This window comes from Gordonia sp. 135 (assembly GCF_009720185.1).
In the GTDB taxonomy this organism is placed as follows: Bacteria; Actinomycetota; Actinomycetes; order Mycobacteriales; family Mycobacteriaceae; genus Gordonia; species Gordonia alkanivorans.
This window is the reverse complement of sequence record NZ_CP046258.1, coordinates 1-57,671: the sequence shown is the minus strand read 5'-3', so window position 1 is coordinate 57,671 and position 57,671 is coordinate 1. Positions and strand designations below refer to the sequence as shown.

Annotated in this window: 50 protein-coding genes and 1 pseudogene (1 of these 51 running past the window's edge); 31 read left to right on the top strand and 20 right to left on the bottom strand. The window is 64.2% G+C overall.

Annotated features, from left to right (window positions below; genetic code table 11):
• On the top strand, positions 1–125 hold the 3' portion of the coding sequence (locus tag GKZ92_RS23040) for an ArsR/SmtB family transcription factor (protein ID WP_035755537.1). It extends 280 nt beyond the left edge of the window; 125 of the gene's 405 nt are visible here — the last part of the coding sequence; the start codon falls outside the window, past its left edge; the stop codon is at positions 123–125.
• Positions 126–175: 50 nt separating this feature from the next.
• Positions 176–619: a signal peptidase II gene (gene lspA, locus GKZ92_RS23035; protein ID WP_051406003.1), complete on the top strand. Its 444-nt coding sequence runs from the start codon at positions 176–178 to the stop codon at positions 617–619.
• Between the two features lie 26 nt (positions 620–645).
• Here the strand turns inward: lspA and GKZ92_RS23030 are convergent, their stop codons facing one another.
• Positions 646–1,878 carry an Nramp family divalent metal transporter gene (locus GKZ92_RS23030; RefSeq protein WP_167383394.1) on the bottom strand — a complete coding sequence of 411 codons (1,233 nt, stop codon included), beginning with the start codon at positions 1,876–1,878 and terminating at the stop codon, positions 646–648.
• A gap of 379 nt (positions 1,879–2,257) precedes the next feature.
• Here GKZ92_RS23030 and GKZ92_RS23025 point away from each other — a divergent pair, with 379 nt between their 5' ends.
• Positions 2,258–3,943, top strand: coding sequence for a cytochrome c biogenesis protein ResB (locus GKZ92_RS23025; protein WP_230462004.1), 1,686 nt, complete (start codon positions 2,258–2,260; stop codon positions 3,941–3,943).
• 90 nt (positions 3,944–4,033) lie between these two features.
• Positions 4,034–4,348, top strand: a complete 315-nt coding sequence (locus tag GKZ92_RS23020) for a DUF4229 domain-containing protein (RefSeq protein WP_051406004.1) — start codon at positions 4,034–4,036, stop codon at positions 4,346–4,348.
• 278 nt (positions 4,349–4,626) lie between these two features.
• Here the strand turns inward: GKZ92_RS23020 and GKZ92_RS23015 are convergent, their stop codons facing one another.
• Positions 4,627–5,142, bottom strand: coding sequence for a M23 family metallopeptidase (locus GKZ92_RS23015; RefSeq protein WP_373194821.1), 516 nt, complete (start codon positions 5,140–5,142; stop codon positions 4,627–4,629).
• Between the two features lie 1,056 nt (positions 5,143–6,198).
• Between GKZ92_RS23015 and GKZ92_RS23010 the strand changes: the two genes are divergently transcribed.
• On the top strand, positions 6,199–7,167 hold the full coding sequence (locus GKZ92_RS23010; RefSeq protein ID WP_035755546.1) for an endonuclease/exonuclease/phosphatase family protein: 969 nt from the start codon (positions 6,199–6,201) through the stop codon (positions 7,165–7,167).
• Between the two features lie 132 nt (positions 7,168–7,299).
• On the opposite strand, the gene GKZ92_RS23005 is transcribed toward GKZ92_RS23010, so the two are convergent.
• Positions 7,300–7,959: a hypothetical protein gene (locus GKZ92_RS23005; protein WP_196222069.1), complete on the bottom strand. Its 660-nt coding sequence runs from the start codon at positions 7,957–7,959 to the stop codon at positions 7,300–7,302.
• Positions 7,960–8,292: 333 nt separating this feature from the next.
• Positions 8,293–8,763, bottom strand: a complete 471-nt coding sequence (locus tag GKZ92_RS23000; RefSeq protein WP_155225795.1) for a hypothetical protein — start codon at positions 8,761–8,763, stop codon at positions 8,293–8,295.
• 369 nt (positions 8,764–9,132) lie between these two features.
• On the opposite strand from GKZ92_RS23000, the gene GKZ92_RS22995 reads away from it, so the two are divergent.
• Complete coding sequence (locus tag GKZ92_RS22995; RefSeq protein ID WP_155225794.1) at positions 9,133–11,145, top strand: site-specific DNA-methyltransferase; 2,013 nt, start codon at positions 9,133–9,135, stop codon at positions 11,143–11,145.
• A complete protein-coding gene (locus tag GKZ92_RS22990) occupies positions 11,138–13,630 on the top strand; it encodes a DEAD/DEAH box helicase family protein (RefSeq protein ID WP_155225793.1) in 2,493 nt (830 codons plus the stop codon). The genes GKZ92_RS22995 and GKZ92_RS22990 overlap by 8 nt, the downstream gene beginning before the upstream one ends.
• 178 nt (positions 13,631–13,808) lie before the next feature.
• On the opposite strand, the gene GKZ92_RS22985 is transcribed toward GKZ92_RS22990, so the two are convergent.
• The gene (locus GKZ92_RS22985; RefSeq protein WP_155225792.1) at positions 13,809–14,393 is read right to left on the bottom strand and encodes a hypothetical protein; all 585 of its coding nucleotides are present in this window, start codon (positions 14,391–14,393) and stop codon (positions 13,809–13,811) included.
• 452 nt (positions 14,394–14,845) lie between these two features.
• On the opposite strand from GKZ92_RS22985, the gene GKZ92_RS22980 reads away from it, so the two are divergent.
• Positions 14,846–15,406: a hypothetical protein gene (locus tag GKZ92_RS22980; protein WP_196222068.1), complete on the top strand. Its 561-nt coding sequence runs from the start codon at positions 14,846–14,848 to the stop codon at positions 15,404–15,406.
• A 132-nt stretch (positions 15,407–15,538) separates the two neighbouring features.
• The gene (locus tag GKZ92_RS22975) at positions 15,539–16,168 is read left to right on the top strand and encodes an HAD family hydrolase (protein WP_230462001.1); all 630 of its coding nucleotides are present in this window, start codon (positions 15,539–15,541) and stop codon (positions 16,166–16,168) included.
• A 104-nt stretch (positions 16,169–16,272) separates the two neighbouring features.
• Here GKZ92_RS22975 and GKZ92_RS22970 read toward each other — a convergent pair whose 3' ends face one another.
• Positions 16,273–16,896 carry a hypothetical protein gene (locus GKZ92_RS22970; protein ID WP_230461999.1) on the bottom strand — a complete coding sequence of 208 codons (624 nt, stop codon included), beginning with the start codon at positions 16,894–16,896 and terminating at the stop codon, positions 16,273–16,275.
• 368 nt (positions 16,897–17,264) lie between these two features.
• On the opposite strand from GKZ92_RS22970, the gene GKZ92_RS22965 reads away from it, so the two are divergent.
• From GKZ92_RS22965 to GKZ92_RS22955, 3 genes are read left to right on the top strand one after another with little or no spacing between them, the layout of a single operon-like run.
• On the top strand, positions 17,265–17,657 hold the full coding sequence (locus GKZ92_RS22965; protein ID WP_155225790.1) for a hypothetical protein: 393 nt from the start codon (positions 17,265–17,267) through the stop codon (positions 17,655–17,657).
• The gene (locus GKZ92_RS22960) at positions 17,654–18,406 is read left to right on the top strand and encodes an RES domain-containing protein (RefSeq protein ID WP_155225789.1); all 753 of its coding nucleotides are present in this window, start codon (positions 17,654–17,656) and stop codon (positions 18,404–18,406) included. Before GKZ92_RS22965 ends, GKZ92_RS22960 begins: the two co-directional genes overlap by 4 nt.
• 26 nt (positions 18,407–18,432) lie before the next feature.
• Positions 18,433–19,134 (top strand): helicase associated domain-containing protein, encoded by a 702-nt coding sequence (locus GKZ92_RS22955; protein WP_155225788.1) that lies wholly within the window; start codon positions 18,433–18,435, stop codon positions 19,132–19,134.
• A 114-nt stretch (positions 19,135–19,248) separates the two neighbouring features.
• Here GKZ92_RS22955 and GKZ92_RS22950 read toward each other — a convergent pair whose 3' ends face one another.
• Positions 19,249–19,722 carry a lipoprotein LpqH gene (locus GKZ92_RS22950; protein ID WP_196222067.1) on the bottom strand — a complete coding sequence of 158 codons (474 nt, stop codon included), beginning with the start codon at positions 19,720–19,722 and terminating at the stop codon, positions 19,249–19,251.
• Positions 19,723–19,888: 166 nt separating this feature from the next.
• Entirely contained in the window at positions 19,889–20,491 is a 603-nt protein-coding gene (locus GKZ92_RS22945) for a hypothetical protein (RefSeq protein WP_230461997.1), read from the bottom strand.
• A gap of 18 nt (positions 20,492–20,509) precedes the next feature.
• Between GKZ92_RS22945 and GKZ92_RS22940 the strand changes: the two genes are divergently transcribed.
• Positions 20,510–21,151, top strand: coding sequence for a type IV toxin-antitoxin system AbiEi family antitoxin domain-containing protein (locus GKZ92_RS22940; RefSeq protein ID WP_155225786.1), 642 nt, complete (start codon positions 20,510–20,512; stop codon positions 21,149–21,151).
• Between the two features lie 68 nt (positions 21,152–21,219).
• Here the strand turns inward: GKZ92_RS22940 and GKZ92_RS22935 are convergent, their stop codons facing one another.
• Positions 21,220–21,903 (bottom strand): helicase associated domain-containing protein, encoded by a 684-nt coding sequence (locus tag GKZ92_RS22935; protein ID WP_155225785.1) that lies wholly within the window; start codon positions 21,901–21,903, stop codon positions 21,220–21,222.
• A gap of 235 nt (positions 21,904–22,138) precedes the next feature.
• On the opposite strand from GKZ92_RS22935, the gene GKZ92_RS22925 reads away from it, so the two are divergent.
• The 9 genes from GKZ92_RS22925 to GKZ92_RS22885 all read left to right on the top strand — a co-directional run bounded on the left by GKZ92_RS22925 (position 22,139) and on the right by GKZ92_RS22885 (position 35,083).
• Positions 22,139–23,277 (top strand): IS3 family transposase gene (locus GKZ92_RS22925; protein WP_085948638.1). Its coding sequence is split into 2 segments (ribosomal slippage): positions 22,139–22,409 and positions 22,409–23,277, totalling 1,140 coding nucleotides; the frame shifts between segments, so codons are not numbered across the junction.
• Between the two features lie 255 nt (positions 23,278–23,532).
• Positions 23,533–24,735: a tyrosine-type recombinase/integrase gene (locus GKZ92_RS22920; RefSeq protein WP_155225783.1), complete on the top strand. Its 1,203-nt coding sequence runs from the start codon at positions 23,533–23,535 to the stop codon at positions 24,733–24,735.
• Positions 24,736–24,871: 136 nt separating this feature from the next.
• Positions 24,872–26,230: a hypothetical protein gene (locus tag GKZ92_RS22915; protein WP_155225782.1), complete on the top strand. Its 1,359-nt coding sequence runs from the start codon at positions 24,872–24,874 to the stop codon at positions 26,228–26,230.
• Between the two features lie 47 nt (positions 26,231–26,277).
• Positions 26,278–27,443, top strand: a protein-coding gene (locus tag GKZ92_RS22910; RefSeq protein ID WP_085948641.1) for an IS3 family transposase whose coding sequence is annotated in 2 segments (ribosomal slippage) — positions 26,278–26,562 and positions 26,565–27,443 — 1,164 coding nt in all. Because the reading frame shifts where the segments join, the coding sequence is not laid out codon by codon here.
• 19 nt (positions 27,444–27,462) lie between these two features.
• The gene (locus tag GKZ92_RS22905; protein WP_155225781.1) at positions 27,463–28,425 is read left to right on the top strand and encodes a site-specific integrase; all 963 of its coding nucleotides are present in this window, start codon (positions 27,463–27,465) and stop codon (positions 28,423–28,425) included.
• Between the two features lie 178 nt (positions 28,426–28,603).
• The gene (locus GKZ92_RS22900; RefSeq protein ID WP_155225780.1) at positions 28,604–30,550 is read left to right on the top strand and encodes a type I restriction-modification system subunit M; all 1,947 of its coding nucleotides are present in this window, start codon (positions 28,604–28,606) and stop codon (positions 30,548–30,550) included.
• The gene (locus tag GKZ92_RS22895; RefSeq protein WP_230461995.1) at positions 30,547–31,764 is read left to right on the top strand and encodes a hypothetical protein; all 1,218 of its coding nucleotides are present in this window, start codon (positions 30,547–30,549) and stop codon (positions 31,762–31,764) included. Before GKZ92_RS22900 ends, GKZ92_RS22895 begins: the two co-directional genes overlap by 4 nt.
• On the top strand, positions 31,761–34,880 hold the full coding sequence (locus GKZ92_RS22890) for a type I restriction endonuclease subunit R (protein WP_155225779.1): 3,120 nt from the start codon (positions 31,761–31,763) through the stop codon (positions 34,878–34,880). The genes GKZ92_RS22895 and GKZ92_RS22890 overlap by 4 nt, the downstream gene beginning before the upstream one ends.
• A gap of 2 nt (positions 34,881–34,882) precedes the next feature.
• The gene (locus tag GKZ92_RS22885; protein WP_155225778.1) at positions 34,883–35,083 is read left to right on the top strand and encodes a helix-turn-helix transcriptional regulator; all 201 of its coding nucleotides are present in this window, start codon (positions 34,883–34,885) and stop codon (positions 35,081–35,083) included.
• Positions 35,084–35,643: 560 nt separating this feature from the next.
• On the opposite strand, the gene GKZ92_RS22875 is transcribed toward GKZ92_RS22885, so the two are convergent.
• The 3 genes from GKZ92_RS22875 to GKZ92_RS22865 form a co-directional block, all read right to left on the bottom strand.
• Positions 35,644–36,219: an RNA polymerase sigma factor gene (locus tag GKZ92_RS22875; protein WP_155225777.1), complete on the bottom strand. Its 576-nt coding sequence runs from the start codon at positions 36,217–36,219 to the stop codon at positions 35,644–35,646.
• The gene (locus GKZ92_RS22870; RefSeq protein ID WP_196222066.1) at positions 36,219–36,599 is read right to left on the bottom strand and encodes a hypothetical protein; all 381 of its coding nucleotides are present in this window, start codon (positions 36,597–36,599) and stop codon (positions 36,219–36,221) included. Before GKZ92_RS22870 ends, GKZ92_RS22875 begins: the two co-directional genes overlap by 1 nt.
• A 478-nt stretch (positions 36,600–37,077) precedes the next feature.
• Positions 37,078–37,581, bottom strand: a complete 504-nt coding sequence (locus GKZ92_RS22865) for a hypothetical protein (protein WP_155225776.1) — start codon at positions 37,579–37,581, stop codon at positions 37,078–37,080.
• A gap of 156 nt (positions 37,582–37,737) precedes the next feature.
• Here GKZ92_RS22865 and GKZ92_RS22860 point away from each other — a divergent pair, with 156 nt between their 5' ends.
• From GKZ92_RS22860 to GKZ92_RS22840, 5 genes are all read left to right on the top strand, one after another.
• Positions 37,738–38,517 carry a hypothetical protein gene (locus GKZ92_RS22860; RefSeq protein ID WP_155225775.1) on the top strand — a complete coding sequence of 260 codons (780 nt, stop codon included), beginning with the start codon at positions 37,738–37,740 and terminating at the stop codon, positions 38,515–38,517.
• Between the two features lie 538 nt (positions 38,518–39,055).
• Positions 39,056–39,760 (top strand): hypothetical protein, encoded by a 705-nt coding sequence (locus GKZ92_RS22855; protein ID WP_155225774.1) that lies wholly within the window; start codon positions 39,056–39,058, stop codon positions 39,758–39,760.
• A gap of 290 nt (positions 39,761–40,050) precedes the next feature.
• On the top strand, positions 40,051–40,710 hold the full coding sequence (locus tag GKZ92_RS22850; RefSeq protein ID WP_155225773.1) for an MspA family porin: 660 nt from the start codon (positions 40,051–40,053) through the stop codon (positions 40,708–40,710).
• A 134-nt stretch (positions 40,711–40,844) separates the two neighbouring features.
• Positions 40,845–41,285, top strand: a complete 441-nt coding sequence (locus GKZ92_RS22845; protein ID WP_155225772.1) for a hypothetical protein — start codon at positions 40,845–40,847, stop codon at positions 41,283–41,285.
• A gap of 853 nt (positions 41,286–42,138) precedes the next feature.
• Positions 42,139–42,777 (top strand): hypothetical protein, encoded by a 639-nt coding sequence (locus GKZ92_RS22840; RefSeq protein ID WP_155225771.1) that lies wholly within the window; start codon positions 42,139–42,141, stop codon positions 42,775–42,777.
• Between the two features lie 95 nt (positions 42,778–42,872).
• Here GKZ92_RS22840 and GKZ92_RS22835 read toward each other — a convergent pair whose 3' ends face one another.
• The 4 genes from GKZ92_RS22835 to GKZ92_RS22820 form a co-directional block, all read right to left on the bottom strand.
• Positions 42,873–44,717: an Hsp70 family protein gene (locus GKZ92_RS22835; protein ID WP_155225770.1), complete on the bottom strand. Its 1,845-nt coding sequence runs from the start codon at positions 44,715–44,717 to the stop codon at positions 42,873–42,875.
• Positions 44,718–44,749: 32 nt separating this feature from the next.
• On the bottom strand, positions 44,750–46,165 hold the full coding sequence (locus tag GKZ92_RS22830) for a GTPase (protein ID WP_230461993.1): 1,416 nt from the start codon (positions 46,163–46,165) through the stop codon (positions 44,750–44,752).
• A gap of 8 nt (positions 46,166–46,173) precedes the next feature.
• Positions 46,174–47,982: a dynamin family protein gene (locus GKZ92_RS22825; protein WP_329602432.1), complete on the bottom strand. Its 1,809-nt coding sequence runs from the start codon at positions 47,980–47,982 to the stop codon at positions 46,174–46,176.
• Between the two features lie 98 nt (positions 47,983–48,080).
• Entirely contained in the window at positions 48,081–48,473 is a 393-nt protein-coding gene (locus tag GKZ92_RS22820; protein ID WP_155225767.1) for a DUF4189 domain-containing protein, read from the bottom strand.
• A 202-nt stretch (positions 48,474–48,675) separates the two neighbouring features.
• On the opposite strand from GKZ92_RS22820, the pseudogene GKZ92_RS22815 reads away from it, so the two are divergent.
• The 4 genes and pseudogenes from GKZ92_RS22815 to GKZ92_RS22800 all read left to right on the top strand — a co-directional run bounded on the left by GKZ92_RS22815 (position 48,676) and on the right by GKZ92_RS22800 (position 54,136).
• Positions 48,676–50,076, top strand: a pseudogene (locus GKZ92_RS22815) (IS30 family transposase).
• Between the two features lie 169 nt (positions 50,077–50,245).
• Positions 50,246–51,553, top strand: a complete 1,308-nt coding sequence (locus tag GKZ92_RS22810) for a DUF7373 family lipoprotein (protein ID WP_155225766.1) — start codon at positions 50,246–50,248, stop codon at positions 51,551–51,553.
• Positions 51,554–51,588: 35 nt separating this feature from the next.
• Positions 51,589–52,800 (top strand): DUF7373 family lipoprotein, encoded by a 1,212-nt coding sequence (locus GKZ92_RS22805; RefSeq protein ID WP_155225765.1) that lies wholly within the window; start codon positions 51,589–51,591, stop codon positions 52,798–52,800.
• A gap of 43 nt (positions 52,801–52,843) precedes the next feature.
• Entirely contained in the window at positions 52,844–54,136 is a 1,293-nt protein-coding gene (locus tag GKZ92_RS22800) for a MucR family transcriptional regulator (protein ID WP_196222065.1), read from the top strand.
• Here GKZ92_RS22800 and GKZ92_RS22795 read toward each other — a convergent pair.
• From GKZ92_RS22795 to GKZ92_RS22780, 4 genes are all read right to left on the bottom strand, one after another.
• The gene (locus tag GKZ92_RS22795; RefSeq protein ID WP_155225763.1) at positions 54,130–54,522 is read right to left on the bottom strand and encodes a hypothetical protein; all 393 of its coding nucleotides are present in this window, start codon (positions 54,520–54,522) and stop codon (positions 54,130–54,132) included. The two genes, GKZ92_RS22800 and GKZ92_RS22795, sit on opposite strands and share 7 nt — an antisense overlap.
• Before the next feature lie 114 nt (positions 54,523–54,636).
• On the bottom strand, positions 54,637–54,867 hold the full coding sequence (locus GKZ92_RS22790) for a hypothetical protein (RefSeq protein ID WP_155225762.1): 231 nt from the start codon (positions 54,865–54,867) through the stop codon (positions 54,637–54,639).
• Positions 54,868–55,158: 291 nt separating this feature from the next.
• Entirely contained in the window at positions 55,159–56,013 is an 855-nt protein-coding gene (locus tag GKZ92_RS22785) for a DUF2637 domain-containing protein (RefSeq protein WP_268902900.1), read from the bottom strand.
• A 799-nt stretch (positions 56,014–56,812) separates the two neighbouring features.
• Positions 56,813–57,526, bottom strand: coding sequence for a ParA family protein (locus GKZ92_RS22780; protein ID WP_155225760.1), 714 nt, complete (start codon positions 57,524–57,526; stop codon positions 56,813–56,815).
• Positions 57,527–57,671 lie beyond the last annotated feature (145 nt).

Sequence of the window (57,671 nt, the reverse complement as noted above, 5' to 3'; positions counted from 1 at the left end):
ACCTGCTGGCCTCGGCGGAGACCCTGCTGGCGGCCACCGGTAGCGCGGTAGCGCTGTGCCCGAACTATGCCGGCGACGCCGCCGCAGCGTCAGCGAGTTCTACCCCGGCTGGAGCCTTGACGTGACCGACGCGCCGCCGGCAGTGACGAAAACACTCCACCCCCGAGGCGTTCTCATGGCCCTGGTTGTCGTGGTGACGTTCGTCGGGCTGGCAGTCAACTCCTTCGTTGTCAGCCGACTCACCGAGGGCAGTGCGGCCGATCTGGGAGTGCTCCAGTTGCGGTTAGCGTTCAACCCCGGTGTTGCATTCAGCCTCGGTGATCAGCTGCCCAGCTGGGCCATACTCGCCGTGGCCGGGTTCATCACCCTCGCACTGGCCGGCTACGCAGTGCACGTCGCACCCGACGCGGGGGTCGCCGGTCGGATCGGATTTGCCGCGGTCCTCGGCGGCGCACTCACCAACCTGATCGACCGCGCCGCCGACGGTGTCGTCACCGACTACTTCCATACCGGCTGGTTCCCCACGTTCAACCTCGCGGACACATTCATCACCATCGGCGTCGTCCTGATCGTGCTAGATGTGTTGCGGCAAGAATGGTCAGCTTCGCGCGACGCCTAGGGGATCGAACCGTCGCGCGAACTCGCTTAACCGGTGACCGTCAGGTAAATCAAGGCGACGTTGAGCACGATGATGACCGCTGCAGTAAGCCAGGCCAGCGAAGTGGTGAGTCGATTGTTCACATCCTCGCCCATCAGCATCCTGTCGCTGGTGAAACGCACTAACGGAACCAGTGCGAAGGGAATGCCGAAGGACAGAACGACCTGCGAGACGATCAGAGCTCGGCTGGGATCAATTCCGATGGCCAACACTGTGATGGCAGGTATCAGGGTGATCAGGCGTCGGAGTATGAGCGGGATCCTGCGCTGCAACAGCCCGTCCATGATCATCGCGCCGGCGTACGCCCCGACCGAGGTTGATGCCAGCCCCGAGGCAAGAAGCCCCAGCGCGAACAGCAACGCCACCACTTGCCCCAAGGTGTCGGCGACCGCCGCATGCGCTCCGTCTATCGAATCGACCCCTTCACGGCCACGCAAAGTGGTTGCTGCCACCAGCAGCATGGACAGGTTGACCGCGCCCGCCAGCAGCATCGCCAGACCGACATCGATCTTCGTCACACGCAACAGCCGCGACCGGACCGGCCCCTCCGGTTGATGGCCGTGTCGATCCCGCACCAAACCTGAATGCAGATACACCGCGTGAGGCATCACCGTCGCACCCAACATGGCGGCCGCGATCAGCACGCTTTCCGTGCCATCGAACCGCGGCAAGAGGCCCCCCACGACAGCCCCGGGGGGAGGTGGTGCCACGACGGTGCTTGTCAGAAAACCGATGGCAATAACAGCCAGCAAGCCAATGATCACCCGCTCGAACGGTTGCTGCCCTCTGCGGTCTTGGACAAGAAGTAAGACCATCGACACCGAACCTGTGATGACGCCACCGATGAGCAACGGCAGGTCGAAGAGCAGATTCAGCGCGATAGCTCCGCCCACCACTTCGGCGAGATCGGTTGCCATAGCGACAATCTCAGCCTGCACCCAGTAGGAGAGCCTGGCGGTCCGCGACGCGCGCAGACGCACCGTCTCCGGCAATGACCTGCCCGTGACCACCCCCAGCTTGGCAGAAAGGAACTGCACCAACCCCGCCATCACGTTCGCAACCACGATCACCCACACGAGGAGGTAGCCGAACTGGGCGCCGGCGCTGATATTGGACGCGACATTGCCGGGATCAACGTAGGCGATGGCCGCGACGAAGGCCGGACCAAGCAGTAGCGACCCCGACCGAGCTCGCGCGAGCCGCGGACGAGCCGAAGCCATGACCTCTCGCATTACCGCCCCTCAATAGCAAATTTCGGTCTACCGAATAAAACTATTCGATACACCGTAGTTGATGGGGCGGCACATGACGAGACCCGAGGAACTTGGGTGGTGTCGACGGCTCGTAAGTGCGAGCGCGCCGCAGCGGGGCGCATCACCGCTTGTCATCTGCGTACCGAAATACTACGCTACGTAGTATTTCGGTGTGGGCAGGAAGAGCAGGTGAGACCCGGATGGCGATGCGGGCGAGGAAATCCCGGCGGCCGATGGTGCTGGGAGTCGACTGGCAGACAGCTGCGGATCACGTCGCCGACCGCGCACTTCGTTCTCTCGCGAGTGATGACGACTTCCAGGGTGCGGCGTTACCCATACGACGACGATGATGCACACCGGCAGCATCGAAGCGCCGACGCCGCGACGACCACGCCGCCGGCTTAGCCCCCTACTCAGATTGTGGCGTTCGCTGACGTCGATGAAAACAGCACTCATGCTGCTGTTCCTGTTGGCCGCGGCGGCAATCCCGGGCGCTCTGCTGCCGCAGCGCCCACTCAACGAACAGAAAACAACCCAGTACATTGCCGACCGCGGCGCCCTCGGCACGTGGATGGACAGACTGCAGCTCTTCGACGTCTTCGCCAGCTCGTGGTTCACCGCGATCTATGTCCTGCTGTTCGTGTCGCTTGTGGGATGCCTCACTCCCCGCATCCTCGAGCATCTGCGCGCGGTGCGAGCCCGTCCAGTTCCCGCGCCGCGCAACCTCACCCGCCTGCCGCGGCATTTCGAGGACACCGTAGAAGGAACACCCGAAGAGGTTGCTGCCCTCATCAACGCCAACCTCCGGGGCTGGCGCCGAGCCACCACCACACGACCAGCGACTACGCACCGACCCACCGCAGCCGTAGAGATCTCGGCAGAAAAGGGTTACCTCCGCGAGTGGGGCAACCTCGTGTTCCACTTCGCTCTAATCGCCTTGCTGATATCGATCGCGGCCGACAAACTCTACGGCTACGAAGGCACCCGTAGTCTCGTCGCCGATGGCACACAAGGGTTGTGCAACACCTCGACCGCGGTTTATGACTCATTCCGCGCAGGCAGCCTCGTCGATGGCACCGATCTCTCACCATTCTGTGTCCGCGTCGAGGGCTTCGATGCCCGGTTCCTGCCGAGCGGTCAGCCCGACATGTACGAAGCCGACGTCACCTACACCGGGGACGTGCGACAGTCCGATCCCGATACGTGGAGCACTGCACGCGTCCGAGTGAACGAACCGCTGCGAGTAGCTGGCGACCGCGTCTATGTCCTCGGCAACGGCTTCGCACCGACGTTCACTGTGACGTTCCCCAACGGTGAGCAACGCACTCAGACAGTGCTGTTCATTCCCGACAACTTGCAGACGATGCTGTCCTCCGGCGCGGCCCGTTTCGATACCCCAGCCGGCCTCTACCCCGACGCAGACGAACGTCGCAATCGACAGATCGCGATCGAGGGCCTATTCGCGCCCACCGCAGCATTCCAAGGAACCCTGCTCACCTCATCGTTTCCCGTGCCGAATGATCCGTATGTGGCGATCAGGATCTACCAAGGCGACACCGGACTGGATACCGGTCGCCCGCAGAATGCGTACTCCTTGAACCGGGCGCTCATCGAGCAGGGTCGGCTCCAGCAGCGGGCACAGGTCAATCTCAGCCCGGGACAGACTCACACCATCGCCGATGGCACCGTGGTGCGCTTTGACGGGTATGAACGCTTCGTGTCCATGCAGGTATCACACGGGCCGGCACAGAACTGGGTTCTGTTGTCGGCGACCGTGATGCTGGCTGGGTTACTTGTATCTCTACTTGTCCGGCGTCGCCGAATCTGGGTGCGGCTAGTGCCCGTCGGAGTCGACGGCCAACGACGCACCGCAGTAACAATCGCAGGTCTGGCCCGCACCGATCAGGCCGGGTGGGGCGAAGACTTCGACCAGCAGGCGCGGCGATGGCTGACCCAGCCAGGGCCGACAAAACGCCGACCACGGCGCACATCAGCCATGAGATCTCACATCCGTACAGATCTCATCTCATGAACCGCCCCCGCTGCAGGACGCGGCACCGAACCAACTGTCACGTCACAATCCATCCCGATCGCATTCACGCCACACGGAGGCCCATAGACCATGCGCAGAAACACTTCTCACGGCGCCACCACCACGCCGGCCTCTTCGGCCAGATCTCTCATCGCCATCGCGCTGCTGTACAACATCGCGCGCCTAGCGCTCGCTGCGGTGCTATGTGGACTGATCCTATTGGTCGCCTACCTGATTGACGTGGACGTCCCGTTCTTCGTAGCCGTCGTGCTCGCCGTGATTCTCAGTAGTCCAGTCTCGATGATCGTCCTCAAACCCCTACGAAGTCGTATCAATCACCGGGCCGAGGCAATGGACTCCCGCCGAGCGGCCAAAAAGGGACTCGCCAGACCGGACGCGACATGAGTTGGTACCAGACCAGAAAACATAATCAGCCAAGCCCGACTGTCCTGCCGAACATGCAGTGCAGTCTGCCGGATCGGTGAAACCAACGCAGATCACCCTCGATGAACCACAACCACCCGCACGCCGTTCCTCTCAATCGATCGGGGGTAGGCGCCCAACTGTGTGGCCGCCGAACCGACTACTGCGCCCGAGGAATTGGGCGTACCCAGTCCCGCCTCTAGCTCGCGACACCTGTGCGGGACCACTCGTCGTCACACCTCCCGCGCCGATACGGCGGGTCATCCAACGACGTAGACCCCCCGGGTTCTCAGCCACTGTGCAGGATCGAGTTTGGGTCCGTCTTGCTGCCAGACCTCGTAGTGCAGGTGCGGGCCGGTGGAGTAGCCGCGGTTTCCTACCGTTGCGATCTGCTCGCCGGCCAAGACTCGCTGCCCGACGCTCACCAGTGTCTCGTTGATGTGCCCGTACACGCCGATCGTGCCGTCGTCTTGCAGCACTCGTATCCACAGCCCGAAGCCATCAGCCGGACCGGATTCGATGATCTGCCCGTCGCTGGTCGAGACCACCGGTGTGCCAATCGAGTTGGCGATATCGAGGCCATAATGCGTGGTACTCCATCGCGCTCCGTAACTTGAGGTCACGGTGCCGTAGGTCGGTGCCGCCGACCGCGGCCGTTGTGGCACCGGGGGTTCAGACGGCCGCGCGCGATCTGGCTGTGCCAGTTCTCGCATAACCGAGGTCAGCTCATCGCGTGACGATGCCCGTGCCGACGTGCGGCTTCGCTGTTCGGCCACCGATCCGACGGTTACAGATCGTGGGGCTGCTGCGGACTGGACGTCGACGGGCACGCCAGCCTGAGTCAGGGGAGTGACCGTCAGGTCGTGTCGATCGGCGAGCGCAGTGGCCGCAGTCCCGCCGGCAGCGCATAGAACCACCGCGGCCAGGAGTGATCCACCCAACCCGGCCGCAGCCGCCGACCGAGTTGAGGTGCCCGAGACCTCCTCGCCGTCAAGCACCTCGAGAAAGCCTGACTGAGCTTGCTCGCTGGACTGAGGTTCAACGACACACAACGCCCGCTCCCACGGTGCGGTAGGCGCTGCCGAAGGATGCCTGCCGAGGTCGAGCGGGCGCTGTGAGCGAGGCGGCCCGAAAACTCGATGGCCAGGCCCGGCTTGGCGGGGCAAGGCAGTACGCGAGCGCGCAGTGTATGGACGGCCACTGCGTGGTGGGTATGACGGCGACGCCTCGGGCGCCGTCGTCGATCGCGCACGCGGCGAGTAGGAGGGCACTGGGGCGCCCGAGAAGATGGGCCGCCGCGTGAACCCGGCCGACACCTCGGGTGGGACAGGCATTCGGTGTCGCCCGGCCGCATGCACGATGCGTGAATGCTCGAGCCCCGGGAGTCCGGGGGTGAGGCTCGCCGATGCGTCGCGCCGGAACGCAGGGATGCCAGCGGAGGGTGGGCTGGGATCAGCTTTGCGATGCCGTGCCAAGGGGAGTCCTTCAGTCCAAAGCGTCAGTCCGGATGGAAACAGTTCGATATCGAACGAGCCACAGCCAGGTTACTACTATCCAGGTTAGTTTCTCCGCGTTGGCCCCAGGATCACCCCGTACGCGCTGCGCAGCTCCGGTGGTGCGCCCGGTTGACCAGCAATATCGTCGTGGCCGACGACGGGTTGGCGTCATGCGTGCACGAGTTCTCGCCTGGGCTGCTGCGTCGGCAACGAAGCCGTCCGGCTCTCGTAACGGTCACCATAGATCGAACCGACTGGTGGCTTGGCTGACAGCCCCTGTCGCCGACAGCCTCCACTCGACGATCACCCGCCAGAGAGCGTGACGGTGATCGTGGCATGATCGGCCGCATGCGTGGACTGCTACGAGCACTCGGGTGGGGTGCGGTCCTCGCCGCTGCTGCCGGTGTTGCTGCCCACTATTCTGGCCTGGTCAGCAATTTCGCTTCCCGGGTAGCGGCGTTCACGCCGGTGCTGATCATCGTCGGTGTCCTCGGTCTGATGCTGCTGCTCGCCGCGCGCGCCTGGCTTTCCGCGGCGGGAGCTGTGCTCGTCATCGCCGTAGGCGTGACGGCGCAGGCCCCACTGTATCGGGGGGTCGACGAACAGGTCTCGGACTCGGACCTTACCGTGATGCAGGCCAATATCTATCTCGGGCAAGCTGATCCGGACGCGCTAGTGTCGCGGGTGCGCGACTCAGGCGTTGACGTCCTCACGATAGTCGAGCTGACGCCTGAGGCGGTGGGAGCCCTCGAGCGCGCCGGGTTGCGCCAAGCCTTGCCGTTCGCGTTTCTCCGTCCCCGAGACGGTGGAGGTGGAGCTGGCATCTATGCGCGGGCCCCGCTGACCGACGGGCAACTCCTGCGGGGATTCGAACTGTCGAACCTTCGCGCGCGACTGCTGCTTCCGAACCGCTCGCCCATCTCGATCTATGCACTGCACCCGTTGCCGCCGTATCCCGAACCGTCGTGGCGCTGGGATGCCGAGCTCCGCGAGTTGCGCTCGATCCTCTTCGCCGACACAGATCCACTGATCATCGGCGCCGATGCGAACTCGACCTACGACCACCGCTCCTTCCGGCAGCTACTGTCTGGACCCTCGAATTCGCCCCAACTGACCGACGCCGCCGAGCATCTCGGATCGGGCGTCGTCGCGACCTATCCTGCCGGCCGGCCCTACCCGTCGCTGCTTGCGCTCGACCGGGTGCTGACACGCAATGGCCCGACACCGACATCGTTCCGGCGGATCGATCTGCCGGGCTCCGACCATCACGGGGTGCTCGCGCGCATCCGGCTCAGCGAAGGATGACGTCCCCGAGTAATCTCGAACCATCGGAACACCTCGGTTCGTGACCGACAGCCTTATGTCATCAACTCGATCGAGCCTGGCAAGCTATCTCCCCCAACGATTTCCATATGCCACCACTGGCTACTTAATGATTCAGCCGGGCGGCGCCGGTGAGGGTGGAGGTGGGTTGCGGTCGCCGGGTTGGGGTATCGGGAAGGTCATCGACGGGCTCGGTGGGTCCGGTGGTGCGAGCCGGTTTTGGGGGTTGGCTCGCAACGCGGCCTCAGCCGCGGCTAGGGGCGCTGAGGCTCTGTCGCGGGCTTGTTGTTCGGTCACCGGTTTGCGGCCGTCGACAGGGATGAGGGTGTACCACTTCTCGGACTCGAGGTAGCGGGTGGCGAACAGGTACCACTGGCCGACCTTGAGGGGTGTGTCGCCGTCGACGGAAATGTAGACACCGTCCTTGACTCCGCCTTGCTGGTTGACTACTACGCTCTCGGGGACTTCGCCCTTGATCGCTGTTTTGGTGAGCACGCTGTACTGAGTTTCGGGGAGCGGCCCGAGTGCCTTGGTGCCAGCAGCTGATTCGACACGGCCGGTGAAGACGTGTGTGGAGATCGCCACCAGATTACGTAAGTCAGAGGTGTCAGTGAATGAGTCCGCATGGGCGGTTGAGGTGGCCGTGGCCGATTCGAGGGGTGGGATGCCCTCATCGACGGTTTGTTCGCCGCACGCGGTCAGGGTGGCAGCGGCGAAGATGCCGGCGATGCCGAGCGTGAGGGCCGCCGGTCGTGTTGCTCGGTGGTGGGTCATCAGAGTCCCCACTTGTTGCGGTACAGGCCGCGGGTGAGGCCGGTGGGTGTGTAGGACGTTCCGCGGGCCCCGTCATTATCTGCCATCAGGTCGTTGGAGCAGGTGTGGAACAGCCCCAGTTCGTGCCCGACCTCAGTCCAAGTTATGTCACTTTCTAGCAAAAGTGCCTGTCCCCCAGCTGGTTTTAAAGTGCCGATAATGTACGTTATGACGTTTCGGTAGCTCACGGCCCGTGGATGTCCATCTTCTGCTGGGCCTTCTAGCGTTGCTTTCAAGATGCTAATGCGTTCCGAACCTGGGCATCACCGATGGTGTTAGCGGGCAGGTTTCCGGTCAGTCGTCCGTTCTGGGTGGAGGGTTGCCAGCCCATGAAGGTGGCGCGGTGGCGAGGGCATCGATGAGTTCGTCGAGCAGGGTGCTGGTGTCCTTCCAGGTGGGTGTCACGTCGTCGTTGTCGACTTTGTCGAACTGGCGGATGAGTCCACATCGATTGCCGGTGCGCAGGTCGACAACGAGCATGGTGGCGGCATCGCGTTCGGCGATGAGAAGGTACTCGGGAATAAACGTATAGGCGCTGGCTCCGGCGGTGCCGGGATAACCACCGGGCTGTAGTTGCCAGGCCTCCAGCGAGCGCGTTCGCACCTCTAAGGCCTCGTCGATGCGCAGGACGTCGAAACCGGGTGTGAGATCCGGCCGACGCTGACCCGGGTGGGCCGAGACTAGCGCGAACCACTCGACGACCGGGCCGGACGCGCAGCTCGCGATCGGGTGCTGCCATTCGGATCTGTTCGCTATCGAGTGCATCGAGATCGGTGCCGATCAGCGGATTGTCGGTTACCGATAGATCCGTCAGCGCCGAGTGCAGTCTGCGGGCCGCCTCATCAATCGAATGCGACGCCTCACGCCCGGAGCCTGAACGATCAGACGGCACGGCAGGGACTCGTGGAGGCGAGCGGCGGCCTCCGTCGGTGCATCGTGTCGAGGTACGGGAGTGGCGTGATCCGGTGGGGGAGTCGGCAACGTTTGTGCACCCAAGGTACCGCCGACAGCATCGCTGGTGCCGGGACCTTCCGGCGCTTCTTGCGCTAAGGGTGCCAGCCTGGTCGATGGTTCGTAAGGCGCGAGGGGGTCGCTAGTGTCTTTAAACGGTAGGACGCGACGAGAGGGCGGGGTGTGGCTAAACACAGCGGGCGGCTGGAGCTGACCTGGACTGACAAGGACAAGGCACTACTGTCCACGGGTGATGGTCGCTACGACTACACCTTCGTTGACCCGTCCGACTACCGCGTCTCCGAGGTGCGGTTGCTGCACGAAGTGTCTCACCATGACGCTGCAGTTCCCGAAGGATTCGAGCCGCCGTTCGAGCCAACAACGGACAACCTGCTCATCACGGGCGACGCCATGCACGCGCTCGATGCGCTGCGGACTATCCCCGAATATGCCGACAAGTACCTCGGCAAGGTCAAGCTCTGCTATATCGACCCGCCGTTCAACACTGGTCAGGCGTTCGAGCAGTATGAGGACAACATCGAGCACTCGATCTGGCTGACGATGCTTCGCGACAGGTTGTCTCAGATCAAGCCGCTGCTGTCCGACGACGGCTCTGTGTGGGTGCATTTGGACGACGTTGAAGTACATCGCTGCCGTGTAGTTCTCGATGAGGTAATGGGAGCGGAGAACTTCGTTGCCCAGGTTGCGTGGGAGAAGACGGACAGCCCTCGGATGGACGCTAAACTTTTCTCAAAGAGTTATGACTCCTTGCTCTGCTACCGATCCTCACCAAGGTGGCAGCCAAACAGACACCAGGTGATGGGCAAGGACACCGATTTTCCTATGGTCGACGCCGAAGGCGAACGGTACTCACGTCGGGAACTTCGTAAGTGGGGCAGAAACTCCCTACGCGAGGACCGACCAACCATGTGGTATCCGATCTCTCGGCCCGATGGTTCCGAGGAGTACCCGATCCGTCCTGATGGGAAGGAGGGGTACTGGAGGTGGTCGGAGACGAAACTCAAGGAGAACATGCACCGCATCGAGTGGGTGGAGCGTGACGGTCGGTTGCAGCCGTATGTCAAGACCTATCAGTCTTCGGGAAAGAAGCCGGTACCCCCCGTCACCATCTGGACAGTAGAAGATGTCGGCGGTAATCCCGTGGGTAAGGCTGAAGTCAAGGACATGTTCCCCGATAGCAAACCATTCCCAACACCGAAGCCAGAACGACTGCTACAGCGCATCATTAATATCACTACCAATCCCGGCGACATCATCCTTGATTGTTTTGCAGGCTCGGGTACGACAGCGGCGGTCGCACAGAAAATGGGTCGCCACTGGGTGACCTCAGAATTGTCGGAATCCAACGTCGAGACCTACACGAAGCCCCGCCTGCTCAAGGTCATCAACGGTGAAGACAGCGGTGGAATCAGCACCACCACAGAACGAGTCGCAACGGATGAGGACAGCCTCCCTGACGGTGTAACGCCCACTCAAGCACAGTCTTTCACCACGCTGGCGAAGAAGTTCGGTGATGAACTGGACATGCCCGTGGATGTGGCGAAGGAGACCGCGAAAGCGGTTCGCGCACAGTTGAAGAACGGCACGTCGCCTCTCGACGGCGAGGAGGTGAAGACTTTGGTTCGTCTACTGAACAAGGTCAGCAAGTCCGAGGACGAGGGACTGGTTGTGGACCTCATGCCCGAAGCGGTCAAAGCGCTGCGGGCGGCAGCCAAAACCCGCGACGAGACAACCGTCAACTGGGCAGGCGGCGGGGGGTTTACCCATATGCGAGTGGGCGAGTCGATGTTCGAGGAGCTGGAAGGGCGTGTCTACCTGGCGGACTGGGCTGTCAACGGCGCGCTCACCAAAGCGATGTGCGCGCAGCTGGGTGTCCGGCACCGACCTGACGGGCTGTTCGCTGGGAACAAGGGCAAGGTCCGGTACGTGATCCTCGACGGGATGGTCACCCCCTCGACCGTGGACGCAATTCTTGACCAACTGCCCGAGAACGAGATCGTTGAGGTCTGGGCAACACAGGTGAATCCCGCTGCTGCCGAGGCGTTGCGAAAAGCGCGACCAGGATCGAAACTCGCATCCATTCCCGCTTCGGTGCTGGATTCGTACCGCCGAAAGGTTGCCAAGCAGTCACCCTTCAAGCCCACCGCGAAGAACGGAGAGCCCGCTGATGCCTGACTTGAACGTCGATCAGGAACTACTGGTCGAGATCAGTCACCGCCTGGACCTACGCGACCCGAACCGCGACGCGGTATCGGCGGTAGCTCAATCCGTTTCGCAATTCTTCGACGTGGAGGGCAAGGAGGGACCGTTCACGTGCATCGTGGATTCCGCGACGGGCGTCGGTAAAACCTACGTCATGGCGGGGTTGATCGAATACTTTGCGGGACGAACGCCGCCTGCCCGCAATTTCCTGTTGCTGGCACCCGGCTCCACGATCCGCGATAAGTCCATCAAGAACTTCACACCAGGACACAAGAAGTCGACTACCGCTGCGATGAAAAGCCGCCCCGTGGCCATCACCGCTGACAACTTTAAATCCGCTGCCGTACAGGCGAACATGGCAGACACCAGCAAGACCAAGCTGTTTGTGTTCACGGTGCAGGCACTCACGACCAGCACTGGTGACGGCAGAGCGACTCACGAGTTCCAGGAGAACCTCGGCGGCTCGCTGTATCAATGGTTGTCGTCGCAGGACGACCTGGTGATCCTGGCGGACGAGCACCACTGCTACAGATCACCCGCGTTCTCGAAAACCATCACCGAGCTGAACCCTGAAGTTGTCATCGGTGTCACCGCGACGCCCGACAAGCGCGACAGCGACGATGTGGTGTACCGCTACCCGCTGGCGCACGCCATCCGTGACAAATACGTGAAAACTCCTGTCCTGGTCGCTCGCAAAGATGATCGGAAGGACGACTACACCAAACTCCTCGATGGCGTCACGTTGTTGCGTTACAAGGAGCAGGTGCTGCACAGCTACTGCGACGAGAACGAGCTCCCGAAGGCCAACCCCGTCATGCTGGTGATCGCCCAGGACACCGCGCAGGCTGACGCATTTCAGGAAGTCCTCGACTCCGAGGACTTCGACGGCGGTGCGTGGGTCGGGAAGACGCTGCTGGTTCACTCGAACCTCACAGGTGACGACAAGGAAAAAGCACTCGCAGAGCTGGACGCCGTGGAAGACCCCGACAGTACAGTCCGAATCATCATCAGCGTCGGAATGCTCAAAGAGGGATGGGATGTAAAGAACGTCTACATCATCGCCTCGATGCGTGCGTCGGTATCCGACGTGCTGACAGAGCAGACGCTGGGACGCGGCATGAGGTTGCCGTTCGGGAAGTACACGGGTGTGCAGATGTTGGACACGGTGGAAATCCTGGCGCACGAACGCTACGAGGAATTGCTGAAGAAGCGCGAATCTCTCAACGAACAATTCATCGACTACGGCGTGTGGATGCAAACCCGTGTCACCGAGTACGGGGAGACCGTTGCGGAGAGGAAGGTTGGAGACCCCGTACCGAATCCGGTGTTCCCTGCAACGGGTGACGGCGAAGCGGTGGGCGAAGGGCCGGGCGCGAAGCGCGACGGGGACGTGACACCAAGTCCCGACCCGATCCAGGACTACGCCGAGTTGGCGCGGAAAGCCGCAGCGGAGGCGGAGAAGGCAAAGGTCACACCGCACGAACACTTGCCGATCAGCGGACGCGAGCAAATCGTTCTGCCCTACGTCAACCACATCGAGAATCCTGTGGTCGTGACATTGAACAAGATCACTGACCACGAGAAGGTGTTTACCGATTTGGCGAAGGGGTTGTCGGTGGAAGCCGACGAAGTGCTCAAGCGCACCCTCCTCGAAGCCAACGGCGGCACGATCACGGGTGTGGCCGCGCAGGACGCCGTGAAGGCGGGAAAGCTGGACATCCCACTGGAAACCTCGCGCGCCGCTCTGGTGGATGCGGTACTGACCGCACCTGGCGTTACGCGCCGCATTAGCGAGGAGAACGCCGCCAAGAAGATCGTCGACACCATCATCAGCGCTATGGGAGCCGACGCGGCGCTGCACCTGAGCGCCTATCTCGACACCGCCAAGAGCCGACTCATGCAGAAGGTGTCGGCACTCTTGGAATCCGTTCAGACGACGGGCATCACCTACTCCGACGAGGTGGAGCTGAAGCCTCTCAACAAAGCGCGCCGCTGCGCCAAGCAACATCAGAAGGAGAAGGTCGAGACCTTCCAGAAGGGGCTCGCCTACAACGGCTGGTCCAGGGCGTTGTACGAGTACGCGTCGTTCGACAGCTCGACGGAATACACCGCCGCCAAGGCTATCGACGCCGCTGAAAGTGTAGCGGTCTGGGCACGGCTGCACATCAAGGACATTCCGATCACATGGACCACGGCGGGGCGGCAGTACAACCCTGACTTCGTGGTCATCGAAGACGTGGATGGCACACGGCACTGCTGGTTGGTCGAGACCAAGATGAATAAGGACATCACCAGCGGGGAGGTCATCGCCAAGAAGGCGGCGGCGGAAACTTGGGCGAATACCATCACCAATTCGGGCAAGGTGGGCGACGACCAGTGGCACTACGTGCTTCTCAGTGAGACCGATGTGGAGCACTCACACGGCAACTGGGAGCAGATGAAGCTGCTGCACCAATAGGCGGCGGGTTCCAGATCGCCGGCCGCGTACCTTCCGCCGTTTGTCGGGGCGAAGTGGCATCGTGATGCATCGAAACACAGACCAGGGTCATCTGTGAATGCTGCGAGCTGGAAGTGCCTAAACAACTGGCGTCACGAAACAAGCTCTCCAAAGACTAGCGAGACCAGCCGACAAACGATCAGAGGTCGTCGTCAGGCGTGCGAGTTATGACGGGCCCACCGAGCCGAACGTTCGCATCCTCGGTGCCAGCGATTGCGGGATCGTCTCGGAAAGTGTCCGCGCCGGGGTCGTGGTCAGCCCACATCCCGTCGGCCGATTTGAGCTGCCGGGTGGGGGTGTTTGTGTCGGTCGGCCATGCCTGGATCAGGTAGTCCTCGCACGGGTCGTCGACGATGCGGTCCCAGTTCGCCGCACGCCCGCGCGTGGATACCCGGAGGGTCATTACGCAAGATGCGGGAGCGGGGATGGGGCCCAGGGTCTCAGAGACGTCTCCGTCGACTGTCATCACGTGCAGATCTTGGGTGGTTGACACCGTTGTCTCTGCGACGTTGTCCCAGGCGCCGAGATCGGTCTGCGGGGCGCTGTCATGTAGCTCGACACCAACCTTGACGGGGCCCGCGGAGATACCGGTATGTACCATCAGCAATCCGGACCCGGACACGGTGAAGACATCGGTTTCCGCTGCGTTGGTGGTGGGGTCAGATTCGAGCCCGCCGATCTGGAACTGGTGGTTACCTACCTCGACCTCATCCCACGTAGTCATCAAGCCACGTTAGCAACCGAAAGCGACAGATCTTATTCACCATCCGAGCGCACGCGCAACTAGGCAGGCCGCAGGCTCGGCACTGGCGATCAACCCGTCATGGTTGCCTGAAACCAGCTCAGCAGCACTTCAACTCGTTGCTACTGCGCCAGGAGCACCCACCGAACAGCTCCTGCGTATCCCCGACGTCAACGCAACCCGCCTTCTGGTCCTCGACGTAGCCGCGCCGGCGTGCCTACGGCATGGGCGGGTGCCGAGCAAAGGTCGCGTGACCATCTTCCACGACCACGTCACGTTTGCGTCACAGTGACGAATGATTATGACAGCAACGCTCGAATTCATCTGATGCACAAATGGTTTCGCGTGCCGATAATTTACCTTATGTCAGGTTGTCCTGACGCGACTCGAATGAATGTCTGGTCACCCTGACATCATGAGTCTACCCTGTCTGTATGGGTTGGATACACGAGAACGACACGCACTTGCACGAGGCAGCGTTGGTGGCGGTGTTCGAGGACGGTGACGAAAGCCACGGATCGACCATGGTCGACGGCGTGCACTACGAGATCGTCGAAAGGGGCCGACCTCCAAGCGAGGATCGCTTGCGTCCGTCGGCCGAGATAGTCGGCTGGCTTTTGCGCTGCGATTGCGGCCGCTGGAACAGTTCCGATGGCTCATCCTGGACCGATCCGGTGCGGTGGGCGCGGGTGCCCTCAGCGGCCCTGGAGGACCTGTCCCGGCATCGCGTGTTCGCCCCCGACACCGACGTCCATGCCAACGAGCGGCCAGAGGTTGCGGAAGCCGCTCAAGCGGTGTGGCGGCAGGAGCATCTCGACCCTCTCGACATTGACGACGAGATCCGGTCCGCCGCAGATGCCCGCAGGGACGCCGACGCGCGACTCGATGCCGCGGTGGCCAAGGCTCGCCGTCTGGGCCGCTCGTGGGCCGATATCGGGGCCGCAGCCGGGATGACACGGCAGTCGGCCAACGAGCGCTGGAAGGATAGAGTGTGACGTCCGCTGTCGGATGACAAGCTACTTGAGACTTTGACACCCTAGTTGAGGCTCAGTGACAGGCACCGAGACTTTGTTGGGATGTCCTGGTGAACAAGAAGTTCCGGTTCGGAGTGGTGAGACCATCGTCTGGTGAGTGATCGAGAGATACGGAACGGAATCCGCGCCACTGTCTTCGATGTCGGCGAGACGCTGGTCGACGAATCACGGATGTGGGCGGAACGAGCACGTGCCGCGGGCATAACGCCTTTCGCGTTGATGGGCGTCATCGGCGCGCTCATCGAGCGCGGCGAGGATCACCGTCTTGCCTGGGACATCCTCAGCGTCGATGCCCCCACGGCAACACCGGCGATCAGCGCCGACGACCTGTATCCGGATGCCCTGGACTGTCTGCGCACGGCGAAGGCCGCAGGTTTGATCGTCGGGATAGCCGGCAACCAACCGTCGGGTACCGCCGAACAGCTACTCGCACTCGACTTCACAGCCGACGTCGTCGCGTCGTCCGCTGAATGGGGAATCTCCAAGCCGTCCGAGGAGTACTTCACGAAACTGGTCGACGTGCTCGGGCTCGAGCCGCACCAGATCATGTACGTGGGTGATCGTGTCGACAACGACGTCGTTCCGGCACATGCGATCGGCTTGCGAACCGCGTTCATTCGCCGCGGCCCCTGGGGCTTCGTCCATTCCGCTCAGCCGGAATCGAATATCGCTGACCTGCAACTCGATTCACTCGCCCAGCTCGCCGCGTGGCTGAGCCGCTGATCGACGACCCGGCTAGCTCGGCTTTGCGGCCCGCTGTTGCTCGCTCCGCCCGTCGGCTGATTCTCGGGGGGCTAGGAGGGCGGCGACTGCTGACCCTCCGAAGTTTAGGCGATCGGTCGAGGTAAGCTCGGCGTGCCCTTCGTCAGGGCAACCAGCTCCTCGAGACACTGTAGGTGGGTGCCCACTTCGGCGATCCAACCGTCCCGTGTGTGCAGTTGCGCAGGATCGACCGGACCCGCAACAGGAGGGTCGACGAGGCGTTGCTTCCAGTCCGACTGCTCGGACTGAATCCACTCATCGAGATCACCAAGGTTTCGGCGGCATGTCTCGGCGCCGGCAACCAGCGACCGTATCCGCTCGGAAATGGCGGTTCCCTGGCCGCGGTGATAGGCGGCAGCGCGATCGTCTCTCCGAATGACACTGTCCTGGAACGCCAACTGCTGGCGTGTCGCCAGGTCGGTGATGGCGGCGTTGAACCACTCGACCAACGTGCGACGTGCAGCTCGTGCGCGGAGGTCGTCGTTGTCACGAGCAAGACGATCGGCGATGTCGGTGACTCGATCGGTGGAGGTGGCCAGCTGGCCGAGCGAGCGGTTCAGCGTCTCCAGCGTGGACTCGAGTGAAACGATTCGGGCGCGCGCGGCGTGCAGCTCGGCGTAGAGGGCGCGTTCGGCTTCAGTGCCCGCAGGCTGAGACACGGCATCGTCACGTGGATAGCCGCGCATCACACGGTCCTCCGTTCACAGCCGGAACAGCGCCTCGAGCCTCAACCTTATCCAGGATCACTGACATCTCAACATGATCGCGGCCCGCCCGCATCGAACTTACGTTCAGACGAACTCGCGAAATGTCGCCGAAGTGGCTGGCGTACAACTGATCCTTGAGTACTACTGGCGGCACGTCGTTGCTGACTCCATTGAGGACGTCACGTCGGCGCGGACTATCGGGGCCGTGCACGACACCGCATCGAATGAGCTGGTCACGGTCACAGTGCGCCTGCCGACGCGCTCCCCTACGTTGTGGATGGGGTGTCATGTCGCTCGGGTCTAGCGGTCATATAGCGTGGGATCTATACTGGGATCGAGAGGTGATCACCATGACAGCAGCACATCCCCGGCCGGATCTGGCTGCCTACGCCGAGGCGGCTCGTATGTCGCAGCCCGAACTGGTGGCTGCGTTGCGAGATCTGCTCGGCGCGCGGCTGGTCGCCTACCTGGGTCGGGTGAGCGAGACACGGGCGGTTCGGCAATGGGCCGAAGGCACCCGCACCATCGCCAACCCCGAGGACGTCGAACGGCTCCGGATCGCCTACCGGGCCGCCCGGCTGATCACCGAACGCGACACCCCGGCCGTCGCCCAAGCCTGGTTCCAGGGCCTCAACCCGGTCCTCGACGACCGGGCGCCGGCGTTGCTGTTGCGCGACGGCGAGCTCGTCGACGTCGGCCCCCAGGTGCTCAATGCTGCCCGCCAGTTCGCTGCGGTGGGATGAACCAACCCCGCACTTTGCCGATCGGCACCCCGCACGGCCCGATCGCCGCCGCCGTCCATGCCTCCACGCCGATCTATCGAGTCGGGTACGCGCCCAGTCCGTGGGAGTGGACACCGTGGGAGTACTCCACAGACGGCCGCTTCGCCGGCCGCTGGGACGACCCCGACGGCGTGTGGCGCACCCTGTACTGCGCCGACTCTCCCCTGGCCTGCTACCTCGAAGTCCTCGCCTTCGCCCGACCCAGCCCGCAGCTGATCGCCGAGCTCGACGACATCGTCGTCGACGAGGAGGACGAGCAGGACTACCCCACGCTGCCGCCCGGGCGCGTCCCGCGATCGTGTTGCGAGGCACGGATACTCGGCCACGGCACCTTGGCCGGACGGTTCGCGATGCCCGCCGACCCAGACAGCCTCGCCACCCTGCGAACGGTCTTTCGGCCGCTGGCCATCCGCTACGGACTCGATGACCTCGACACGGCGGCCCTGCGGGACGGACGGCCCCGCGGGCTCACCCAGGCCATCTCCCGCTGGATCTACGCCCTCACCGACCACGGGCACCCAGCGGTCGACGGGATCGAGTTCGACTCCCGCCACGGCGACCAGCTGCGCATGTGGGCGCTCTATGAACGCGCCGCCGACCCCGACATCAGCCCACACATCGACATTCTCGACCACTCCCCTATCGACGCCGCGGATCCACAACTGGCCCGCGCCCTGACGCTCCTCGGACTCGAGTGGACGCGCTCGTAGACCGGACCGAAACAGACTGTGAGGCAATGCCAAGCGAGGACGAGTCAGGTTCGACCAAACGTGGTGGTGCCTACGATCGACTCTTCGAGGCCGGGATCGAGCACCTACACCGGTACGTTGCCGAACATGGTTCGAGCTCGCCGCCCCGCGGCGTGACGATCAACGGTTTCCTGCTCGGGGCCTGGGTCGACAGTCGGCGTACCGACTACCGGCTGGGCCGCCTGTCCGCCGAGCGGGTCGCGCGACTCGAGTCCGAGTTCCCGGACTGGCGGTGGAACGTGCGTGACGCCATGTTCGAGACCGGGCTGGCGCACTTCCGCCGCTACGTCGCCGTGCACGGAACCAGCCATATACGTCAACATGAGGTCTTCGACGGATTCCCGCTCGGGCAGTGGGTGACCAATCGCCGCACCGACTACCGCGTCGGGCGGCTCTCGGCCGAGCGGATCGCGCTGTTCGAGAACGAGTTCCCGGACTGGCAGTGGAGAAAACAGGACGCGACATTCGCCGCCGCGTTCGAGACCGGGCTGGCGCATCTGCGCCGCTACGTCGCCGCCCACGGGACGAGCAACGCCCGCCGGCGAGACGTGTTCGACGGATTCCCGATCGGCACCTGGGTCGCTTCCCGTCGCGCCGACTACCGCAAAGGCCGACTGACCGCTGAGCGGATCCGTCGCCTCGAAACGGAGTTCCCCGACTGGCAATGGACCGTACGAGGCCGCTCCTGACCGGACAGAAGACCGCCGGGTTGAGGCAACGGATTCAAAACCCTTCCAGTGCGAGTCCGCGTCGCGACTACTCCCCAGCAAACGACGGAGCAGGCCACCTGCATTGGGTCGGTGTCAGTTGCAGGTCGCCGAGATCTCAAATCGCTTGGTGAGCGGTTCGGCGAGGTCGTAGCTTTCCGCGGTGCCCCTGATCGTGATCCGGGAACCGTCCTGGGTTACCTCGGCCGAGCCTTTGCCGAATTTCGCGGCGTAGTTGACCCCATCGATGGCGAACGACACGCTCTCGACTTTCGGCGGATTTCCTGGTTGCAGATTCACGGCGAGCCCGGGCTGACCGGCGGTGGGGTCCTGCCCGTGAAGACTGATCAAATCGCTCTCGTTGTGGCACTGGAACTTGGTCAGGTCGACGTCGGGCAGCGGTTGTCCCTCGACGGTGGCGCTGAGCTCAGCATCAGGAATCTCGATCTTCGACAGCTTCGGACGAGACTGATCACCTTGAGGCGTGTCGGAGTCCGAACATCCCACTGCCATCAGACCTACACACGATGCCGCCACGAGCGACATCACAAACCGCTGGCGGTTGGCCATTACTTCTCCCCCGAACCGTATGTGCAGCATTACGATGTGCCCCCGCACTCTACCGATAGAGATTGCAGTGGATTCGCCCTGGGTTCGGCCCTCGTTACGTTGCTCTTAGCGGCGACCTGCCACGGTGACCAGAGGCCGGGTCCGCGTGGCTCCGGCCCTGTTTCGTCTAGCCGCGGATCACAATTTCGATGGCCTCGACGTCGACTCCGTAGGTTTGCGCGAGACCATTTTTCGCCTCCTGGATGGTGAGTGCGTGTGGTGCAGTTGTCGCCTGCAGAGGTGTTGCGGCGGCCTGTTTCTGCGGGGCCGGCAGCCACTTCACACCATCGAGCTCGACGCCGAGATCGTCGAGGTTGGTGTAGCGAACGGGGTTGCGGTGACCTCCCCAGACCTCGGGCTGGTTGATCGCAGCGTATTCGCTGAACTCGATCCGCCAGCGGTCGTCGACCGGGATGATGCGGGAGATCTTCCCGACTAGGAAGGCGCTGCCGTGCGGTTCTGTGGCGTCGGCGTAAGCCTCCGCGTTGTGGGCGTTCTGGGTGCACACAACGTAGGTGCACTTCCTGGCGCGGGCCGGATCGAGCTTCCAGACGCCCGAACCGCCCTCCGCGAGGATTGAGTCGAGGTTCTTGGCGGTGAAGACGGCGATGGTGTTTTCGATGTTTGTCATGCCTCGATGATAGATAGTTAGTGGATACTTTGTCAATACTTCTATCATCGTTGTCGCAATAGTTTCTAGCTCGATGGACTCGCCCATGGCGACAGCCATCCAGAGAGAATGGTGTGCGTGACCTCTACTCCCCCACCTCGTCTGAACACTCAGCTGACGCTGCGATGGCTAGACATCGCGGACCTTCTTGCAGAACAGTGGGGATTCATCACCAGCGGTCAGTGTGCGCGACTTGAACTGACTCGCACCGACCAGAAACGGTTGCGGCAGAATGGGTATCTTGTGCCGGTCGCGCACGGAGTGATGTGCCAACCAGACCATCTGGGTGACAGAGTTGTCGACACGGCACGCCTGGCCTGGGTTGCCGCCGGCAAAGACCTGTTTCCCAGTGAACGGCTGGCGGCCCGATGGCCTGACTACGTCGTGACCGCGATGACAGCTCTTGAGCTCCACGGACTGAGCGAAACATGCTGTCATCTCCCACAGCTGGCCGTGATCAGAACCAGCTCCGGGCACCGACGGACGGCCACAGCCCAACCTATCGGCGTCTCCCAGCCGTTGTCCTGGCACGACGATGTGACCGTTCTCGACGGTCTTCCCGTCGCCACCCCCGCTTCAGCCATCAAGGTGCTTGGAAGCGAGGGCCGACATCTCGTCGACGACCTCATCGGCTACCTCCGTACCATCGCCGAAGCCGCTGCTGACCACCCTGATCATGACGCGATCATGGAAGCGATCGCGTCTGTGATCGAACGCTGATGACGTGCCTACAGCGGGAGCGCCGTGTGCCATCGGGAGCCGTCGTATCCATTCTCATCGGCATCTCCTCACGAGGACTCAGTCCGACGGTGACTCCCGCGGATATCCCACTCCCAGTCGGGGAACTCTGTTTTGATCCGTTGCACTCGCTCGGCCGAGAGTCGGCGAGATCGGTATTCGGTGCGGCGCTTAGCGACCCATTGCCCGATCGGAAACCCGTCGATGGTTGCGGTGCGTGGGGCGTGGCTGGTGCCATGCAGCTCGACGTAGCGGTGCAGGTGGGCGATGCCGGCGTCGAAGGTCGTTCGGGCGTCCATCTTCCACTGCCAGTCGGGGAACTCCGTTTCGAGGCGACGGATCCGCTCAGCGGTCAGTCGGCCTTTGCGGTAGTCGGCGCGACGGGAAGCGACCCAGGTGCCGATCGGGAATCCGTCGAACACGTCTCGCCGGCGGGCGTTGCTCGTCCCGTGGGCGGCGACGTAGCGGCGCAGATGCGCCAGCCCGGTCTCGAACGCGGCGGCGAATGTCGCGTCCTGTTTTCTCCACTGCCAGTCCGGGAACTCGTTCTCGAACAGCGCGATCCGCTCGGCCGAGAGCCGCCCGACGCGGTAGTCGGTGCGGCGATTGGTCACCCACTGCCCGAGCGGATATCCGTCGATCCGGTCGACGGCACGAGCGTTGCTGGTGCCGTGGACGGCGACGTAACGGTGAAGGTGGGCGATTCCCTCGTCGAATCGGCTATCCCCAGTCACATCGGACGATGGTAGAGGCTACGGAAGCTGCTCGACCTCCGCGTTATTCGCTGTCGCGTAGGCCGTGGCTGCGGCGATCTCATCGTCGGTGAAGGTCTGGATGTCGGCGGGCCGGCCGGGTGGGCGCACGATCAACGTCAGGTCATCGAGGGTGATGAGGTGGGCCCTTCGTAGTGGTCCAGTTGTTGTGCGACTCTGTTGCCCGAGTGTTTGGGCAGGAAGAATCGACGACGACATGGCAGGTAGCAAGCGCCGGCGGCATACGCCGGATCAGATCATCCGCAAGCTGGCCGAGGGCAACAAGCTCCTCGGGACCGGGCAGGAGTTGGCTGAGGTGTGCCGGCATCTGGAGGTCACAGAGTCGACCTGGCATCGCTGGGTGGCCCAGTACGGGGGCATGAAGGCCAATGACGTCAAACGCCTCAAAGAACTCGAAGCTGAGAACGCTCGGCTCAAGAAGTTGGTCGCCAACCAGGCCCTCGATATCGACATGCTCAAGGAGATTTCGTCGGGAAACTTCTGACCCCGAACCGCAAGCGCAGCGCCGTGACGATGCTGCGTGAGCGGTTCGGGGTATCTGAGCGGCGAGCATGTGCTGTGGTGGGCATCCACCGCTCCACGATGCGACTGCACCCAGCGCCGATCACCGCGGAGGAAGCCGAGCTGCGGTCCTGGCTACGTGGGTTTTCCACCGACCGGCCCCGCTGGGGCTGGCGACGCGCCGCGATCGCCGCGCGCAAAGCGGGCTTCACGGTCAACAACAAACGCATCCGCCGCCTGTGGCGCGAGGAGGGGCTGCGAGTTCCCCAGCGCCGCAGGAAGAAACGGCTCACCGGAATCGGGACCGCGGTTGGGGCGATGTGCCCAATCCGGCCGAACGTGATCTGGGCGATGGACTTCCAATTCGACACCACCGCCGACGGCCGAACCATCAAAATGCTCAACGTGATCGACGAGTTCACCCGCGAAGCCCTGGCGATCCACGTCGACCGCGTCATCAACGCCGATGGCGTGGTTGACGTTCTCGACCGCCTGGCCCTGATACATGGTCCACCGTGCTACGTGCGGTTCGACAACGGACCGGAATTCGTCGCTCACGCCGTCAACGACTGGTGCCGATTCAACGGCACCGGATCACTATTCATCGACCCCGGCTCCCCGTGGCAGAACGCCTGGATCGAATCGTTCAACGGCCGCCTGCGCGACGAGCTGCTCAACTCCTGGCGCTTTGACTCCCTGCGCGAAGCCCGGGTCATCATCGAAGACTGGAGGATCGACTACAACGCCAACCGACCCCATTCGGCCCACCACGGACTCACCCCCGCCGAGTTCGCCCTACAGTGGACCACGACCCACCAACCCCAAGCCGCATAGCGACTGGACCATCGAATGGGTCCCCCTCAGTGACGCGCCCCCGTTGGGGTGCGAGGCGGTTCGTCAGACCACCGCTGTCGTTGTCGCTCATTGGTTCTCCTGGACCTGGATGGCTTCGGGTGGCACCCAGAGGGTGATCGTCATCGACGAGGTGTGGTTGGCGCTGCGGACTTCGAGTTCGCAGATCCCACGCCACAGTCCGTTGGTCCTGTTAACTGCACCAACACGTGTACCGAACCTGTGGGGAGGCAGTTGATGGACGATCTGAGGCGCAGCGTGCTCGACGGGCAGGTCGAAGTGCCCGCGGTCGGCGAGGTTTCCCGGCGTCTACCTCCAGCGATTCCGCCGTACGTGGTGGCGGTCAACGGAGAAGAGGTCGCCCCGATCGTCAACTACCTGACGAGTCTGACGCTGTCAGATATGAGCCCCTTGACGGTGCGATCGTATGCCCACGACCTGCTTCGCTGGTGGAGGGTCCTGGCGGTGGTCAACGTCGCCTGGGATCGCGCCACGACCTCCGAGGTCGAACTTCTGGTGGGTTGGCTGAGGACCACGCCGAATCCGCAACGCCGACGTAGTAACCAATCGGCACCACAACCCGGATCGGTGAACATCCGCACCGGAAAGCCGCTGCTGGCCAGAGGATATGCGCCGTCGACGATTAACCATGCACTGACCGTCGTCTCCGGGTTCTACGAGTTCCACCTCCTCTACGGACGCGGGCCGCTTCTTAACCCGGTTCCAGCGGCTGCCGCGCGCCGCCGGATGACCCGCCACCACAGTCCGCTCGAACCTGTTGTGCCGCAACGGCGAGGACCGCTGCGTCAACGAAGCCCACGCCGGGTTCCCCGATCGATCCCGGATGGACTGTGGGATGAGCTGTTCGCGACGATGTCTCACGACCGTGACCGCGCGTTGCTTGCTTTCTACGTGTCCTCAGGCGCCCGGGCCAGCGAACTCTTGGGTGTCACTGGAGCAGACGTGGACTGGGCGAACAAGAAGCTGTGGGTGGTGTCTAAGGGCAGCCGCGAAGTGGCCGCAGTACCGGGCTCCCCTGAGGCGTTCGTCTACCTGGCCCAGTATTTCGACCAGTGCGGAACACCACGATTGGCCGAGCCGGTGTGGCGGACCCTGCTTGGTGATCCCCGGCCGCTGACGTACTGGGCGATGCGGCGAATCATGCAGCGCGCCAACATCGTATTGGGCACGAACTGGACTCTGCACGACCTGCGGCACACCGCCGCCACCCGAATGGTCAACGACCCCGATCTGACGCTCCCCGAGGTGCAGACCATCCTGCGCCACCGGCACCTGTCAGCGACCGAGCAGTACCTGCAACCACGGGTCGAAGAACTCCACGACAAACTCCAGGAACACTTCTTCACCCGTTCCCGCCCCGAACCCACTTACAGCGCCGGTTACCACGCCGACGACATCGCGACGGTGTTCGGTGAATAGAGGCAGCGAACGTGCCCGGATACCCCGCCAGCCCGACGACCCAGCGCCACCAACCCGCTACTCCAGACCCACGATCATCGCTCAACCCGCTGATCCGCGGGCGGTGCACCGCTACGGCGACCTGTCCGCGGCCCCCATGGCAACGATCGTTGCGCTCGCTACGAACTTGTGGCCCGAGCCAGTCCATCGGCGGCGCAGCCGGAACCGCGGACTGGACAAGATCGGTGACTACCTGCGTGGCTATCCCGGCGATACGTGGCAACAACGCTGGGAGGCATGCGGCCTCAACACTCGACTGTTGCCCGCCGGTGACGCCTCCCCCATAGGCACTACGACTGCCCGCGCCGAGTTCGCACAGGGCCTCGAAGCGCTGTTCGCGCTGCGCGTGATCCGCCCGACATTACAAGCGTTTCGGGCCAACAAACTGATGCGCTACTCCCACGAGTTCGCCCAAGCCGAAGCTGACCCAGCGTTGGACAGGTTCATCGAAGCCGTCGACGAGACCGATGCCGGCGACAAGTTCAAACGGTGGGCGGTGTTCGACGTGTGCACCGCGCTGACCTACCAGGGCATACCGTTTGCCGATCTTACGCCCGAAGCATTCATGGACTACGCAGTCCGCACGCGCGAAACCACAGGGCGCAACGGCGAACACCTCGGCAAGTACGTCGGCCACCTGGCCTGGCAGGTCATGCACGGATGCGGGCACTTCCGCGCCTCAGCACCACCGACCCTGCGGGGCGCCCTCCGGGCACCGCAGCTGACGACCACGCAGATGGTCGACCAATATCCGGTGCGCACCCAGCCGGTACGGCAGCTCCTCATCGACTACCTCGACCGTCGCGGCGCCGAAATCGACTACGCCTCCCTCGCTCGCCAGGCACACCTCCTCACGAAGCTGTTCTGGCTGGCGATCGAACAGCTCAACCCCGAACAAACAGACCTCCGCATCTCCCAGGAGCTCTACGCGCGGTGGCGCGAACTGATCACCGTCTGCGACGACGGCAGCCCACGCACCGACCAGGCAACGGTGCTCGGCGCGGTGCGCACCATGTACTTCGACATCAACCTGTGGGCCACTCACGAACCCGAGAAGTGGGCGCACTGGGCAGCTCCTTGCCCCGTCCCGCGCAGCGACATCCGCATGCTGATGAACCACAGACACCGCGTCCGCGAACGAACCCACGCCACTATCCGCACCCTGCAACCGCTGCTACCCGCCCTCATCGACGCCTTCGCAACGCGGTACGAGAAGTGGCGCACCCTCCTCGACGCCGCCACCGATATCGACGATCAGCAACAGTTCACCGTCGGCGACCGAACCTACACGCGCATCTACTCCCGCGAAGACCGCCGCCTAGTCGCCCAAGGCGGTGCGCCACGAGTCCGGGTGCACGATCACCAGGCCGGCAAAGGCATCGACGTCAACCGGCAGGAAGACGCCGCGTTCTGGGGATGGGCCATCGTAGAAAGGGGCTGGTGCACGAGTAGGTGACATCTGATCTGGCTTGCCCTGCCGGGCGGCCTGGAAGGATGCCAGCTGTGCCCAAGCCCTATCCCCAGGAGTTCCGCGACGACGTTGTCCGCGTCGCCCAGAACCGTGAAGACGGTGTGACTCTCGAACAGATCGCTGCCGACTTCGGTATCCACCCGATGACCCTGAACAAGTGGATCCGCAAGGCCGACGTGGAGGCCGGGATCAAGCCCGGCACCACGTCGGCCGAATCGCGTGAGCTGCGCGAGGCCAAGCGGCGTGTGCGCCTGCTTGAACAGGAGAACGAGGTCTTACGCCGGGCGGCGGCGTACCTGTCCCAAGCGAATCTGCCGGGAAAAGGTGGTACCCGCTCGTGAGTGAGCTGGCCGCTGACGGCATCCCCGTCACGGTGGCGTGTCGGGTACTCAAGATCGCTCGCCAGCCCTACTACCGGTGGCGCAAGAACCCGATCACCGACGCCGAGCTCGCCGAGGCGTACCGGGCCAACGCCCTGTTCGACGCCCACCGCGAAGACCCGGAGTTCGGCTACCGCTACCTCGCCGACGAGGCCGAAGCCGCAGGCGAGAAGATGTGCCGGCGGACGGCGTGGCGGATCTGCTCCGCCGGCGGCTGGACCAGCACCATCAGCAAGAGAGGCCGCGGCAAGCACCGCAAGGCCGGCCCGCCTGTACACGACGATCTCGTCAAGAGAGACTTCACCGCGCCCGGCCCCAACGAGCTGTGGCTGACCGACATCACCGAGCACTGGACGGCCGAGGGCAAGCTGTACCTGTGCGCGATCAAGGACGTCTACTCGGGCCGGATCGTCGGGTACTCGATCGACTCGAGAATGAAGTCCCGCCTGGCCGTGGCCGCCCTGAACAGCGCTGTCGCCAGGCGAGGGGACGTGGCCGGCTGCGTTCTGCACAGCGATAGAGGGTCTCAATTTCGTTCGAAGAAGATGCAGAAGGCCATCACCCGGCACGGCATGCTCGGGTCGATGGGCAGGGTCGGTGCGTGTGGTGACAACGCGGCGATGGAGAGCTTCTTCTCGCTGCTACAGAACAACGTCCTCGACCGTCGATCCTGGGCCACCAGAGACGAGCTCCGGGCCGCCATCGTGCACTGGATCGAACGGACCTACCACCGCCGCAGACGACAGGACCGCCTCGGCAGATTGACCCCCATTGAATTCGAGACCATCATCAACCACGAGGCCCCTCAGGCCGCGTGACTAACCCTGTCACCTATCCGTGCACCAGGCCCAAACTCTGCGGCACAGCGGACTACGCATCGAAGAACTCACCGAGCTGTCCCAGCTCAGCGTCCGACAATACCGACGACCCAACGGCGAAGTGATCGCGCTACTAGTGGTGGCACCGTCCAAGACTGACCGCGAACGAGTCATCCCTATGTCTGCGGAACTGTTCCACGTCATCGCGTGCATCATCCGACGCCTCACCGACGGGCGAGCCACGGTGCCACTGGCCACCCGATACGACGACTACGAACGCATCACCAGCGACCCTCAGCCATTCCTGTTCCAACGCCGCATCGGCCAGCGCGTCGAAGTGATGACCACCGGCGCCATCGGCACGCACCTGCGCAACGTGTGTGCCGACATAGCCACCACCGACCCACGCTTTGACGGCATCCATTTCCGGCCGCACGACTTTCGCCGACTCTTCGCCACCGAACTGGTCAACAACGGCCTACCCATCCACATCGGCGCCGCCCTCCTCGGCCACCTCGACCTCGAAACCACCCGCGGCTACGTCGCCGTCTTCAACGAAGACGTCACCCGCCACTACCAAGCCCACCTACAACGCCGGCGCGCACTACGCCCACCGGAGGAATACGCACCTGTCACCGCCACCGAATGGGCAGAGTTCGAAGCGCACTTCGACAAACGCAAAGTTGAACTCGGCGGCTGCGGCCGCCCCTACGCCACCCCATGCAGCCACGAACACGCCTGCATCCGCTGCCCCATGCTCCACGTCGACCCCAAGATGCTGCCGCGCCTCGACGACATCGAAATCAATCTGATCGAGCGACGAGACCGCGCCCGCACCGAGAACTGGCTCGGCGAAATCGAAGGAATCGACCTCACCCTCTCCTTTCTGCGCAGCAAGAGAACCGAGGTGCAACGGCGACTCCAACGGCAAACCGACCTGGGGCTGCCGGCCGTGACCGTGGTCTCGACTACCCAGGGGTGAACATGGTGGCGGATTGCGGCACTGCCACCTGGCACCCGGCGGACTCGCGCGAGGCAGCCGCAGGTATCACGCCGTTAGCCTCCACTCGCTCCGACTAGAGATCGGATGTCACATTTCTGATACACGAACCCATGTAAAGTCCCTGATACAAGGGCGGATCGAGCAGGAACAGGTGAGCATGGCCGAGTCGGCAGAGGCATTGAGGAAGACAACAGCTCGGATCGTCTGGGACACGGCAGACAAGTACCTGCGCAACATAGTCGATGAGGAGGACTACGGGGACTACATCCTGCCGTTCACGGTTCTCCGCCGTCTCGAGTGCATGCTGGCCGACAGCAAGGACGACGTCATCAAGTACGTTGACGCTTTCGCCGGCATGCCCCAGCACCTCATCGACATCGCGGTCAAAGACAAGTTCGGCCTGAGCTTCTACAACGTCTCTCGGCTCGACCTCGCCACCATCGCGTCGGTCGACGACAACGTGGACAAGTCCCTCAAGAGCTACATCGACGGGTTCTCGAACAACATCGCTGACATCTGGGTCTCGTTTGACTTCGACCGGCGCGCAAAGATACTCGCCGACGCGAACCGCCTACACGCAGTCGTTAAGCATTTCTCGACGCTGGACCTCAGCCCGACAAGCCTCAGCAACACGGGCATGGGCGACGTCTTTGAGGACGTTATGTACCGGGCGTTCAACAAGAAGGGGAAGGCCGCCGGTAACTTCTACACTCCGCGCGACGCCATCAAACTCATGGTCGACGTCCTAATCGCGAACGACGATGACACCCTAGCTGGGGACAGCACGGCTCGCTCGATCTACGACCCGACAGCCGGCTCCGGCGGCATGCTGCTCATCGCCCAGGAGGCGTTGCGGCGCATGAACGAAACGATCGACGTCACGCTCTACGGCCAAGAGCTCATGCCGTCCGCATTCGCCCTCGGAAAGGCAGACCTGCTCATCCAGGGCGGCCGCCCGGACGCCATCAAGCAGGGCAACACGCTCGTCGATGACCTCTACGCCGGACAGACCTTCGACTATGTACTTTCGAATCCTCCGTTCGGCATCGACTGGGAGGTCGAGGAGAAGGCGGTGCGGGACCAGGCGAAGACGCCGGGATCCCGTTTCAGCCACGGACTGCCGGGCATCAACGACGGACAGATGCTGTTCCTGGCACACTGCGCGTCGAAGCTCAGTCCGGCTGGCAAAAACGGCCAAGGCGGGCGCGCAGCGGTGGTCTCTAACGCGGCCCCGCTCTTCAACGGCGACAGGGGACCCACGGCCATCCGCGATTGGCTCCTCGATGAGGACCTCATCGATGCCATCATCGCCCTGCCGCCGAGCATGTTCTACGGAACCGGCATCCCGACCTACATCTGGATCCTAGACACGAACAAGGCCCCAGAGCGCTCGGGAAAGATCCAGCTGATCGATGGCTCGGACCAGTGGACTCTACTGCGTAGGCCGATGGGTGAGAAGCGTCGGCAGATGAGTCGGGAGGATCGGAACCCTGTGCTTGAGGCGTACAAGGCGTTTGACCGCGCGGACTCCGGGATCTCGCGCGTGATGACTCCAGACGACTTCAGATTCCGCGACATTCCGGTCTACAAACAGGCGCGCCTGGCTGCACGCTGCAGTGACGACGCCGTCGAGGCGCTGCGCGAGCGTAAGGACTTCATGGACGCGCATGTAGCCGTGCTCAAATCACTCGATGGCACGAGCTGGAACGAACTGCCTAAGTCGTTCCCGCAGGCGACGAAGGCAGCCGGGCTGAAGGCGCCAGTCGGCCTGGTGGATGCCGTTATGAAGGCGATGGCCGCGCCTGACGACTCGGCGCCGCCAGCCGTCGACCGGAAGGGCAACGCGGTCACGGCGAGCGGATGGAAGATTACAGAACGCGTGCCTCTCAGCGAGGATTTGGCCGAGCACATGGCCCGCGAGGTGGTCCCGTACTCCCCCGATGCTCAGTGGGACGAAACCAAGGCGAAGAGCGGGAATGAAATACCGTTCACGAGGATCTTCTACACCCCCCGGGCACCGCGACCACTCGAGGAGATTGACTCCGAGGTGCAGGTGCTCATGGGCGAGCTCGCCGACATGTTCAAGCTGGTGAGCGATCAGTGACCGACCAGACGGTCCACCAATCGCTGCTTGAGAGCTCCACTTTCCTCATGGCTCCGGTCGGATCGATCGTCGTCGAGCGGAACGAGAAGGTCGGTGAGACGGAGTTCCCTGCTCTGTCAGTCGGCAAGTCGGGGGTGACGCCACAGCTCACAGGCGTGGCCAAGTCACAAACCGAAGGCGATCGGAAGCTCGTTCGAGCTGGTGACCTGGTCATCAACTCGCGGTCAGACAGGCGAGGGGCGTCTGGGCTCGCGCGTCAGGACGGGAGCGTCTCGGTCGTCTATTCCGTCATGACGCCACGGCCAGACCTCCTGGTCCCGGAGTACGGTCACCACCTGTTCCGAAGCATCGCATTCCAGGACGAGTTCTTCCGCTGGGGCACGGGCATCGTCGACGACCTGTGGTCGACAAACTTCACGCGGATGTCACGCATCCGAGTTCCCCTTCCCCCGCTGGACGTCCAGCGCAGGCTCGCTACTCGGCTCGACGAAGTCGACGCCATGATCGCGAAGCTCGATGAGCTCACCGGCGCGCTGCGGGCACGGGCGATCGACACTGCTGCGCTGTTCGGTCTCTCGGAGGACGACTCGCACCGAGGCGAAGACGCGCAGTCCCCGCTGTCGGGGATACCTGAGCACTGGGACCGCACGAAGTTCGGCTACGACTTCACTGAGAGCACTGAGCGGAACGGTGACGACCCGCCAGGGCCCCTCCTATCGATCTCCGAGTACCGGGGAGTCGAGCTGAACACACGTAAGGATGGCCAGCAGGCGTCGCTCGACGTGGCGAAGTACCGGGTCGTGAGGCCTAACCAGCTTGCCGCCAACATGATGTGGCTCAATCACGGCGGTCTCGGAGTGTCGTCGCTGACTGGCTACATCAGCCCCGACTACAAAGCGTTCTGGATCTCGCCGCGCTTTCACCCGCGCTATGTGCACCATCTGCTCCGAAGCCCCCGCTACGTCGACTACTTCGGAGCCATCGGCACCGGCGTCCGCCCGAACGCCCAGCGAGTAACGAAGACCTCGCTCGACAGGATGCCTCTACCGTTGCCCCCCATGGAGGAGCAGATTCGCATCGCGGACCACCTCGACGAAGTCACCGGTCGCATAGACGGAATGCTGACGAAGATCGCCAGCCTTCGTGATCTCCTCGTGGAGCGGTCCTCGGCGTTCCTTCTCGACGTCGTCACCGGGCGGAAGGACATCGTATGAGCCACGCGCAGCTGATGGAGCGCGAGTTTGAGGAGAACCTCTGCTCCGAGCTGGCCGACCGCGGTTGGTTGTACGAGGACGGTGGCAAGCCAACCGGCTGGGACGTTGGCCTCGCGATGGTGCCGGACGACGCCTTGCACTGGCTGGCCGCGCAGTACCCGGACGAGTACGAGAAGGCCGTTCCCGGCGACCTGGCCGGCGAGCAGAAATCAGAGGCCGAGCGGAAGCTCCTCGAGCACGTCACCAAGGAGCTTGCCAAGGCGACCCGAATGGACCCGACGACCGGGCACCCCGTCGGCGGCCTGCTCGGTGTGCTGCGTAAGGGCTTCTCCTACGCCCAGATCGGCCGTCCTGCCGCGAGATTCGGGCCGATGATGGCCTTCCCCCCGGCGAACCCGAACCTGACCGAGGTAGTCGAGGCAGCAGCGTCGGTGCGGCTGCGGATTCTGCGGCAGGTGCGCTTTGACACGAAGACCAACGAAAGCATCGACGTGGTGCTTCTCGCCAACGGCCTGCCCGTCGTCACTCTGGAGCTCAAGACCGACAACACGCAGACCGTCAACCACGCGATCCGCCAGTACAAAGAGGACCGCAAGCCCAGCAGGAGCCGCCCTCTCCTCGCACCCGGTCGCGCACTTGTCCACTTCGCCGTCTCCAATGACCTCGTCTACATGACGACGAAACTGCAGGGCGGGGACACCATCTTCCTGCCCTTCAATCAGGGCAACGACGGCCACGAGGGCAATCCTCCGTCGAGCACCGGCTCCTCGACGAACTACCTGTGGCGCGAGATTCTGGCGCGCCCGACCTTCATGCGTATCCTCAAGGACTTCGCGTTGTTCGAGCCCGGCAAGTCCGGAAAGAAGGACGATGGCCGACTAGTCTTCCCACGTTTCCACCAGCTGCGGGCCGTCGAGCGAGTCGTCGCCGACGTCGAGGCGAACGGCCCCGGCAAGCGCTATTTGATCTGGCACTCCGCCGGCTCCGGAAAGACCAAGACCATTGCGTGGCTCAGCCACCGGCTGATCCGCCACATGAACACCGACTCGAAATCTACGTTCGACTCGGTCATCGTGGTCACCGACCGAACGGTCCTCGACGAGAACATCCGCGACGATATGAACCTCGTGCAATCGAGCAAGGGCCTTGTCGTAGCTGTGGGCGAGAAGTCGGGAGCGAAGTCTCCTCAATTGAAGAAGGCGCTCATCGAGGGCGACCACATCATCACTTGCACCCTGCAGACCTTCCCCGAGGTCATGAAGCTCATCGAGGACACCAAGGAGCTGCGCGGCCGCCGCTGGGCCGTCGTCGCCGACGAAGCTCACTCATCTCAGTCGGGCTCGGCGGCCAAGCAGCTCAAGGAGTTGCTCGTCGACGTCGAGGTCGATCCCGACGAAGAGATCAGCGCCGCCGACCTCATGGCCGCCAAAGACTCTGCCATCGCGGCGTCAGCCAACATCACCTTCGTCGCACTCACTGCGACCCCGAAGGGGAAGACCCTGCGCCTGTTCGGCACCCAGGTCGGGGACCGTTGGGAGGCCTTCGACACTTACACAATGGCGCAGGCGATCGAGGAGGGCTTCATCCTTGACGTCCTCACCAACTACTCGACCTACGACATGTTCCTCCGGGTGAAGAGCACCCTCGACGGCGAGGAGTCGGCGAGCGAAGTCCAGGTCGACACTGGCGAGGCGGTCTCGAGCATCGTCCGATACGCCCGGCTCCATCCGACCGCGATCGCGCAGAAGGTCCGGGTCGTCGTCGAGCACTTTCGCCGCAACGTGCAGCCGCTACTTGGCGGCCAGGCCCGCGCCATGGTCGTGACGAGCTCGCGGATGGAGGCGTTGAGTTGGTCGCGGAAAATGGACGCCTACATCGCCGAAAAGGGCTATGACCTGCACACGCTCGCGGCGTTCTCGGGCTCGCTCATCGACGAGGATGGCGAGAGCGTTACCGAGGTGTCGGTCAACGGCGTGAGCGACGTCAGCCGAGCCTTCCGGGAGGACGGCCTCTACCGGGTACTCATCGTCGCGAACAAGTTCCAAACTGGCTTCGACGAACCGCGTCTGATGGCGATGTACGTCGACAAGAAGCTCTCCGGCGTCGCCACGGTCCAAACGCTCTCGCGCCTCAACCGGATCTACCCGGGTAAAACCGCGCCGATGGTCGTAGACTTCCGCAACACCCCGGCCAGCGTCCAGGCCGACTTCAAGCTCTACTACTCCGACGCGCACGTCGACGGCGACGTCGACCCCAACGCCCTGATCACAGTCGGCGAGCGGCTCGACACGTCCGGGCTCTACACGCATGAGGAGATGAACGCGGTCGCGGACGCATTCCTCTCAGTCCTCGGCGGTGAGGTAATCGCTAAGGCACTGTCGCCGATAAAGAACCGCTGGAACGGCCAGTGGCGGGAGGCCGTGCTGTCGAAGGACAAAAAGCGGAAGGAGGGGCTCGAGTCATTCCGCGCCGACGTGCTCGGGTATCGCAACGCCTGGCAGTTCCTCAGCCAGATCGTCGACTATCAAGACCCTGAGCTGCACCGCCGTGCCATCCTCGCGACACTGCTCGGCCGCAACCTCCACGCCGACGGTGACGACCGCGACGACAGCTTCCTCGAAGGCGTGCAACTCTCCGGCGTCAAGCTCGTCCCGTCCGCGATCGAGGAAGATCACTCGCTCAGCGAGGGTAAGGCTGAGGGGATCAAGCTCCCCATCTTCGACGGGGAGCACGGCGGCAGCTCTACCCCAAAGCGCGGCCCTCTCGACGAAGCTATCGACAGAGTCAACGAGATGTTCAAGGCCGAGGGCGTGGAGGTGAGCCCCGAGAGCGTCTCTGGCTTCATCACTACCTTCTGGGGCTTCCTCGACGCCAACGAGGAGGCTGTGGCGATGGCGAAGAACAACACGGTGGCCCAGCTCAAGGCTTCCGAGGGATTCAGCGGAGCCGTCGGGCTGGCGGTGCTGAAGACGGTGAACGAGTCGAAGGAGATCCAGTCGTACATGACGGACCCCGCGTTCATCGGCCAGATCGCGGACATCGCCGCGGACGCGCTACACGCGCAGCACCGGCCGGACGCAGACCCCGGGATCGGATCCCAGATCGAAGGCGCGTGAGCATGGGTGAGACCAAGCAGCATGATTTCGGTGGCGTCATCCGTGAGGCCCGGAAGAAGCAGGGCTGGTCACAGGGAGAGCTTGGTGAGAAGGCAGGGGTATCACGGCCCACGATCGCGCGCGTCGAGGCCAACTATGACGTGACGACCGCGACCATAGCCAAAGTCGCGCGGGCGCTCGGCTTGAAGCTGGAGCTGAAGTGACGCCGACGACGCACACGAGCGGAAAGAGAGATGTCTCCATCAAAGCGGTTCACCCGGCTTTCGGGTCGATGATGTGCGAACCGAGTTCTCGCAGCCGGATGCCTCGCGCGGCTCGATCGGAATCGACTCAGTCCGCAACTTGATGATGCGTTCCGCCCCGCTGTCTCACCTACTCTCGGGGCAACCTAGAACTTGACTAGTGCAGAGAAGACAGTTGGAGCCAGGCGAGTTGTCGTGCCGGCATGGTCGGCTCGATCTTCGCCCCCGATGCTCGCACTCGTAGGGACACTCCCCCGGGTGCCGACGAGTAGGGCCGTCCGCAGGACGGATCGGCACGCACCATGTCGACCACGACGGGCCGGGCTGGGTCGAACACACGCAGTGTCCGGTGATCAGGCCACGTCTCGAACATGCTCGACCTCGGCACTCAGCCTCCACCCCACTAGTGAGGTGACTTCTCTCGCGGTAAATGGATGGGGTAAGCGAGACGCTTCCCGACGCTCACTCACCCCATCCATCACGAGCATAGCGCGCACTCGAATGTATGTGCGAATCGCAGTCTAGGTGGCGGCGTGGTCCCGAAGGAGTTCGGCTAACTGGGTGCGAGCGCGGTTGAGGCGCGATTTGACCGTTTGAACGCCGACGCCTTGGTGGGCGGCGATGTCGGCGTAGGTGAGGTCGCCGAACTCCCGAAGGACAACAGCTTCTCGTTGGTCCTCGGACAATTGGGCCAGCGCTTGGCGCACGGCATCGCGCAGGGCGATCGTGTCGTCGAAGGACTGTCCGCCGCCGTCGTCGTCGACGAGCTGGACTGGCTGGTCGGGATCGGAGAAGTCGGTGATGGTGGTGTTGGCTTTGCGCTTGCGCACCACCATCAGGGCGTTGTTGGCGGCGACGCGATGCAACCAGGTGGAGAAACGCGATTCGCCGCGGAACTTGTGCAGGTTCTGCCAGGCGGCAACCAGCGTGTTCTGCAGGGCGTCTTCGGCGTCGTGCTGGTTGGTGCAGATAGAGAGGCACACCGCCCAGACGTGGGTGCGGTGTGCGCCGACGAGCTGGGCGAAGGCGTGCTGGTCGCCGTTGCGGGCAGCCAGCAGCAAGGCGGCGTCGTCTGTCTTCGGTGTGACCCCGCCCATCACAGATCGTGGCTTCCGTCGGTGTGGGGGTCGTCGTGTCCTGGGTCGAGATAGGGCTGGTCGTCGCCGCTATGGCCTCCGTCGTCGACGACATTGGGGTCGACAGAGGCGTCGCCGAAATCCTCGCCGCCAGTGGTCGGGGTCGGCCCGTCGGCGTGCAGGGCGGAGGTGGTGGTGTCGTCGGGGTCATCAACGACGAGTTGCAGATCGTCGTCGGCGGGGACGGTGTCGTCCATGTCGGGCACGGTGTCTGGGTCGGAGGTGGCCGCGGGATCGAATGCCGCAGCTAGGGCCGCATCCCAGAGGTCGTCCGGCGGTGCGGGTAGATCCGCGGTGTCGAGGCCGAGCGCCGCCAGGATGGGCGACTCGTCGTCAGGCATGCTCGGTTCTCCAATCGTGTGTGCCGAAGCCCAGCAGTAAGACCAGGCCGTCACCGCCTGTGATCGTAACCGGCGGCTTCGGCGATCTCGCGAGGTAAGACCTTTCGGGGCCTCGGCCTGAGAGCGGGCGGCACATCCGGCGCTGAGGCCGCCCGCCCAGGTCGCGACCTTCTCAGTCGCCGACTTCGGCCTTCCAGTTGGTTGCCCGGCCCGTAGGGCATGTGGAAGAACTGGTCGTCCTCCCAGTCGTTGTGGAAGCCCTGATCCATCGGGGCACCGCACCGCTCACACATTGGAACGTCACTGGCCAGCGCCGCCCCGGCGGCGACGGCGCCGCCGCCGGCGGCTATTCCCAGTGCGAGTGCAGCGGTGGCGATGAGTCGCTCGGCTTAAATCCGTATTCCTTTCGGTGATGCCCGACCGCTCGGGTTGCGGTTGAGTCCCACATCGGATGCAGGCAGCGGCGGGGTTTGTTCCCCTAGGTCTGGTCGGCTTCGTTTCTGCGCACACCGCGTGGCGGGTTGGGCACCCCGGGTTCCTTGATGTGCGGTCCGCCGCCGGGGTAGGCCGAGAGGCCGAGGCCAGATTCATAGAGCCGCATGCGCAGCACCGACACCCCAGCACCGAGGGCTGCGGCGGCAGCTTTGTGGGTGCCGTACTGCTGGTAGGCGGCGACGGCTTCGTCGATGGTCAGCGGGTGGTAGTTGCGGGTGCGTAGTCCGAGTGCTCCGAGGTAGCGGTGGATGGTGCTCACCGACACATTCCATTCGGCGGCAATGTCGTTGAGGGTCCAGCCGTCGAGCATCTTCTGTCGCCACTGGGCGACGTCGTCGTCTTTGATCCGCCGGCGGCCGGTCTTGCCCAGGCGTCGCCGGACGGTGTCCTCGGCCGCACCCCAGTGCTGGGCGATGGCTTTGGTGGTCCAGCCCTCCGCACGGGCTTGACGCCACTGCTCGACGATCTCGTCTGGTGTTCGTGACACGACTCCCCCTTCTGCCCACCGACAGAAATTCTGACACCCCGGTTCGTCGGGGACTCCATGCGCGCAGGGAACAAACCCCCGCCCCTGATGCAACACACGTATGACCCGGCCGCACCGTCTGTCGGCCTTGCGGGTCGCTGACGAAAGGGGTGAGACGTGGTCGCGTACTGGGTGATCATCGGGTGCATCGCGGTGCCGCTGCTGTTGTGGCAGATCTTCAATCCGCGTGGCATGTGGGAGGCGACGCAGGCCTGGAAGTACCGCAATCCCGAGGCCAACGAACCCAGCGACGAGGCCCACGGCGTAGCTCAGGCCGGCGCCATATTCGGCCTGGTGATTCTCATCGGCGGCGGTTTGATCCTGACTAACTTGGCCAACGACACCGCATCAAAGCCCTCGGCATCGACGTCGTCGTCCGCGGCATCGTCGTCAACGAAACGCCCCCCACCCTATGAGCCGAAGTACCAGCGGCGGGAGGTCGGTCCGGGCACGATCATCGGCTACGACCACCCCAGCGAACTGACTCTGCGACTGGCCGTTCCAGGCGCGCGAACGGCCACAATCCTGGGTGGATGCTCAACGGTGACCGGCGTGTACGAACACAGCAACGCCATCGTCATCTCGGTGACTCGTTGGGAAGAAAGCGACAGCGAAGGCGTCTACCGATACCACTGCAACGACAAAGACACCGCTGTCCGTCCACGGTTGGTCCGCCGGGAACTGAAAGAACCGTTGGGTGACCGTCCGATCCTGACCGCCGCCGTCATCGAAGACCCCAAGGCCCACGGGCTGACTCCCGGCCCCGAGATCCGACCAGTGCCGCTGAAAGAAAACCCCCGCCCCGGTGTGCAGCAGCCACTGACGTGGGTGCAGATCGACCCGACCTGGGTGCCGGTACCGCTGGTCACCGGCATGGACACTGTGAGGCAGTACTGAGCAGATGACCACCCCACCTGATCACGCCACGAACCCTTCCACCTCCGACCAGAACCCTCGGGCAAGGACACCTCCAGGGTGGCCCACGTCCGCTGTGGGACAGCAGATGACCCGACGGGCACCCCGGTGTCGGCGAGTAGCGGCTGTGCTGGCATTCGGTGCTGTCGCGGCGATGTTCGGCGCTGCTGTCACTGACGATCCCGACAGTCCGAGGCAACCGGCCAGCCCGATGTTGATGACGTCGCAGACCGGTGACCTCACCGGGCCGATGGTGGTACCACCGCCGACGATGGTCACCCTCGTACCCGGCCCCGGCGAAGTCGGCCACGGCCCGCAAGTACGCCAGCTCCCCTGAGCCGGTGTTCGTTGATGGGCTGTCGCTCAGCCGGCGATGGCGGGCGTGTGGTGTACTCCTGACCTGAGAGCAGCGCGTTTGCGGGGGATGTCGCGCTTATCCAAGGATGCGGGGAACTTTTCTCCCTCCTGGTGGCAACAGACCTTCGACACGCTCCACTGATCGAGTTGAAAGGCCACCAGCATGTCCGGCAACCCCAGCAATGACACCCCGAACATCAGCCCTGACGAGCTGTACACCGAGCCCTCCCACACCTCGGACTCGAGCACCCCGGCTCCGGCACCGGAACCGGCTGGTCGCGACGGGGTCGTGCACACCACCGACAGCGCCGGCAACTCGATCGACGTCCACTACGACGAGGACGGCAATGTGATCCTGGTCGAAGCCGACACCGACGGCGACGGCCGCGTCGATGCCGCTGCCGCCCCGACCGCCGACGGCGGATCGGTGGTCGCCCAGGACATCGACAAGAACGGCACCGTCGATGAGGTGACCCACTTCAACGCCGACGGAAAGATTACCCAGGTCGACGCCTACGAAGACGGCAAGCTCGTCGCCCAGATTCACGACACCGATGGTGATGGCCACGCCGACACCATCGTTTCCGACACCGACCGCGACGGCCGCCCCGACACCCTGTCGGTCGACACCAACGGTGACGGCAAGATCGACGCCGTCGCGATCGACACCAACGGCGACGGCAAGCTCGACACCGCTGCTGTCGACACCGATTTCGACGGCACCCCCGACGTGTACGGCCAGGACATCGACGGCGACGGCACCGTCGACATCTACAGCGACGGCACCAACACCTACGGCGACGACCCCTCAACCTCTCCCGACGTCACCAACACCGGCGGCTACGACAGCAGCGACGTCGTCGTCTAACCGATCCCTCAACAGGGCGATCTCGTCTGCAGCCGCGCCTGGCCTGGCCTCTTCTTTGTGATGCCCGACCCTCCTCGTAGGGGTCGGGCATCACTGCGTCTGCGACCCTGAGCACCCCGACTCTAGATGGGCCGAAGAATAGTTTGCTCGGATCGGGAACCTTTCACGGTTGTGGTGGCAACCAATCTTCAGTTGCTCACGCAGAGCACAGATTTCACCGGCAGGCCGAAGGCCGCCGGGACTACCACCGGCCCGCGGCGCTCGCCGCGATGTGAAAGGGATTCTTTCTGATGATGACCAAGACCGCCATGACCGTTGCCGTTGCTGCTGTGTCGCTGGGATCGCTGGCCGGTGGGCTCGCGGCCGGAGTCGCCGACGCACAGCCGGGTCACCAGCGCACCTTCGTCACCGACGACGGATGGAAGGCCACCATCGCCTCCACCACCGAGAAGGTTCGCAAGGTCGCCCCGCTGTCGTCGGTGCCGACCTCGAGGGAGGCGTTCATGTCGATGAAGGCCACCTCGACGCTGACCCCGCCCGCAGGGCAGACCAACGCACCGATCAAGGGTGAAGTCGAGGCCGGCTACATGATGGGCTGCGCGGTGCAGCTCGAAGCGGTCACCGGAAGCGTCGGAGCGAGCCTGGGCATCGGCGGCAGCGGCGGCGGTGGTGTCAGTGGGGCCGGCCCCAGCGGTTCCCTGTCGATCAGCCCGCAAGCGCTGATCCAGCCGGGCCTGTCGATCACGATGTCGCCGGGCAAGATCACCACTGTCACCTTCGACAAGAAGACGGTGGGCGCAGGCAAGGCTTCGACCACCACCCGTGAAGGCCACATCAACATCGACGGCTGCGCCGGTCCGGTCGCGGTGCGCTCCTACGCGATCCTCAAGACCAGCACCCCGAAGGCCAACGACGGGTCCGCCGTCTACGGCAAGGTCGTCTACCTCTGACCCCCAACCCTCGGGAAGCTTCCCCGGTCGCTCCGGCCCAGCGGCACCCGGAGCGGCCGGAGGCCACTCCCCTAGGCGCACCGCCTGACTGCACTGATCAGTCCGGGCCGGACTGTCACTGACACAGGATTCCGATGAACAACGAGCCAAGCCCGCACCACCCGTCCACCGATACTCTCTTCGCCCAGCTCCAGCGCGACCCACTCCCGAACCCCGGCGTTCTGCACGCGGCGGCCAGCACGCTACGCACCGTCGCCGACGACGATGACCACGACCACATCGTCGTCCTGGCCCGAAGCACAACGCTCGGCGCCCAACGCACGCCGCTGCTGGCATGGTTGATTGACCACGGCGGATCTGACGGCCTCGACGTCGTGGTCGATCAGCTGGCAGATCCCTCCGTACGAATCGCCTGCATGCAGTTGCTCCGCCGGGTTCAACCGACTCCCACCCATCTCATAGAGAGAGTCGAGCCCTACCTCAACGACCAGGACGAGACCGTGCGTAGCGAAGCGCTACGCACCATCAACCTGCTCTACCTGGCGATCTTTGCCCTCGATCTGTCGCGGGCCTGACAGGGATGAGCGATGTTGTGGCGGTACGACGGGCGGGTAGAGAGCTGCCGAGCTTGGCTGCTGCATCAGCAAGGATGGGCCACGGTTCAAGCAGCTCCCGCTGCCAGCATTCCCAGGGCACCGGCCCCTGGCCGAGGAGGTCAGCCAGCAGTGGGTGCCGGCTTCGGGCGATCCGATCAGTCATCCATTCCACAACCGCAATCAGGTCCCAGGCGGTACCGGGTTCGATGTAGCCCGGCAAGCAGCCGGCGGCCTCGCTCACCGCATCGGCCGAATCAGCCACTGTGGCGACAATGTCAGCAGCACGTTGCGCGACCGCCCGTGGTGTCGGAGCCACCATCGAGTCGACCGGCGCCAACGGCCTGTATCCCATCGACCCCCACAGACCATCCCCCAAGCTCACAGCCCGGAGTGTAGTGGCGTATCGCTCTTTCTACCCAGCAGTAAACCCTTCTCCAGCTCCCAGATCGGCTTGGTACGCGTCCTAGACTTCAACGAACTGTAAGGACAGCGGACGAGGGTAGGAGCGACGCACGTGGCCAGTGCGGACGGCGGTAATGACGAGGTCGTTGCGGTGCCCTTCTCGGCCGAGCAAATTGCTGCGGCGGGGTCTGTTCAGTCGGTGTCGGTCGAGCTCGCGGACGTTTGCCCCGAGTGCACAGGTTCAGATCTGCACACGTGTACTCGCTGCCACGGGCAGCGGACAGTGACAGAGGAACGGTCCGTCCAGTTCCGAATGCCTTCGAACATCAGCTATGGCACAACGATTCGTCTCGCAGGTCGTGGCCGACGACGTGAGGATGGCAACCGGGGTCCCTTACTGATTCAGGTTGTCCCACCTGACCTTTCACCCGTGAAGGCAGCACCACCTAACCGCCGTCTTAACAGAATCGTTCTCACCTCGCTGTCCGTGGTGGGGGTACTGGTTCTGTTTGCGCTGGTCATTGTCGCAGAGAACATGCGCAGCAGCTCTGCGCCTGCCGACTCCGCGAGTTCATCTTCGGCTCCCGCCGTGGACACCACATGTCTGGCCCCTGAGGTTGTGGAAGTGGTCGCGAACTGGCGCGAACCAACCCCCGCAGAACGGGAAAACGGCCCGCTCGACTACGCCGCGTTCGACCACGTCTATCTCCTTGCTGAGGTCACCGTCACCCTGCGTAATAGGTCGAGCCACAAGATCTGGATACGCAACCTCAACATCATCAGCCGATGGACAGACGAGACCGGTCAGCCCGCAGATTCTAAAGGGGGCAAGATGTTTGGCGACTGGTTCCATTCAGTAGTGCCTGAGCCTCCCAGCAGCAACGAGTCGAACAACCCCCGATGGGTCAGCCCCGGCGACACAATCTCCCTTTCCAAGCGCTACAGAACGCAATATTGGGGCGTCGAGTTCGCGACCACCAACGGAACCCTCCCCACTACTACAGTGCGCGACGGCAGCATCGACTGGTGGTTCGACAGCCCCGCGATTCGCGAACGCTGCAAGACCTGACCAGGCCCGACGCCAGCTGGTCGAGCTGTTTTCCGCTGCTGACTTAGGCGATCGCACATGTCTTCACGCGCGGAGTTGCATCGGAGCCCGTCGGATTAGTCGATGAGGCCGGATCGGTTGAGGAAGGTGCGGGCTGAGTCGATGTCTTTGACGCGATTCACCGTCATGACCACACCACTCTTGGGGTTGGCGTAGTAAATGGTGTAGCCGTACTGGGGGTCGTCGCGGACTTCGGGGATGATTTCGGCGGCGGCGGTACGGGCCGAGTCTTCGACGAGGGCGGTCTGCCCTTCGGGGTAGCTTTTGGCCCAGAACCCGTTGCGGTAGTTCAGGATTTCTCGGTTGGCTTCGTTGATGTCGACGTTGAAGCTGATGTAGAAGTCGTTGGGTTTGCGGGCGAACTCGGCGAGACTTCCGTCGGGGTTGATGTCGCAGTTCCATTTGCCGGCACCGTTGGAGGTGCCCATCATCCGGCGGCAGTCGCCGACGAGTTGGTTCTGCAGAGCGGTGGGGAGTTGGGCGCGGGCCTGTTCTTCGTCGGTGAGGATCGAGCCGCCGTCCTCGCCGGTGGGCCAGGCTTCCTTGGCATCAGTGTTGCGGGCGAGGGTTTCGGTGGCGTTCGACGCTTGCGGTCCGTCTGGGGTGTCGTCTCCGCCCCTGGTGGCGATGACGGTGACGACGACCGCGAGCACCGCGGCCGCGGCGACGGCCGCTGCCGCGAGCCGCTTCCACCAGCGCTGCGGGGTCGCTGTTTGGGCTTGCGGGTTGACCAGGGTGCGGGGCTGGGTGTTCCAGGACGGCATGAGGTCGGCGGCGGCGGGCACCGGCCGCGGCTGGGTGGGTGCCGAATCGGCCAGCACCTGTAGTAGCGCACCTTGGGCGACAACAGTTTTGGGGTCGTCGAGGGTGGCGACCGGGCCGAGTTCACCGAGGCGTTGCTGGATGAGTGGGATGCGGGAGGAACCGCCGGTCAGGTACAGGGCCAGTAGCTGGTCGGGGCTGGTCAGTCCGGCGTCGATGAGGGTGGCGCGGGTGAGTTGGACTGCGGAGTCGACGGCGGGGGCGATGAGTTCGTCGAACTCGTCGCGGGTGATCTGCAGGGTGGTGCGGTCGCCGGGGCCGGGCACGGTGATGGTGGCCGATGGCGCTTCGGACAGCAGCTCTTTGGCCTGCTGGATCGAGTTCTGCAGGCTTTGGATGGCGTCAATGGGTGCGGTGCGGCGTAGCCAGGTGGCGTGGTCGGGGTCGCGGTCGGCGATGCGGTCTTCGACCCAGCGTTGCAGCAGGGCGTCGAAGTTCTTGCCGCCGAGGCCGTTGTCGCCGCGGGCGGCGATCACCTGGAAGGTGTTGGTGGTGGTGACCTCGAGGACGGCGATGTCGAGGGTGCCGCCACCGAAGTCGAACACGGCGATCCGTGCGCCGTGTTGCAGGGCGTGTGAGCGTGAGTAGTGCCCGGCGGCGGCGCGGGGTTCGGAGATGGTGGTGATCCGCTCGCGCGGGATGCCGGCGGCCATCGCTGCGTCGACGAGGACCTGGATCTGTTGCGGCGCCCAGGCTTCGGGGTGGGTAAGCACGACCCGCTCTGGCATGACGCCGGCGTGGGCGGCCAGACCGCGGCCGATGATGGTGCGCATCACCGCAGAGACCAGGGCATAGGTGGGCACGGTGTGCCCGTTGGCCGACACCCCGTCTTGGTGGCCGATGAGACGTTTCGGTGAGGCAATGAATCCGGCCGGGTTCTGGGCCGCGGCGTTCACGGCGGCAGCGCCGACGAGGATGTTGTTCGGATTGTCGACGAACACCGCCGAGGGCATCAGGTGGCTGGTGTGGCTCAGCGACAGGGCTTCGATGCTGCCGCTGGTGGCACCGGAGTGCGCAGCAGCAGAGTTCGAGGTGCCGAAGTCGATGGCCAGGGTCCAGGTGTGGGATGCAGAGGTCATGGTGTTCGGGTGTTTTCTGTGAAGTGGTGAGCTCAGTGGCCGGCGGCCAGAGCGGTGTAGGTGCGGATCAGGGTGACCAGGGCGGCGTCCTCGGCCGCCGATCGGGTGGCCAGGGTGCGTTGTTGGGCAGCGACCAGCCGCCGCTGGGCCTCGGCAGCAACCTGCAGCGGGGGTGCTCCTGCGTCGAGCCCGACCCGTTCGGCAGGGCTGGTGGCGGTGAGGAGGGTGTGCAGGTCTTCGGTGACCACCGCGTGCGGGTCGGTGTCGAGCATGCGCTGGTAGTCCTCGAGCACAGTCACCAGCAGCAGCGCGGGATTGCCGCGCAAGCTGGCGGTGATGGAGCGGATCTGTTCGCGGGCTGGGTGGGTGAAGGCCAGTTGGTCGAGGCGGGCGAGGATGCGGTGCGCCCGGTGCAGGACGGCGTAGCGGGCGGTGGAGGCGTGCAGGGCGTGGCGCAGCGCGGCGATGCCGGACCGTTCGGCCAGCCAGGTGTTAAGGGCGGCGGCCCCGCCGGTTGCGGCCAGGCCGCGGCCGTTGAGGATGCCGTACTCCCCCAACACACCGAGTAGTTCGGCCCGTTCGGGTGGGGTGATCGGCCCGACGGTGGGGTCGTCGGAGTCGAAGATGCGCAACACATCTAGGGGTGCGAGGTGGTGCAGGCGGGCCAGCAGTGCGGCGTGGCGTTCGGTGAGCATGCCGGTGTGGCTGGTTTGGGCCATCAACCCCGATACCGGGGTCACCGCGTGCACCACATCGGCCAGTCGGTCGGCGAGGCGACCGGCGTGCTGGGCGGCGTGGTCGAGGGGATCTCTGCGACCCCAGGCACCTTCGCCGAAGGAGTCGGCGCGGGAGAGCACGCCGAGCATGGTCAGTGGGGTGAATGGCAGCCGGGACAGGAACTCTATTTCGTCGACGCGGGGTGCGGCGTCGAACAGGAACACTGCGGCGTCGGCGTCGATGGAGGCGTTGCGGGTTTGTTCGAACCCGTCGATGGTGACCCGGCGGGTGGCTGAGTCGTTGTCGACGGTCAGCGTCGACAGGCCGGGGGTGTCGATGAGGGTCAGCTCGCGCAGCGCGGCCGAGGGCAGCCAGCGGTCGACGTAGGCGATGTCGGTGGTCGGCAGCGGTAGCTCGATGGTGGTGCCGCGCTGCAGGTGTGCCGGGTGCCGGGTGCCATCGAGGCCGACGACTTCGGCCCGTGAGGGTGCCCCGTCTTGGTAGACGGTGACGACGTTGGTGGCTTCCAGTGCGGCGGTTTCGGCGACCGGCGCCCCGATCAGGGCGTTGACCAGGGTCGATTTACCGGCTTTGAGGCGGCCGACGACGATCACCCGCGGCGGTGACCACAAGATGGTGCCGATCGCATTGGCGTGGTCGACACAGTCGCCGCCCAGGCCGGCGAGCTGGCGCAACCCGCCGTCGAGGGCGGCATGGATGGGATCGCTCATCGGGGCGTTCATGCGGTGGGCCCGGTCAGCAGGGTTTCGGCGGCGGTGATGCGTTTGTCGACGATGCTGAGGTTGGTGGTCAGGCGGGCGACGTTCTTCTCGCGGGCGGCGGCGTCGGCGGCAGCGGACTCTTGCACCTGGGTGATGGTGGTCTGCAGGTGGTCGATGCTGGCCCGGAGGTGGTCGCGGTAGCGGATGACGATTTCGGGTCGGGCCTGGGCGACGGCACTGTCGAGTAGCCGGCCGGTGGCGGATTTGGTGGCGGCCAGGGTTTCTCGCAGCCAGGACAACAGGTTGGTCTTGCCGGCGCGGATCGCCCGGAAGCCGAGGTTCACCCCGACCCACACGGTGCCGACGACCACACCCACCCCGAGTAGGGCCGACAGGCCGAGAATGCCTCCAAGGGTGGATGATCCGACGACACCCATCGTCAGCAGGGTGGGGTCGAGCAGGCCTTGGGTTTTGCTGGCGACCTGGTGGGTTTCGATCTTCTTGTCCTGCATCGATTCCACGATGCGGTTGCTCACCTCGGTCCACACCGACGGGTCGTCGGCGAACCGCGGCGCGATGACGGTGTCGTGGAGCTGTTGGAGGAACCCGGACAGGGTTTCGGCCATCGCCATCTGCAGATCGGCCTGCATGTCGGCGGTGAATTTCTGCTCCCGGCGCCGCAAGACCTCCATGCCGTTTTTGTTGATGTAGGCCGTCCACTTGTCGCGGATCTCATCGAGGCGGCGTTCGAGGTCATCGACCGCCCCTTGGCGCAGCAGGGTCAGGTCGCGGGCGAGGTATTGCTCCCACTGGCGGGACTGGGCTTGCAGCTCGGTGAGCCGATCGCGTTCGGCGGTCAGGTCCGGCAACGCCTCTTCGCCGGCCTGGAGGGCGGCGAGTTCGTCGGCGATGCCGCCGCGCACCACCCGTAGGGCTTCGATGCAGGTGCGCACCGCATCGACGTGTGGGGCGGCGGCGGTGGCTTCGAGGCGGGTGGTGATCGCCTCCCGCAACGCGGTGATGCCGGAGTCGACCTCGAGGCGGTGTTGCAGTTGCGGGTCAGTGGTGTCGGCGGCGATGACCGCGAGCAGGCTCGACACCCCGATGACCGGCACCTGGCGGCCGAGGTGGTGCGAGATCAGGCGGGCGTTCTCGTCGACGATCTGTCGCCACCGGCCCAGATGTTTGTCGGTCTTGGTCACCGCCAGCACCAGGGCGTCGACGGTGGCGGAGGCTTCGCGCACGAACTCCATCTCCGGGGCGGTGATGGGTGCCGAAGCGTCACAGACCAGGACCAGCACGCACGCCTGCTGGGTGGACTCGCTGGCCAGTTGCGCCAGCCCGGGGTCCAGGCCCCCGACACCGGGGGTGTCGATGAGGGTCACATCCGGTAGCCGGGACTCGCGGACCCCGATTGCTGCCGAGGTGGGGAGTTGCTCGACGGTGCGATCGCACACCATGCGGCCGTCGGTGGTCACCCAGTCGGCCAGCTCGTCGACTGGGATCGGGCGGGGTTCGGTGGCAAAGAACAGTTCCGCGGTCTGCCCGGCGTCGAGGTAGTCGGTGGTGGTGACCGACACCGCGACCGAGGAGGTGACATCGACCCCGACCGGGCAGAGGTCGCGGCGGCCGACGAGGGCGTTGACCAGGGAGCTCTTACCGCGCTGCACTTCGCCGGCGACGACGACAATGCGCTGCGGGTCGCGGTGCAGTTTCGCCTCGGCCAGGTCGGCGACGGCGTTTTTCTTGTAGGCGCGCAGCACCTTCACCGCATCAGCGACGACCGTGGCGGCGTCCCCCGATGTGGGGACAACGGGGGCGTTCACTGCGCCCTCCATCGCTCAGCGTCGCCGCTGTCCCCCGACCCGATCATGGGCTTCATGCTGATCGACGGAGGCTGGCGGCGCAAAACGGCCCCCGGTTTTCAGCGGTCGGTGCACGCCCAGATGATGGTGCGCGAGCCCGGCCCGGAGTGGTTGGCGGCGGTCACTTCGGCGCTGCGGCGAGTGGGGCCATAGGCCCATCCCCAGCGGCGGGTGCGGGGTTGCTGGGTGACAGCACCGCAGGAGCGATCCATCTGGACCACCCATTTGCAGTCGTAGGCGGCGCACTTGGCTTCGGCGGCACGATGGGCCGCTGCGGCGGTGGAGTAGTTGATGGCATAGGCGGTGTTGCCGGTGCGCATGCTGATCGCGATCGCCCCGTAGATGTGTTGGGGGGCAGCCTCGGCCGGTGCCGGCGCGGACACCAGTCCCGCACCTGCCGCCAGCGTCGCCACCCCAATCAGTGCCGTGCGTGCAACGCCGGTGATGCGCATACGATTCTCCTCTGATCCCCGAAACAGATGCCGTGACCGTAACCGTCCGCGCCGCCGGAATCGGTGGCGCGGACCGGGGATTCGGTTGTTCGAATGGGTAACGGAACTTGCGGGCTAGGGCGGACCCCGCTGTGCATACTGTGCCGGGGCACACTAGGTGAATTCAACTGGTCGTCGCAACACCTCTATCAGGAGGTGTTCGATGGTTCGTCGTCAGCAGGCCGCGGACAGGGCGGGTTCGTCCGAAGCTCCGCTCGCCGGGGCATCCGAAGTTTCAGAAACCCGTCGAGGCGGCGTTCTGGGGCGAGATCGCGAAAGGGCTGCTCGCGGAGGAAGCCGCGGGGGTTGTCGGCGTGGCGCCCGCGGTCGGCGCAAGATGGTTCCGACACGCTGGCGGCATGGCGCCATTCGACATCGCCCAGCAGCCATCGGGCCGCTACCTCTCGTTCGCTGAGCGCGAGGAGATCGCGATTCTCAAGGAGAAGGGCAAGGGCGTTCGCGAGATCGCTCGCGCCATGGGCCGCGATGCCGGGACGATCTCTCGTGAGCTGCGGCGGAACGCGGCCACGCGGGGCGGGAAGCCGGAGTATCGGGCGTCGGTCGCGCAGTGGAAAGCAGACATGACCGCGAAGCGACCCAAGGTCGCGAAACTCGTCGCGAACCCGCGGCTGCGCGCGTATGTCGAGGAGCGCGCCTGTCGGGGAAGATCACAAGCCCCGATGGCACGATCGTCACCGGTCCCCAGCCGCCGCGGTTCACCGGGAGAGGCAAGCCGCATCGGAAGGACAGGGCCTGGTCCTGGGCTTGGAGTCCGGAGCAGATCTCACACCGGTTGAAGATCGACTTCCCGGATGATGAGTCCATGCGCATCAGCCCAGAGGCGATCTACCAGTCGCTCTACATCGAGGGCCGCGGCGCGCTCAAGCGCGAACTCGTCTGGAACCTCCGCACGGGCAGGGCGCTACGCGTCCCCCGAGAGCGGTCGCGGCGCAAGACCTGGGCGCATGTCACGCCGGAGACGCTGATCAGCGAGCGACCGGCGGAAGCCGACGGTCGCGCCGTCCCCGGGCACTGGGAAGGCGATCTGCTGATCGGGTTGGAGCGCTCGGCGGTCGGCACGGTCGTCGAGCGCAAGACCCGTTACACGCTGCTCGTCCATCTCCCGCGGGAAGAGGGCTATCGGCACAAGGAGACGCCGAAGAACGGGCCGGCGTTGGCCGGCTATGGCGCGATCACGATGAAGAATGCTCTCGCCAACACGATGTCGGCGCTGCCGGCGCAGCTGGCGCGCTCGTTGACCTGGGACCGCGGCAAGGAGATGTCCGCTCACGCGCAGTTCCGCGTCGAAACCGGCATCCCGGTGTTCTTCGCCGATCCGCAGTCGCCCTGGCAGCGCGGCACGAACGAGAACACCAACGGGCTGCTGCGTCAGTACTTCCCGAAGGGCACCGACCTGTCCCGCTGGAGCGCCGAAGACATCGAAGCCGTCGCATTCGCGCTGAACACGCGCCCTCGGAAGTCGCTCGGATGGATGACTCCCGCTGAGGCCTTCAACGAGCAGCTATTGTTGCTCCAACAAGCCGGTGTTGCATCGACTGGTTGAGCCCGGTCTATTCTGCAGCCGATCAACAGAATCGTGCAGATTCGGTCTCGGGGGAACCGATCGGGGCTCGCACCGCAACTCACTAGGGAATCGCTGGTGAGATGCGCAGTCGCGGGCCTATGGAGGTGTTTCTCCGTGTGGCAGGGGGCTGCAGGAGAGGACACATGCAATGAAGCGTTGGCAATCGATGGTGTCGATGACAGCCGCAGTCATCGTCGGCACGACACTGGTTTCCTGTTCCACCGAAGGAGAACCGACCCAAACGGCCGCCGGCTCCTCGTCGAGTGCTGAGCCGGCCGTGGACCTGGCCGCTCTCGATCCCGGCTCCTACCCCACCGAGCCACGACCGGAGTTCGGTGTCGCCGACGACAAGGACTGGAACCACTTCGCCCGGGTCGAAGGGCAGCGGATGGCGCAGTTCACGGTGCTGCCGGTGGAAGTCGATCCCGGACTGGTCGATTCCGCACTCACGCTGACCGCACCGGTGCCCGGACCGCCCAGCCTCGATGGCCTCCTCTACGACGGCGCCTCGAAGATCAAGGCCAACAACGAACTCGTCGCCGGCTTCTCCACCAAGGCCGCCTCCGATGACGACCCGAAGAACATGCGCTCGCTGCAGATCATGGTGCTGCGCTACTTCACCCCCGAAACCGCGCAGGCCGCGGCCGGCCAGCTCACCGAAGGGTTCGCCGACTACGCACGGCAGAAGGGTGCCAACCCGGTGGTGGGCACCCTGTCTGGGGTCAACGGCGCCCAGACCGTGGCCACCAGCACCGGCGGCAGCAACTTCCTGCACACCTTCACCCCGCACGGGGTGTACGTGATCTTCACCTGGGCCACCGCACCGTCGGCGCAGCAGGCCGAAGCCATGACCCGCAAGGCCATCCCGTTGCAGGAGAAGCTGATCGATCAGTTCCCGCGCACCTTGACCGCCAAGGAGCGTCGCGCTCGAGGCCTGGACCCGCAGAACCTCGAGTTCCCGGTGGAAGATCAGAACAAGGTCCTGATCTACGCCCTGCCGCACAGCGATGAAGACCTCGACAGCTCTGATCCCAGTGCCGGCGGCAAGGTGTTCGTCAATCACGCACTGCGAGCGGTCTACGGTCCGCGCGGCATGGCGCACTTCACCACCGACAGCGAAAACACCTTCACAGTCCTGAAAAACGCCGGCTCGACGGCCAACGCGGTGGAACGGTCCTTCGTCTATCGCGCCGAGAGCGACGAGAAGGCCAAGGAACTCGCCGATGCGTATGCCAAGAGCGAGGAAGATCCAGTCGCGATTGCCCCGCCGCCGGGCCTGACCGAGGAGCAGGCGCACTGCACCAGCATCCCGTCTGCGTCGTCGACCTCCTACCAGTGCATCGTTCGGGTCGGCCGCTACGTCGCCGATGTGCACTCGAACAACAAGGGCGATGTCTACCAGCAGGCCTCGGCGCAGTACCTGATCCTGACCAAGGCCGACCAGAACGCCAACTAGGTTGCGCCAGAAGCGAACACAGGAGTGATGGGTCGATGAAACTGGGCGCACTTGCTCGGGGTGTGGTGGTCGCGCTATCGATAGCCGCGGTGGTGGCTGGATGCGCAACCGACGGGCAACCGGTCGCGGCGACGTTGACCGATCCGAAGGTCGACACCGCAGCCCTCGACACTGGAGACTTCCCTACCCGAGCAAGTGCCCCATTCGGCCGAGCCACCGATCATCAGCTCCATGAGGCCTTACGCATGGGCGACTACGTCGTCGTGCCCTTCGAGGCAAACCCCGACCTCGTCACCTACGAAAAGCCCAGCGGCGGTTTCGGCACCAATCAGCAGGACCGGTCAGCGTTTACCGACGTGACCCGCATCAGCCCCACGATCGCAGCAAACGACGCGCTACTCGGTGGGTTCGTGAGCTCGTTCGGCAACCTCGAGTCCACCGCTCGAACCAACAACCGCGAAATCCTGCACAACATGGTGCTGCGCTACCGATCACCGCAGGACGCAACCGCCGCACAGGACTCGATCTACCGCATCTATCAGGGCGTAGCGGCAAAGAAAGAACCCAACATGGTGGTCGTTCCCCTAGAGAGCAGCCCTGGCACCATCGTGCAGTACTACCAAGGCGTCAGACCCCCGCAATCCAGCGACCGCACCTATGTCACCGCGTACAAGGACTACGTTCTCATCGAGCGCTACCGCGCCCCGATCGCCCAGATCCCAGCGATGGACGCCACCGTGCGGGACCTCATCAGCCGGCAGAAGACGCTGCTCGACGAATTCACGCCCACACCAGGCGAACAAGCGCCGCTGCTCGACCCCCAGTCCCTGCTGATCTATGCCCTGCCCGCAGGGAACGCACCCGGAGCGGTGTGGGGCCCGCGGGGCATGGCGCACCGACAAGACGACCCGCAGGACATCTTCACTGTCCTGGACGAGACCACGTCGCAGACCGCAATCCAGGGTTCGGCGGTCGTGCGTGCCGACAACCCGCAAGGGGCACGCAAAGTCTTCGACTCCTTTACCAACGACATGGTGAACGACGGCACCTACACCCCCGTCGACAGTCCCCCAGCGTTTCCGACGGCGACCTGCCTGAAAGACGACACCAAGTCCAACCAGTTCGTGTGCATGATGACGCTGGGCCGCTACTACGCCCAGGTCGAAGGCCAGACCCTGAAGTCTGCCCAGCAGGCCGTCTCAGCGCAGTACCTGATCCTCACCACCGCCGACCAGAACGCCCGATGACCGGTCGGACATGAACTCTGTTCCGTCGTCGCCCCTCCCCCCGATGTTGGCGCGCAAGTGGGCCGACACTGCAGCTCTGCGGACGACGCAGTGGGGGCTGATCACCAGCGCCCAGTTCCAGCAGCACGGGGTGACCCGCAGCGATCAGCTGCGACTGCGCAACGCCGGGCTGTTGATCCCGGTCGCCAACGGGGTGATGCGCGAGACGGAGCGGGCTGGCGAAGGTGTCCTGGCTGCCGCCCAGTTGGCTTGGGTGTCGGCGGTGCGCGATCTCACGCCCGCCCAGCGTCTTTCGGCTCCTCACCCTGATTGCGTGGTCACCGGCACAACCGCGTTGGCTGTGCACGGTCTCGGTTGGCCCGGCGAGGGACTGCCGCAGCTCGCGATCACCCGGCCCCGCACCACCGGTGGCCGCACCACCACTACCACCCGGTATCTGTATCGGGCCTCGGCGTTGTCGTGGGATGATGTGGTGATCCTTGACGGGCTGCCCGTGTTCACCCCGTCCGCGGCGATCCGCGACCTCGGCCAGGACAACCGGGGGCACCTTGTCGATGATCTCGCCGGCTACTTCGCCGGCGTCGCTGTTGTCGCTGCCGATCGCGCCGATCGGGAGTCCATCGTGGCGGCAATCGCCGCCTGTGGTGCCCGCCTGCGTCCGGTGGTGTGCGATGTTCGCACCATCCTCGACCGCGTCTTCCGCAAAGCGGGTGTCGCCGAGGACCTGTTGGCGGCCACCATCTGGGGCGGTCTCTGGCAGCGACGATTCACCGCCGACCGGGCACACCACGTCGTGGCGACCGCGCTGTCGGTCGCTCTCGACGCCATCGCCGGGCGCACCGCCGCCGACCCTGCTGCCGCCCTGACCCGACTGTTTGAACGCAACGGGGCGGCACGGAAATGTGTCGTCCCCGACTGCGACTGGTGGGCGGTGGAACAAAACCGATGCAGCGCGCACGCCATGCAACGCCGACGTGAACGGGTGCTGTCCGACCCATCCTGCCCAGGCGCCTCCACCACCGCGACTCCGCGCCGTTCAGGACATGGCTGGTGGGGGCACCTCGACGACGACGGCGAGACCATCGCCTGTCACGAATGCGGCGAACGCTTCCGCGCCCTGACCCGCACCCATCTGGAAACTCACGACCTGACCGCCCGCGAGTACAAACAACGCCACGGCATCGAGCAACGCATCGGACTGGTCTCCACCGAGGTTCGCGAGCTGCGCCAACACCTCGTCGCCACCAATCCCCGCTTCTCAGAACGATTCCGCCGTAATCCTGATGAACCACGCCTGGCCGATCTACCCCCGGCTTTTGAGAATCGCTCTCACTGATTGACGTCGCTGTCGGCAGCGCGGTCCCGCCAGCGATCCACCAGTGCCACCATCTGGAAGAACAGCAGATACGAGCTCACCGCCAGGAACACACCCCCGCACAGCACATACAGTGGGCCGACAAACCAGGTGTTCAACGAGCTTTGCTCGGACAGGCTTTTCCCTGACGCCCCGAACATCGTGGCACCGTTCACGATCAGTTCCTCTGATCCGCGGCCATAGTGGTAGCAGAGGTCAACAGCGGCCATCGCCTGCCCACTACATTCCGCCGGGTCCTGGAGCAGGCTGATCCCACGGATCAGCGAGTACGCGCCGAGAGCGAAACAGAACCCGAACACCGCCAGCATCGGCCAGCTCAGCACATCAGAGTACAGACGCTTGCGCACGAATGCCCTCACCGTTTCTCCCCGCCTTTCCTGCTCCCTGCTCCCCCCTCCGACAGTGTCGGGCCGAACGCCCCTTGTGGCCCGGCCCGACACCGCCAGATCACCGGCTCAGGATCAAAACTCGAGGATCTTCAGCTGCCCGGCATCGCCGATCGGATCGCCGTGACCACCTCGCCGGAAATCATCGTCGTCAGGGTCGACGTACCTCAAGGAAAGGCCGTGGCCGGGCGCCGGTTCCGAACTCTCGGTGGCACCGCCGTGTGCGGACGCGATACCGGCACCGAAGCCGGTGAGGCTGGCGGCCAACAACGCGCCGGCCAAAACTCGAGAAGCGTTCTTACCCATGAAATCTCTCCATTCGCAGTGATTGGCCGTCGAGCGGCCCGTGCATACATCTGTTGCACCCAGCACCCAGGAAAGTTCCCTCCATCCCACGATCTCTTCTACGCACGCACTCTTAGGAGCGACCACATGGCATTGATGGCAACCGACCGGCAGGAAGGGCGGCAGCGCAGCGAAGCGGAGATCAGCTTGCTCGCGTTCCAGTTCTCGGACGCTGAGCCCGAGACGTGCGCCGCTTAGGTAGTCACCACTCCCCTACCCCGAGATACGTCGTGCGCGTTCCGAGTGAGGCTGTCAGTGCGCGTCGACGAGTGCGCGGTCACTGAGCTGTGCACGCCCGGTGTGTGAGGGAACGGCACCTGGCGAAGCATGCCGCTCGTCCATGCACTCCTGCGCGATGTCCATCCATCGCCCGATCGTGGTTCTGTGCACGCCGACGAAGAGCGCCATCTGTTCACGCTGTACGTGCAGACGCTCGCAGGCGAGAGCGCGCGCGACAGCGCCGGGTCCGCTCATGATGCGGTACTGCCCGCACATGTAGGTGGCCAGTTCGCGCTCGTCGTCGGTGATCTGGGCGTCGATCTCAGAGAAACTGACGCTCATCGGCGATTCCGACGAAACCAGTCGCGTCGTTGCTGTGTCCGACGTGGTGACCTGCGCCTGTGCATGGGATGCACTGCGATCCTGATCGGATTCTGAGTCCGTGACGAGTTCGGCGACCTCAGTGGCTGCAGGCGTCCTGTGCTCGGCGGCGGGTTCGGTGTCTGTCCAGACGTGCATGACGAGACCGTGGATGCTCGCCAGTAGGGCCAGCGGTGCGACCACGGCGATCGCGACCGCCAGCAGCCCGTGCACAGTGCCCTGTCCCGAGGCGAGGAAGGCGTGCGTGGCGTTGCCTGCCACGCTCACGGTGGAGAAGATCGCGAGCATGGCGAAGTGGTAGCGCTTGCCGGCGTCGTCACCTCGTCTGGTGGCGACGTAGACGCACCAGGTCGCTTGCAGGATGAACACGTCGATGACGACCGGCAGCAGTGGCGTCAGGGAGTCCGGAATGGCCCCGGACATCCGTGCCAGATCGGCAAGAGCGTTGAAGCTCAACGTGAATGAGGCGGCCACCACAATCAGGCTCAGGACGACGGCGCTGGCCATGCTGGCGGCGCTTGTCGAGCTCTTGTTGGCGTGGTCGGGCCGGGAAGTAGGGTCAGACATAGATCAACAGCTCCGATCTGTTGGTCGATGGTCCTGGTGGCGCCGCAATCGCCACCAGGACCGCCACATTGCTTCTCGCATCTGTCCTGCCGCCCTCGCACGGATTCGACGGCGCGCACGCAGTTGTAACGTTGTACCGCTACAACGGTCTAACTTCAGTAACGTCGCGGGCGGCCTGGCTTGTTATGGCTCGGTCCGGCGGCTTCTATCTCCGCCCGAATGGCGGCGATTACTTCCTCAGGTGACATCTCGTTCATCAGTCTGCGCATCGCGAACCTCGCGATCGCGCTTCGCGAGTCGATCCTGGGCTTGGTTCGGCGGCCAGCGATGCTCACTTCCTCAAGGAAGTCGTCAGTCTCTTCATCGAAGTAGATCGTGCTCGGGCCCACGGTGCGACCAGTCGAACCGCCAGCGGCGTCAGTGGATGGCGCTGGCGCGGGGTTCTTCTTCGGCTTCGGTGTTGTGGGGCGAGGTTTCGCGGCCACCGTTACCGAGGGCTTAGTTGGTTCTGGTGGAGTGGGCGCGGCCGGCGCCGCTTCGACCGTTGCCGTGGTTCTGGCTGGCTCGGTGTTGGTCGTCGCAGACGGTGGCTGGTTGGACTCCCCCGACACTTCGCCGGGTCCGCTAGCGGTTTCGGTCGTGGATACCGGCGGCGCCGTGTGGCGCGGCGGTGGCATAGGCCGGGCTTTGGCCCGCTTCTCACGTTGTTTGGTCATGGCGTCAAGGCCGCTCATTGCACTCATCGGACATACTCCTGGACGAACTTCGCGGTTTCTTCATATGCCTCGGCGACAGGTTGCAGTGCCTTCGCCGGCGGGTTCTCGGATGTAATCGCGATGCGTTTGGTGCGGCGCTCGACGGCAACCGCTCTTGGGACCGGCGGACCCACCTGAACGGGGGTGCCCTCAACCGCCTTAGCTAGCCTTCTGAGCTCTGCCTCCGGTGGAACAGGCGGGATCATCGTCGGCGAGATGATAAGTGGGTAGTCCGGCATGTCATTGATGAGCTCTTCGGTGGCGGTCAGATCGAGGTTGCGCAGTGGCGTCGGCACGATCACCGCGTGAGCAACGCTGAGTGCACCGAACGCTGCGGAAGAGATCCCGGGGTGTGTGTCGACAACAACCCATTCGGTGTCCCAATCCTTCGCCCATCGCTCAAGCGCATTGGCCACGACCTCGTGTTGGGGCATCTGGTCGTAAAGGTCAGGATGTCCGGGCACCAGCCGAGGCTTGCCGTGCCCCTTCAACGGGCGAGGTGTTCTACCGCTCTCAAATGCATCCAGGATCGGGATCCGCAGCCGTTCCAGCGGCCGATACCCCCACTTTCCAGTCACTCCCCCACCGTCGTGCTCGAAGTCGACCAGGACAGCGTCCAGCAGGTAGGCCAGCTCGTACGCACCCGTACTCTTGCCCACCCCTCCCTTTCGAGAGTGATGCACGACGATCTTTGCCATTGTGGCCCTCCACTATTGAAACGTTGTAGCGGCATAACGCTGGCGCGATCTGCCAGCAGTCGTTCGGTTGCAACGTTGCACCTTTGTAGCGTTCAAACCTTGTAACACCCTGCGGTTCAGCCGTTATAGGCGCTAAACCCTGTAA

Excerpts from the sequence above, each read along its gene's own strand:
- lspA (WP_051406003.1), top strand. The coding sequence starts at position 176 with ATGGCCCTGGTTGTCGTGGTGACGTTCGTCGGGCTGGCAGTCAACTCC.
- GKZ92_RS23030 (WP_167383394.1), bottom strand. The coding sequence starts at position 1,878 with ATGGCTTCGGCTCGTCCGCGGCTCGCGCGAGCTCGGTCGGGGTCGCTA.
- GKZ92_RS23025 (WP_230462004.1), top strand. The coding sequence starts at position 2,258 with ATGATGCACACCGGCAGCATCGAAGCGCCGACGCCGCGACGACCACGC.
- GKZ92_RS23020 (WP_051406004.1), top strand. The coding sequence starts at position 4,034 with ATGCGCAGAAACACTTCTCACGGCGCCACCACCACGCCGGCCTCTTCG.
- GKZ92_RS23010 (WP_035755546.1), top strand. The coding sequence starts at position 6,199 with ATGATCGGCCGCATGCGTGGACTGCTACGAGCACTCGGGTGGGGTGCG.
- GKZ92_RS23005 (WP_196222069.1), bottom strand. The coding sequence starts at position 7,959 with ATGACCCACCACCGAGCAACACGACCGGCGGCCCTCACGCTCGGCATC.
- GKZ92_RS23000 (WP_155225795.1), bottom strand. The coding sequence starts at position 8,763 with ATGCACTCGATAGCGAACAGATCCGAATGGCAGCACCCGATCGCGAGC.
- GKZ92_RS22990 (WP_155225793.1), top strand. The coding sequence starts at position 11,138 with ATGCCTGACTTGAACGTCGATCAGGAACTACTGGTCGAGATCAGTCAC.
- GKZ92_RS22985 (WP_155225792.1), bottom strand. The coding sequence starts at position 14,393 with ATGACTACGTGGGATGAGGTCGAGGTAGGTAACCACCAGTTCCAGATC.
- GKZ92_RS22980 (WP_196222068.1), top strand. The coding sequence starts at position 14,846 with ATGGGTTGGATACACGAGAACGACACGCACTTGCACGAGGCAGCGTTG.
- GKZ92_RS22965 (WP_155225790.1), top strand. The coding sequence starts at position 17,265 with ATGACAGCAGCACATCCCCGGCCGGATCTGGCTGCCTACGCCGAGGCG.
- GKZ92_RS22960 (WP_155225789.1), top strand. The coding sequence starts at position 17,654 with ATGAACCAACCCCGCACTTTGCCGATCGGCACCCCGCACGGCCCGATC.
- GKZ92_RS22955 (WP_155225788.1), top strand. The coding sequence starts at position 18,433 with ATGCCAAGCGAGGACGAGTCAGGTTCGACCAAACGTGGTGGTGCCTAC.
- GKZ92_RS22950 (WP_196222067.1), bottom strand. The coding sequence starts at position 19,722 with ATGGCCAACCGCCAGCGGTTTGTGATGTCGCTCGTGGCGGCATCGTGT.
- GKZ92_RS22945 (WP_230461997.1), bottom strand. The coding sequence starts at position 20,491 with ATGGCTGTCGCCATGGGCGAGTCCATCGAGCTAGAAACTATTGCGACA.
- GKZ92_RS22920 (WP_155225783.1), top strand. The coding sequence starts at position 23,533 with ATGGACGATCTGAGGCGCAGCGTGCTCGACGGGCAGGTCGAAGTGCCC.
- GKZ92_RS22915 (WP_155225782.1), top strand. The coding sequence starts at position 24,872 with ATGGCAACGATCGTTGCGCTCGCTACGAACTTGTGGCCCGAGCCAGTC.
- GKZ92_RS22900 (WP_155225780.1), top strand. The coding sequence starts at position 28,604 with ATGGCCGAGTCGGCAGAGGCATTGAGGAAGACAACAGCTCGGATCGTC.
- GKZ92_RS22890 (WP_155225779.1), top strand. The coding sequence starts at position 31,761 with ATGAGCCACGCGCAGCTGATGGAGCGCGAGTTTGAGGAGAACCTCTGC.
- GKZ92_RS22885 (WP_155225778.1), top strand. The coding sequence starts at position 34,883 with ATGGGTGAGACCAAGCAGCATGATTTCGGTGGCGTCATCCGTGAGGCC.
- GKZ92_RS22875 (WP_155225777.1), bottom strand. The coding sequence starts at position 36,219 with ATGGGCGGGGTCACACCGAAGACAGACGACGCCGCCTTGCTGCTGGCT.
- GKZ92_RS22870 (WP_196222066.1), bottom strand. The coding sequence starts at position 36,599 with ATGCCTGACGACGAGTCGCCCATCCTGGCGGCGCTCGGCCTCGACACC.
- GKZ92_RS22855 (WP_155225774.1), top strand. The coding sequence starts at position 39,056 with ATGTCCGGCAACCCCAGCAATGACACCCCGAACATCAGCCCTGACGAG.
- GKZ92_RS22850 (WP_155225773.1), top strand. The coding sequence starts at position 40,051 with ATGATGACCAAGACCGCCATGACCGTTGCCGTTGCTGCTGTGTCGCTG.
- GKZ92_RS22845 (WP_155225772.1), top strand. The coding sequence starts at position 40,845 with ATGAACAACGAGCCAAGCCCGCACCACCCGTCCACCGATACTCTCTTC.
- GKZ92_RS22835 (WP_155225770.1), bottom strand. The coding sequence starts at position 44,717 with ATGACCTCTGCATCCCACACCTGGACCCTGGCCATCGACTTCGGCACC.
- GKZ92_RS22830 (WP_230461993.1), bottom strand. The coding sequence starts at position 46,165 with ATGAGCGATCCCATCCATGCCGCCCTCGACGGCGGGTTGCGCCAGCTC.
- GKZ92_RS22820 (WP_155225767.1), bottom strand. The coding sequence starts at position 48,473 with ATGCGCATCACCGGCGTTGCACGCACGGCACTGATTGGGGTGGCGACG.
- GKZ92_RS22810 (WP_155225766.1), top strand. The coding sequence starts at position 50,246 with ATGAAGCGTTGGCAATCGATGGTGTCGATGACAGCCGCAGTCATCGTC.
- GKZ92_RS22805 (WP_155225765.1), top strand. The coding sequence starts at position 51,589 with ATGAAACTGGGCGCACTTGCTCGGGGTGTGGTGGTCGCGCTATCGATA.
- GKZ92_RS22800 (WP_196222065.1), top strand. The coding sequence starts at position 52,844 with ATGTTGGCGCGCAAGTGGGCCGACACTGCAGCTCTGCGGACGACGCAG.
- GKZ92_RS22790 (WP_155225762.1), bottom strand. The coding sequence starts at position 54,867 with ATGGGTAAGAACGCTTCTCGAGTTTTGGCCGGCGCGTTGTTGGCCGCC.
- GKZ92_RS22785 (WP_268902900.1), bottom strand. The coding sequence starts at position 56,013 with ATGGCCAGCGCCGTCGTCCTGAGCCTGATTGTGGTGGCCGCCTCATTC.
- GKZ92_RS22780 (WP_155225760.1), bottom strand. The coding sequence starts at position 57,526 with ATGGCAAAGATCGTCGTGCATCACTCTCGAAAGGGAGGGGTGGGCAAG.